This window comes from Gilliamella sp. W8136, from assembly GCF_016101285.1.
GTDB classification, from domain to species: Bacteria; Pseudomonadota; Gammaproteobacteria; order Enterobacterales; family Orbaceae; genus Gilliamella; species Gilliamella apicola_N.
In genome coordinates this window covers 173,014-230,684 of sequence record NZ_JACFQU010000001.1, presented here as the reverse complement: position 1 = coordinate 230,684, position 57,671 = coordinate 173,014, and the positions used below count along the sequence as shown (strand labels likewise).

Here is a 57,671-nt window from a genome sequence, read left to right as displayed (position 1 = left end):
CATAATTTTTTATCGCTTCTCTATAGCCATCACGACTAGGAAGATACTCCATTAAAAAGTCAAAATCCCATATTGGTGACTCAATATTATTAAACCTACTGATGTCTAGAATTTTATTCTTCATTGCTACTTCTGATTCTTTTTGGCGATTTATTTTGGTTATACCTTCATAACCGCCAACCAAATCATCACATCCAATTATTAATGGCAGGATATTCTCTTCTTCCAGTTCTAAAAAAACGCTACCATTAAAAATTACTCGACCATAAATATTTGAATCTAAATGATCTATATTAAATATCTGGCATTTTTTATTTGAGGAGCAGCAAATGCTGTTAGTTATCAAACTTGAGATAAAAGTATAGATATCAAAGTAAGATCCTAACAGGATTTAGGTGAGGACCTTACTATTACATTTAAAAATAAAAAAATAGCCCTGTTTTATACTTTATTGCATTATCAACTTGAGTTAATAATTGAATCAACATTTCGCTATTATTGGATACTATTGAATTTTGAATAATACTTTTAGCCTTTATAAGCTTATCAAGATCGATTATCTTTTCATCTTCATAATCATCAATGTTTATATCTAATTCATTATTAAGTTGATTAATAACATTACTCTCTAACAGATTTGTATAATTATCTTCATCAAGAATTAATTCAATCAAATCACCATCAACACAATTATCTAAATCTAGGCGCTCCATTGCACTTTTATTTACTGGAACGGATATATATTTCATACTATTTATTCCTTTTTATATTAAAATGAGTTACCGCATTATATTCACCTTGACTTCGGCCAGCTTCTTTTCCATTTTCTAATAATTTGTTGTTAGGAATATTACCATTCAAATCCAGATAAGCCCTTTTTCCCGAAATATTAGGGTTATAAATTCGGAAGTAGTTTCCAGACAAATCCTCAACCACCTGTATACCTGTTGTTGGATTAGTATAAATTCTTTTTCCTTTTTCAGTTGTAGTTATTATTGGATTTGAGCCTGCGAACTCATTAATAACCTTATCAAGACTTGCTGTAGCCCAATTACTTGAATATTGTTGTGATCAAAAATGTCTCATTAAAGAATATTGACTAGAAGAGCTAAAATTCATGCCAGTAATCATAACAATCGTGGATGATAAGTTAATTATTAGGTTTGCTATGCAGATCTAAAGAATAATAAATAAAATATATATTTAAGACATGATGCTTACATTATCCTGATTAATATAGATTGCCTTAGGCTTAGCTGGAACAGTTTTTTCCCAATGCATTATAGATAAAATATCAATAGCCATTTCTCGCATTCTCTGCCATTCTACACTTTTGCAAAGTGCAGTATTATTCCAGTATTGAATATTAGCAGGTCCACTAATAGACAGCATATAATCATCTAGTTTTTTAATTACACTTCGTTGTTCATCTGTTATAGAGGTAATATTTAGCTCATCTAAAGCTCCCTCCCATTCAACGGCTAGTTCATCAGCTACATTAGCAAAATCAGGAAACAAACTTTTCTGAATTTCATAAGGCTGAGCTATTACTTGAGCAATCCATTTTATTTTATTCATGTTTTATTCCCTTATTTATTCTTTAGGATAGTCTTGAATAAAAAAGCAAGTATCGCTTAATGCTGTTCTTAATAAATATATTTTTTTCATTATAAGTTTTTCGGTTTCGAGGGTAATTACTGTACTTTTTAAGTCAGTGTTATTGCCGACATAATATCATATGCCTGAAAAAATGATAATTATTTGATTATTTTGGTTTAGTATAGTTTTTCTGTAAAAATAATTCAGGTGTCTATACCGTTTTATTATGTTTGAACATAAATAAACAAGTCATAATGTAGGCAAAAGTCGGTAAAAGCAGTTTTAGGCATTATGTTTTTAATGTATTAGTCTAAATGCTCAAAGAGTTAGAACAATATGGAAAAAATAATACAATTCATAAACACGTAGATTCATGATTTTTCACCGTATCTAATCTGCTAATCATAACTAATTATCTAAAGGTTAACTATGGCTTGGTCATAGTTTAAGTTAAAAACAACAGCATGATCTTAAACAACTTTGTAATTACCATTTTGAACTTTATTTAGGATTAAATGATCGAATGATCTAAATTTGTTGCCGCTGTTACTGTATCTGCTCCATTAGAGACCTTATATCCATTAGATATTGTCCGGATCGTTCTTTTATTCGCTTCTGTTCTTGGACAGAATTTATTTAATCCTGTTGAGTTGTTCTAAGTTATTGTGTTAGCGAAGTCTAATAAGTGTTTTCATCACCCTAAATCAACAGGGTATGAGCAGTTATAATGTCGTTGAAATGTTGTAATTATAATATAATCCAAATTTTTACTATTAATCAATGATTGATACAGTTATTCTATCAGATTCAAGAGTAATAAAATCATTCTCAAAATAAGAAAAATCATAGAATGATTCATCTTGAAAGATCAAATTTGATAATATTAATTTATCTTCAAATAAATAACCATTTATAATATGTTTAAATGTCTCTCTTTCTCTTTTAATAAAAAAATGTTTATCTTTCGATGCTTCAATTTGTATATCATCGTTAAACCATAAACCAAGTTCTACTAAATAAATATTTCCTACGTGAAGCGGTACAGAAGAATAATCAACAAAACAACAAATGTTATATTCTCCAAAAGCGAAAATAACTTCTTCTTCAACATTTTCATTTACAGATATTAACTTTGCATAATATTTCATTTAATAACCAACCTAAATTATTTATATCCCTAAATTCTGCGAAGATTCATAAAATCATTAAATATCAATCTTTAGCTTTACCAACTTTTCATATATATAATAAATAGCGTATTTTAATCTTAATATCTCAACTTCTTCAATACTATGAATTGTTGCAAATTGTTCAACATCAACTCAAACACAGGCATATATTTTGCCAAGAATTGATCAGATGATATAAAGCTCAGTTTTCGATAACAAAATTGTTGATGTTTGTAGAATGTGGAGTCAATAATTCTGCTTTAATTTACCAAGATGCTTATTTTCCATTATCGCCGTATGTTTTGCTTTCTCATTTATGGCTCAGTTTTTTGTAATGCAATGGATTTTGTTGGAAATCTGAAAGCAAATCGCATTCATTTTTATTTTTTTATGGTTTCTAGTTGATTTCAATCATTTATTAAAACATCCATTTTTGATGCATACGTGATTTTAATTATGTCGATTAATGTATCAATAAGTATATCTAAACGCTCTTTAAGATTTGCAGAGAAACCAATTTCAGCATCGGGTGCAGATTCACCATAATCTGTTAATTAAGTAGTATCCGGATAGCTAGGAATATCGCCAATGATAAAAGAAAATATAATTTCGTTTGGAATTAAATAGTCAGAATAGATACATAGTTCATTTTTTTGTATTTTTTCTATTTTCTATTGGCTATTTTTAATAATAGTAAGTTAATTGTTGTGTTTTTGAAATATGAAGTAGCTCCAAATATAAAAAATCCCAGCTTTTAGGCTGGGATCTTAATTATTTGCCAAACATCTTAATTCCTAAACGACGGCATTCTAAATACCAGAGACAAATTCCGGTTGGAATACCCAAAGGTGCTATTTTGCAGGCTATATATATATCTTCAGTGTTAATTACAAATTGATTTGTATTAAAATAAAACAAAATTGAAGATATTAAACTTGTAATTAAAATAATCAAAAACAACAGTAAAGGCATCGCTATACATAAAAACAATAATGCTAAATATTTTCTATACTTCATCTTACTTTCTCCTTTTTAAATTATTAATTTTATTATTAATTAATTCTCATCTAGCGAAACTTACGACTCTTTTAGTAATAGTGGATATAAAGCTTTGCGCAGCAGGTTTAGTAATTATCAAAATACTAATTAATACTTATTTATATTGCTTCAAAATAAAACAGTAATTGTGTTTGACTTACTTATCAGATCAAAATGAAAGAAAATAACTTAAAAAATTATCGGTAAATATAACTTCAATAGTGCCACAAGCTCTAAATAACTATTAAAAAAACCAGATAAAAAAGGGCATCTAATGAAGTTATCTAAATTAAAAACTATTTATTGTTTATTTTATCACCAAATCTATGAATATTACATCCAGTTCAGATAAAAAAAAGCAAGCAGTACAGAAATAAAATTGGTAACGATATAATTGACTTTGAAATATATAGATTAATCATCCTTTTTTTAGGTTAACGCAAAAAACTAGTTAGAATAAATCGATAAAAGATTATTGATAATTGCATCAGATACCTTTAAATATAGTTAGTCGATATTTTTTGTAAAAATAATTTAGAACTGTATACCATTTAATTAATATTTTTGCATTTGATATGATTATATATGTTTGATAATTTAGAGTATATTTTAATAATATTACCAATATACCTTGTATTACTTTTAATAAAAGATAAAATCAAACTTATTATTTAACCGTTCAAATATTAAGTGCATGAGTAAAAAATCAAATATTAAGTGTACAAGTAAAGATTTAGAGAAGATTAGTCGATTTTTAAGCTATATTTTAAGGCATAAACCAGAAGCGATAGGTATCACATTAGATAGTAATGGTTGGGTTGGAGTAGATGTTTTAATTCGGCAAGCGAAGAAACATGGTATGCAAATTTCTCAAGATTTAATTACCGAAGTCGTTAGAACCAATGATAAAAAACGCTTTACTCTGTCCGAAGATAATCTAAAAATTCGTGCAGCACAAGGGCATTCAACTAAGCAAGTTAATATAGCGTATAATGAGAAAACCCCGCCTGAATATTTGTATCATGGTACAGCAACCCATTTTCTTGATTCAATTTTTCAACAAGGTTTGATTGCAGGCGAACGTTATTATGTTCATATTTCAATTGATGAAAAAACAGCTGTAGCCGTTGGTAAACGTCATGGAAAACCAATTGTCTTAAGAATTAAAGCGTTAGCAATGTTTCAACAAGGTTTTAAGTTTTATTTAGCCGATAATGGGGTTTGGTTAACGAATAATGTGCCAAGCCAATTTTTAGAAGTTATTTAAAATAAATCGGTATAACTAAAAAAATAATCTTTATTCATTTGTATAAAATTATTTAGTTAAGGTAGTGCACACTTTTAGATTAATTTAGAGTATCTCTATTAGACAAATCTATTTCTATTTTTTAGAATCGATAATAGTGCGGTTAGTTTAACGCATTCTATCCTTATTCTTCGTAAATTCATATCTTAATACAAGTTTGACATAACAATTTTCAAATATTACATGATAGAAATCATCGACATCAGCAAAAATTGAGGGTATTGTATATTTATTCATCTAAGCAGGTGTTGTGATTAATTTGTCTGCTGTTTTTCATTTTGATCTTGGCTCAGATGTGTAGTTGTCTTTTTTTTATTTTTTTCATAAACGATATTCAGGTTAATTAGGAGCCGAAAAATGCAACATATTATGGAAACAATTAGGAAAACAGAACAAGAATTTATTGAGATTCGACATCAAATTCATCAACACCCTGAAGTAGGTTTTGAAGAGAATAAAACCAGCGATTTGGTTGCAAATAAATTGACTGAGTGGGGATACGAGGTTCATCGAGGGTTAGCCAAAACAGGCGTCGTTGGTGTTTTAAAAAATGGTACCAGTAATAAAAAAATGGGTATCCGAGCCGATATGGATGCTTTACCTATAGTTGAAGCCTCCGGTAAACCTTGGAGCAGTCTTATCCATGGCAAATTTCATGGTTGTGGTCATGATGGGCATACCACTATTTTACTGTGTGCTGCTAAATATCTTGCCGAAACCCGTAATTTTGATGGCACGTTATATGTCATTTTTCAACCTGCAGAAGAGTTATTGTATGGTGGAAAGGTGATGGTGGATGATGGCTTATTTAAAAAATTTCCTTGTGATGTTATTTTCGGTCTTCATAATATGCCCGGATTCAAAGAAGGCCATTTTTATTTTAGAGCCGGTGCACTTATGGCCTCATCCGATACCATTCATATCAATATTAAAGGCAAAGGTGCTCACGGCGCCATGCCTGAACGAGGAATTGATGCAACCCTTGTCGCATGTTATATCGGCACCGCACTGCAAAGTATTGTTTCTCGAAATGTTTCTCCATTTGAGCAAGCTGTTATCACCATTGGTTGTATTCAATCTGGTGAAGCGCCGAATGTTGTTAATAGCAATGCACTTATGAAACTAACCGTTAGAGCATTAGATAATGATACTCGAACGTTATTACTTAAACGTATTACTGAAATTGCCACTTTGCAGGCAGAAAGCTTTGGTGCCAGCGTTAAAATCGAGCATGTCAATGGTAGCCCTGTTTTACATAATGGTGAGGATGCAACAAAATTTGCATTTGACGTTGCCCAGAAATTAGTCGGTAAAGATCGCGTTCATGATAATTGCCATCCTTTTATGGGCAGTGAAGATTTTGCTTTTATGTTAGAGAGTAATCCAAACGGTTGTTACATGATTATTGGCAATGGTGATGAACCTGGTTTTTGTAGTGTACATAATCCTGGTTATGATTTTAATGATAAATGTATTGTTCCTGCTGCGTCATATTGGGTTGCATTAACTGAAACATATTTAAGTAAATAAGGATAGTGTACATCTATGGCAAATTTAAATATGTCAAATTCAACAAATTCTGAAGCTGTGCCATTTAAAAATGATAACCGGTTAATATTAGGTATTGTATTAGGGGTCATTACTTTTTGGCTTTTTGCTCAATCAATTGTCAATGTTGGGCCAGCAGTTCAGCATTCTGTCGGTATTACACCTGCGTCTTTTAATTTGGCGGTGAGTTTGACCGCCCTTTTTTCTGGTTGTTTTATTGTGGTTGCTGGCGGACTTGCTGATCGTTTTGGGCGGGTTCGTTTTACCTATTTAGGTTTTATTTTAAGTATTATTGGTTGCCTTTGTTTGATCTTCGCTCAAGGTGAAGTGTTATTCATCATTGGACGCATTATTCAAGGTTTGTCTGCTGCCTGTATTATGCCCTCTACTTTGGCATTAGTGAAAACTTATTTTCAAGGTAAAGAGCGCCAGCGCGCATTAAGTTTTTGGTCGATTGGCTCTTGGGGCGGTTCAGGTACTTGTGTGCTTGCTGGCGGTGCTATAGCAACTTATTTGGGTTGGCAGTGGATTTTTATTATTTCTATCATCTGTGCTGTGCTCGGTATGCTGTTATTGAAAGGTACACCAGAAACCAAAATTGAAGATCCTTCAAGTTTGCCAAAATTTGACTATGTAGGACTATTTGTTTTTGTTATTACTCTGGTTTCATTAAATCTTGTGATAACTAAAGGATCAACATTTGGTTGGACAAGTGTCGTGACATTATCCTTGGCTACGGTATGTTTTGTTTTTCTTATTTTATTTTTTGTTATTGAAACACGTAAAGCGAGTGGCGCTTTTATCGATTTTTCATTATTTAAAAATGTTCCTTACCGTGGTGCTACCTTATCTAACTTTCTGCTCAATTCTGTTGCCGGTACATTAATTGTTGCCAGTACTTATACCCAACAAGGACGAGGCTTTACACCTTTCGAAAATGGATTATTGACCATTGGTTATTTAGTGTCAGTGCTATGTATGATTCGAGTTGGAGAAAAAATCTTACAAAAAGTAGGCGCAAAAAAACCAATGTTACTCGGGCCATTAATTACTGGTTCAGGAATTGCGTTGATGACGCTGACTTTCTTACCCGATACGCTTTATATTATTTCGGTGTTGGGGGGCTATATTTTATTTGGTCTTGGCTTAGGTTTTTATGCAACGCCATCAATCGATACCGCAATATCAAGCGCTCCTGAAGATAAGGTCGGTATTGCATCAGGAATTTATAAAATGGCAAGCTCATTAGGCGGTGCATTTGGTGTAGCCATTTCAGCATCCACCTATTCAGCAATTATTGCCAGTGGTCAAAGCATAGCAATAGCTGCAGCACTAGGACTCTGGATTAGTGTTGGATTTTGTCTGTTATGCTTTACTTCAATTTTAATTTTAGTTCCAAGCAATGCCGGTAAGAATAAATAAATCTGGTTAACTTTTTATAATATTAAAACTTATCATTGGGGTGGAACTTTTAACTACTATCCCTATTTTTTTAAAGATAGATGGATTAAACCCATAAAGCTTAAAAAGCAATATGGGGTTAATTATGAGAAATATTCATTAACAGTATGAATTTTTTGGCATATTTAATTTATTTGCCAATACAGAATGAACTGAATATTCTTCCTAATAAATCATCAGAAGTAAACTGCCCAGTGATTTCACTTAAGGCTTCTTGAGCTAATCTTAACTCTTCGGCTAAGAGTTCTCCTGCATGGAATGTTATAAGTTGGTATTGACCATTATTTAAATGCTCAGAGGCTTTTTCAAGTGCTTGCAGATGACGACGTCGAGCCAAAAAGCCACCTTCTGTACTGCTCGAAAATCCCATAGCTTGTTTTAGATGCTCACGCAATAATGTCACACCCTCTCCTGTTCGAGCAGATAATTGAATAAGCGCATATCCCTCTTCTTCGCTATAACCAAGTGCCTCGCCCGTTAAGTCTGCTTTGTTGCGAATCACTGTAACAGGTATATTTTTTGGTAATCGTTCAATAAATTCTGGCCAAAGTTTTTCGGGATTAGTTTCATTCGTTGTTGTGCTATCGACCATAAATAAAACGCGATCGGCTTGTTCGATTTCTTGCCATGCACGCTCAATACCTATCCGCTCTACTTCGTCACTTGCTTCACGTAGTCCAGCGGTATCAATGATGTGCAAAGGCATACCATCAATGTGAATATGTTCACGAAGTACATCGCGAGTAGTACCTGCAATATTGGTAACAATAGCTGCATCACGTCCAGCTAACGCATTAAGTAAACTGGATTTTCCGGCATTTGGTCGACCAGCAATAACCACTTTCATCCCTTCGCGCAATAGAGTGCCTTGTTTAGCTTCTTGGCGAACTTCGTTTAATCGTTCAATAACTTGATTCAGTTCTGCTTCTATTTTACCGTCAGAAAGAAAGTCAATCTCCTCTTCCGGAAAATCGATAGCCGCTTCCGTAAAAATACGCAAATGAATCAAGGATTCAACCAGTGCATTAACCTTTTTAGAAAATACACCTTGCAAAGATGAAATAGCAGATTTGGCCGCCTGTTCTGAACTGGCATCAATTAAGTCAGCAATCGCTTCGGCTTGGGCTAAATCAAGTTTATCATTTAAAAATGCCCTTTCCGAAAACTCACCCGGTTTGGCAATGCGCACGTTAGCGATTTCAAGTACGCGTTTTAAAAGTAAATCTAAAATAACCGGGCCGCCGTGTCCTTGTAATTCAAGGACATCTTCACCAGTGAATGAGTGCGGATTAGGAAAAAATAGAGCAATACCTTCATCAAGTGTTGAGCCATCGTTAGCTAAAAATGGAAGATATTCGGCATACCTTGGTCTAGGTAATTTACCTAATACTGCCTGCGCGACCTCTTGCGCTTTAGGGCCTGATATACGCAAAATACCTACACCACCTCGACCAGGTGGTGTTGCTTGCGCAACAATTGTATCTGATTTCATATTTGTTTATAGCTAATTTAAATTTTGATGATTAATGATATCATGGACGCTCGGCAAAAACAGTAGTGACTAACGCTTTTGCCGTTATTCGTTAATTTTAGCGTATTTTATCCATCGTTTCGTAGTTAATTTGTGGTTTTTGTATTATCACTAGGGTGATCAAAGAGCCAAGAATTTGCTAATGCAAGTGGCTCGCGAATTAATGCAACATACTTATCACCATTATTAAACGCTAATGGTGCCGATAAACCCGATACATCATGCACACCGGAACGTTTAGCAAGCATTATTGAGCGTAAAATATGAAAATCATTGGTAACGACCACCGTGTTGCCTAGAGGTAACACCTGATTGGCAAAAATAAATTGCTCAGCAGTGCGCCTTGATTTATCTTCTTGATAAACTCGGTTTGCCTCTATCCCTTTATCAATAAGATATTTTGCCATTACACTGGCTTCTGTTGCTGATTCGTCTTCACCTTGTCCACCACATACAACCACTTTAGTTTGAGGATTTTGGTTTAGATATTGAACAGCGACATCTAATCTGTCAGCTAAAGTTGGCGATGGTATAGCGGGAGTACCAATGACTTGTGTGCCTAATATAACCATGGTTTGAGCATGTAGACTCGGTTTTTTCGCAGCATAAATATAGATAACAATGTTACAGACAATAAAATAGATTAATATTAATAAAAAACCATATTTTATTAATTTCATTTAACATTACCCCTTATTTCACTTTTTAAAACAATTTTCAAAATGATCGTCGACAAGTCCCATTGATTGCATGAAAGCATAGCATATGGTAGAGCCGACAAAGGAAAATCCTCGTTTTTTTAATGCTTTTGACATTCGATCAGAGATGTCAGTATTAACAGGTACTTCACTCTTATCTTTAAAGTGGTTGATTATCGGTTTATTATCAACAAAAGACCAGATAAATTGTGAAAAATCTTCACCATTTTTTTGCATATTTAAATAGGCATGAGCGTTTTTGACAATACTGTTGAGTTTTAATCGGTTGCGAATCAATCCTTTATTTTCAAGCAAATGTTCAATATCCTCAGGCATAAGTTGGATGATTTTATAAGGGTCGAAATTAAAAAAACAACGACGATACTCATCGCGCTTTCTTAAAATAGTAATCCATGATAATCCTGCCTGTTGTCCTTCAAGACAGATTTTTTCAAATAATTTTAAGCTATCATATTGGGCTATTCCCCATTCATTATCATGATAATCAATATAAATTTGGTCATTTAAAACCCAATCACAGCGTGTTTTATTAGTATTATTCATTCCTGTTTTCATCCAAATTATTAAGTATTTTAAAAAATTTATTAATTTAAATTATAAATCAAATCCTCAGTTTTATAGCAAACATTAAATTTTTTTATGAGGGAAAAAAAGTCATTTTTTTGTGGCAGAATGATTTCTACATTTAAAAAAATCAAAAAGGATAGATTTTTTCTGGCTATCTCAAATAAATAGAAGGTTTTTCATGAGTCAATCTGAAATCAATGCCCAATGGCAACCCAGTTCTCGGCCATTAAATAGTAAGGATTTTAAAACATTAATATTGTCATCTTTAGGTGGAACACTTGAGTTTTATGACTTTGTTATCTACGCATTATATATTGATACCATTGTCAAACCGCTGTTTTTGCCTCATACCTTATCGCCATTAACGTTAGATTTATTTGCTTGGGGTATTTTTGCTGCTGGTTATTTGGTTCGTCCAATTGGTGGCATCATTATGGCACACTTTGGCGACAAAGTGGGCAGGAAGCAGATGTTTACTCTAAGCGTAGCAATGATGGCTCTACCTACCTTTATTATTGGTGTGTTACCAACTTACGAAACCATTGGTATTTTTGCCCCTTTACTGCTGTTAGTTATGCGTATGTTACAAGGTGCTGCAATCGGGGGCGAGATGCCAGGTGCTTGGGTATTTATCGCTGAGCATACCCCAAAACAACGTTATGGTTTGGGTGTTGGTACGCTAACATCTGGTATTACGGGCGGTATTTTACTTGGATTTTTCGTCACGATTATTATTGATCTCTATTTTACTAATCAAAATATTTTAGATTTCGCTTGGCGTATTCCATTTATTATTGGTGGTATTTTTGGCGTCATTTCCGTCTATTTACGAAAATTTTTATCTGAAACACCAATTTTTAAGGAATTAGCTGCCCGTAAAGCTTTAGAAAAAAGTATTCCCGTTGTGACTGTTATAAAAAAACATAAAAAAGCTTGTTTAATTGTCGCTTTATTAACTTGGTCATTATCAACCGCAATTATGGTTGGTATTTTAATCACTCCCGGACGTATCGTGGGTGGTATGTATCATTTTGCTAATCTTGATTGGCGTATTGGTGGGTGTATTGCTGCTTTAACATTATCAATTGGCTGTGTTATTTCTGGTTGGTTAGATGATAAATTAGGAACAGCAAAAACCGTTATCGTGACTTGGGGCGGATTAGCAATAGCCAGTATCTATTTTTACAGTTCATTAAGCGCGGATATGTCATTAACAAAACTTTATTCGATTTGGGCAGTATTTGGCTTATTTATTGGATCGATTGCCATGACTCCAATTATAGGTACGAGAACGTTTCCTCCTGCTATTCGTTATTCTGGGTTATCATTATCATATAATTTAGCTTATGCGCTATTTAGTGCAATCACACCGACTTTAACGATCTATTTATTAAGTCCTGATCATATTTTAGGTGAATATAGTTATCTTGGTGCAGGTATTTATATCTCAGCTGTAGCTTTACTTGCGGTTTTAGTTGGGTTTTCTCAGCTAGCCCAAAAGGGTTGGCAAAATAACACAGCTAATTAATCCATCAATTAATCAAGATACTAAATAGAAACAGGGCAATCGCCCTGTTTTTTAGTTCAAGATATGATGAATCTTTAATGTATTAACACAAATACATTAGCGCATTGTAACAAACTCTTCTGCCGCTGTTGGGTGAATAGCAACAGTGTTATCAAAGTCTTTTTTAGTTGCACACATTTTTAGTGCCACAGCAAATCCTTGTAACATTTCGTCCATACCATACCCTATACCATGTATTCCAACAATTTTTTCGTCAGGCCCCACACAAACCAGTTTCATTCGGCAAGGTTGGCGGTGACTTGTGACAGCCGTATACATAGCCGTAAAGCTTGAGGTGTATACTTTGACGTTTTCATCACCGTATTCTAAAATCGCTTGCGGTTCGGTTAGGCCTACAGTACCAATTGCTGGATGCGTAAATACCACTGTTGGAATATTAGTATAATCTAAATGTTCATCAGGTTTGTTATTAAACAATCTTTCCGATAAACGACGCCCAGCTGCAACAGCAACAGGTGTTAAAGCCATTGCGCCAGTATCATCACCAACAGAATAAATGCCAGGCACGTTCGTATTTTGGAATTTATCGACAATAACAAATCCGTTATCATTAACGTCAATACCTGCCGCAGATAAGTTCATATCCTGTGTAGCGGGTTCACGACCTATTGCCCAAATTAGACAATCAACCGTATAACTTTCACCATTTTCAAGGGTTAAGGTTAAACTATCATCGCTATTTTTAGTAACTGATTGCGGAATAGCAAACGTGTGTAGATGCTGTCCTTCTTCCGTTATTACTTCCATTAAGGTTTTAATAATCAACGGATCAAACGATCTTAATGGTGTTGCTTGACGAATAAATTGATGAGTTTCTGCCCCTAATGCATGCACAACCCCTGCAATTTCACAAGCAATATACCCTGCCCCAACCACAGCAACGCGTTTAGGTAAAGATTTTAATGCAAAAAAACCATCAGAGGTAATACCATATTCTGCACCTGGGATAGTTGGAATTGTCGGTTTACCTCCTACTGCAATTAAAATGTGATCGGCACTGTAATGTTCACCATTTACTTCGATTGTATGTGCATCAACAAATTTAGCGTAACCATATATGATATCAACATTGTTATTAGTTAAAACACGATCATAAGATTGGTGAATACGATCGATATAGGCATTTCGGCTATCAAGTAACTTATCCCAATTAAATTGATTAATTGTCGTATCAAAACCGTAATCCGGACCGTAGTGATTAATTGCTTCGGCGATTTGTGCACCATACCACATCACTTTTTTAGGTACACAACCTACGTTAACACATGTTCCACCTAACAATTTTGCTTCTATAATTGCACATTTTTTACCATATGACGCTGCTCGGTTCACTGATGCGATACCGCCACTTCCACCGCCAATCGCTATATAATCATAATGTTTGGTCATTAAATATCCTCTGTAATCGTTCTCCCAAATTAAGTAATAGCTTTGCACAAAGTGAATAATAAAAAAAGCGTTAATTATAAAATTTAACAATAGATTTTAACGATTGATCTTTGGTGTATTGAATAAAAAACCATTTTATTAGGGCGTTAGGTATATAAAGCTCTTAATTTTCAGCCTATCTGGGGGAGTAATATTAAAATGAAAAGCGAGTATAAAACGTTTGATTAGTGTAACGCCCGCTAGACTAATCGGTTACTTGATTCAGTAACCGATTTTGTCGAAGAAAGTTAGCGGTTTTTAATGGCATTGATAATGTTGGTGGTTGAGCAACCATCTTCAAAATTGAGGACTTTGACTGTGCCACCGGCAGCAGTGACTTCTTTGCCTCCCGCAATATCTTCAGGTTTATAATCACCGCCTTTGACTAATACATCTGGCAGGATGCTGGCAATAAGTCGTTGTGGTGTCTCCTCTTCAAATGGAACAACCCAATCAACTGAATTGAGTGCACCCAGAACAATCATGCGTTGCATAAGTGGATTAATGGGTCTTGATTCACCTTTTAATTGTTTTACTGATGCATCACTGTTAACTGCAACGATGAGACGATCGCCCAGTTTTCTTGCATTAGCAAGGTAAGATACATGTCCTGCATGTAGGATATCAAAACAACCATTGGTCATCACAATTTTTTCACCACGCATGCGAGCTTTTTTTACTTCTTCCTTAAGCTCATCTTCAGTCATTACTCCAAAACCATCATCGGCACGTGCACGGATAGCGTTGCTCAGTTCAACCTGCGAAACGGTTGATGTACCCAGTTTGCCAACCACAACACCTGCAGCAGCATTGGCAAGGAAACAGCTCTCTTCTAATGATTGACCGGCAGCCAAAGCTGCGGCTAATGTGGCAATAACGGTATCACCTGCTCCCGTTACATCAAACACTTCTTTCGCTTGTGTTGGTAGATGATAAATTGGTTTATTTAATTGCAACAAGGTCATGCCTTTTTCACTACGAGTCACTAATAGTGCTTTTAGATCATATTGCTTAATCAGTTGATGACCTTTTTCAACAATATCTTCTTCTGTTTGGCATCGACCAACTACTGCTTCAAATTCCGACATATTTGGAGTAAGTAACGTCGCGCCTCGGTAACGTTCAAAATCCGTACCTTTAGGATCGACCAATACCGGAACATTTGCTTGATTAGCCAGTTTTATCATGGCTTGTACTGCCGATAGCGCACCTTTGGCGTAATCCGACAAAACCATAACTTTATGTGTTTCTAATGCGGTTTGAATGCGTTCAAGCATGGGTGTAGAATCAACATTACCAAACCCCTCTTCAAAATCAATACGAATTAATTGCTGATTGCGCGATAAAACGCGTAATTTGGTAATAGTCGGATGTGTCGATACTGATACAAAATCACATTGTACTTTATGTTTACTTAATTGTTCATCAAGAATTTTGGCAGGTTCGTCAATCCCTGTTAAACCAATTAAACGTGCATTACCACACAGTGAGGTGATATTCATTGCAACATTGGCCGCTCCGCCGGGTCTTTCTTCTAAGGCATCAATTTTGACAACCGGTACGGGCGCTTCAGGCGATATGCGATTAGTGCCTCCATACCAATAGCGATCGAGCATAATATCACCCACAACGAGTACATTAGCACGGTTAAAATCAGGTAATGATGTTTTCATTATGATTAGTTATCCTTACTGGTTATTTAAAACATATCTATCGGTTATTACTTTTCATCTTCATCATCGGATGCAAAAGCATCTTCTTCACTATCTTCGTGTTTACGTGGTTGATAAAAACGTGCAAAGAAAGTTCCGATTTCAAAAAGCAGACAGATAGGTACAGCCAATAAAATTTGAGAAAAGACATCAGGAGGTGTGACAAACATAGCAACCGCAAACACCCCTACAATAATGTATGGCCGTTTTTTACGTAGGCTTTGAGGTGTAGTTATGCCTGTCCAACAGAGTAATATAATAGCAACAGGGACTTCAAAAGCGAAACCAAATACAATAAAAAGTGTCATCACAAAATCAAGATATTTTGTGATATCAGTATTAATCGCCACATCAATCGGTGCCGTGTGGATAAAAAAGTAAAACGCCAGTGGAAATACGACAAAATAGGCAAATGCAATGCCAAGATAAAAAAGAACAGTGCTTGATACAATTAATGGCATAACCAAGCGTTTTTCATGCTGATACAACGCTGGCGCAACAAATCCCCAGACTTGGTAAAGTACATAAGGAATTGAGATAAATATCGCCACTACAGCCGTTAATTTAATCGGGGTAAAAAATGGCGCGGCAATATCTGTTGCTATCATACTGCTACCTTGTGGTAACTGACTGATAAGTGGATTTGCCACAATATGATAAATATCATTAGAAAAATAGAGTAAACCGCTGAATACGACTAATATACAAATAATACAACGTAGCAGCCGTGTTCTGAGTTCGACAAGATGTCCAATTAAAGGTTGTGTAGCGTCGTCAGTCATGATTTATCTTTATCTGAGTGAATTTGAGGATCCAATTGAGTGGCCGAATCGATCTCTTTTTGTAGCGATTCTGTTACGCGTTTTAAGTCATCAATTGATTCCTGAATTTCTGGAGTCAGTGTTTTTAAACCGCTTTGTTCAGCCTTTTTTAAACTGTCTTGCAACTCTTGCAATTTTAGTTCTTTGTTTAATTCCAGTTGCACTGTTGCTGACATACGGCGCAGTACTTTTATCCAACCAGCAACCGTTTTAATAGCAACAGGCAATCGCTCTGGTCCTAATACAACCAGTCCAATAATTAATACTAATAATAGCTGACCAAAGCTGATATCGAACACGTGTTACTCTTTTTTGGAATTATTGTCATCAGTTGAATCAAGATTTTCAACTTTCGCTGAATTACTGCTTTCGGGTTTATCATCGTCATCATTCATGGCTTTTTTAAAGCCTTTAATTGATGCACCAAGGTCAGAGCCCAACGAGCGTAACTTTTTAGTTCCAAATAATAACACAACAACAGCAATTAATATGAGTAGTTGGGGCAAGCTTGGCATCATGATATCTATCTCCAATAAAGTTGAGATTTAAATTATACACTTAAATAATAAGATTCCAACAGTAACGATTAATGAATAATAAGCAATGCAATACCTGCAACACTAACTAAAGCAAGTATTGTCATTAAATATTGCTGACATTTTTTACTTTGTTGTAACTCTTGGTTAATTTGTTTTAATTGGGTATTCATCTGTTTGGTTATTCGTTCATAATCATTCAATTTCGCTGGTAACTGAGGCAAAATGATTCGCCATTGCGGTAATGATTCCCATGCTTGTTGTAATAGCTTTTGCGCACTATATTTATCTTCATACCATTTTTCTAAAAAAGGTTTGGCAGTTTTCCATAGATCAAGTTCAGGATAAAGCTGGCGACCCAATCCTTCAATATAAAATAACGTTTTTTCAAGCAGTATTAATTGTGGTTGGATATCCATCTCAAATTGCCGAGCTACCTCAAACAATTGCAATAAAATGTGTGAAAATGATATTTCGGCCAGTGGTTTGGCAAAAGCAGGCTCACAAACATTTCGCATCGCCCTTTCAAGAGCCACAATATCGGTTGTTTCAGGTACCCAGCCAGAAGCAATATAGGTTTCCGCTATTTTTCGATAATCGCGATTAAAAAAAGCTAAGAAGTTTTCAGCAAGATAACGCTGATCATCATTGCTTAATATGCCAACAATTGCGCAATCAATCCCGATATAACGAGGATCGTTAGGATCAGAGATATCAACAAAAATATTACCTGGATGCATGTCCGCATGGAAAAAGTTATCACGAAAGACTTGAGTAAAGAAAGCTTGAACGCCGCGCTGGGCAAGTAATTTCATATCGACATTATTTTGTTTAAGTTGCTCAACATTGGCAATAGGAACCCCTTTCACTCGTTCTTCAACAAGGACGTTCTTACGACATAACTCTTGATATACATAAGGAATATATAAAATATTACTATTGATAAAATTTTCTCGTAATCTAGCAGTATTATAAGCCTCTTGCAGTAAATCAAGCTCTTTTAATAGTGTTGATTCATAATCTCGTACGATTTCAACAGCACGCAGTTTCTCACCAAATTTTATACGTTTAGTAAATTGTTTTGCTACCCAATACATCAAACCAATATCAGCTTGAATTGCTGGCATAATATTAGGACGTAATACCTTGATTACGATTTCGGCTTGACTATGTTTTAATGTAGCCGTATGCACTTGAGCGATTGATGCTGACGCTAAGGGTTTTTCATCGAAATTAGTAAAATAATAGTCGATGGGTTGTTCAAGTGCTTGTTCAATAAGTTGTTTAGCAATTTTACCGTCAAAAGGATCGACCTGATCTTGTAATTTTGCTAATGCATTCGCAATGTCTTTGGGTAACACATCACGCCGAGTTGAGATCATCTGCCCGAATTTTATCCAAACCGGTCCTAACTCTTGTAAAGCTAGACGTAAACGTTCACCAATTGGTTGTTGCTTGGCTTTCGGTTTCACCCAAAATAGACAAAGCAATAAAAAGCGTAGCCATTTTGATAAACGATGTGCTGGCAAAAGCTCATTCAAACGATAAGCATGAAATACTGTTAATATTTTATAAAGTCGAAAAAATGTCATTATTTATCATCGCTTCAAAATTTAAAGCCGGTATGTAATGCGACAATTCCACCTGTCATGTTGTGATATTTAACATCGACAAAACCTGCATCTTCCATCATTTTTTTTAGGGTATTTTGATTTGGATGCATGCGGATTGATTCAGCTAAATAACGATAACTATCAGAATCGTTTGCCACAATTTTGCCCATTAATGGTAACATGGTAAAGGAATAAAGATCATAAGCTTTATTAAGAATTTTGTATTGTGGTTTAGAAAATTCCAGAATGAGTAAACGCCCACCCGGCTTTAATACCCGCCACATAGATCGTAATGCTTTATCTTTATCAGTAACATTGCGAAGACCAAACGAAATGGTAATACAATCAAAATAGTTATCCGCAAAAGGTAATTCTTCAGCATTTGCCTGTACATATTCGATATTTTTAAATAGGCCTTTGTCGCGCAGTTTATCACGTCCAACTTTTAACATGGATTCATTGATATCAGCCAAGACAACTAAGCCATTATCACCGACAAGTTGAGAAAATTTTGAAGTTAAATCACCCGTTCCACCAGCAAGGTCTAACACTTTTTGACCTTTACGCACACTGCTATATTCAATGGTGATTTTTTTCCAAATACGATGAATACCAAATGACATCAAATCATTCATTACATCATATTTATCTGCAACAGAATGAAATACATCGGCGACACGTTTAACTTTTTCTTCTTTTAAGACTTGCCGATAACCAAAATCAATTTTTTCTTGATTTGTATTATCTTGATTGTCAGATGATTGAGACATAAAAATTTACCTATCACAAAGATTTAGCTTATTTTAACATAAGCATGAATAAATGTGATGAACTAAATCAATAATGCTTCAACCATCTTGCTTACCGTTTCAAAATGTTGTGCAGGAGTATGATTAGGATCGAGATCATTTTGATGAATCACTAAATCGAAATGATAACTGTCTTTCAGCCCTTTCAACACTTGATTTTCTTTTTCAAAAATCTGTGTGTAATATTGAGCTAATGTATCAAAGTCAATCGTTGTGAAAAGCAGTTTATTGCTATTTGCTACTGCTCTTGAGAGTCGTTCCACATGTAAAATTGCAATGCGAATATAATCAGTTTCACTAAGATAACGTTGATTATATGGCGTTGAAATCTCTCGGTCTATATAGTTAATGTAACCATTACTGACATGTTGCGTATTATAAATATTGGCCAGTTGTAGCGATAACTCATTGAATTTACCTTGACCAATAATTGCGACTTTTTTGACAAAAAATGGTTTAGCCGCATCAGCAATAAATGACCAGTTTTTATAAGGATTTTGGCGAACTTGCGTCGCGCTGATGTTCATAAAATTACGATCAGCATCAACAATAATTACTGGGCAATCAAAATAGAATTCATAATCTTTGACATCTTGTGGTTCACTGGTGAATACAACATTTGGTTTAATTTTATGCTTAGATAAAATCTGTTTAACACGATCACTCCAATCTTTCCAGCCATTGGGGTAAGATTTAATGCCCGCTTCATCTAAAATGTGTATATGAATATTATGACGATCTTTAAACGTTTCTTTTAACCATGAAAAACGATCGCTAACTTGAGGTTGTCTTGGTAGATGACTTTTATCAAAAAGTTCTTTATCTCGTGTTGCTTCACAACCCAAAAAAATATGCAGCTCATCAACTTGTGTCATTGCTTTTTCAATTAAATAGATATGACCACAATGTAAAGGATAAAACTTACCAAAAATTAAACCAACTTTATACTCATACGTCATAACAAACACCAACACATTTATATGCTTTACTAGTTAACAATGTACAGAAAAAAAAAGCTATTTCTAATCAAATGATGCTATTAAATAGATTTCACCAAAGAACTTTTCAGATTCTTCAGTGTAACATTTTGATAATATTTAATAAAATTATAATTCAATATTTTTATAAATTTGATAATAAAATCCCTGTGGCAACTGAAATATTCAGTGCCGGCATATTATCATTACCTTTCAAATGTACGACGACATCAGCACAATTGACAAGTTTCATATTAATTTGCTGAAAAATAACTAAAGCAACCTTTTTATTAAATTGAACTTTATGTAATTCGCTCGAAGCAACCGATTTGGTTTGACAAGGTAGTAAAACAACAATTTGATAACCTTGTTGCTTTAATATATCAAGCGAGGCAACAAAATCATCACTTTTAATGGATTCAACTGCTTCTATACCGCCCTCAGCAACTCGCATTGCAGCGCCACTATCAAGCAGATTTGTTTGACGTAACATGACAGCATTTACACGATAAAAAGCTGCGCTCCTTATTAATCCACCTAGATTATGGGGATTATTAACATCATCAATCGCTAAAATACAATCCTTATCGGCATCACTTTTTTGTTCTAAATAATTTAATAAGGTTAATGGAATACGTTTTTTAACAATTAAACAGACTCCACCATGATGCTGTGTTTGAGTTATTTTATTAAGCTGTTCATTAGAAACAATATCATAACCTAAACGCTCTTGAACTAGCCAATTGATTAACTCTTTAAACTGATAAGTCATCTCTTGGATAATAAACAATTTAACGATGGCACTGCGTCGATGTTTGAATACCGCTTTACAGCTATTTTCGCTGTAAACTAAAGTTTCTTCTTTGCGTTGCCGATATCCGTCATAACCAAATGTCGGTGTTTGATCATTGGCACGTACTTTCTTCTGCCATGGTGAATCATGTTCAATTTCTGATGGAGATCGATTTAATTCAATAACAATACTTTTTTTTGCAAACCTTGGTCTATCACTGCGTGCTTGAAAAGTTTCAATACGGTCATTACGATCACGCTTCGGTTTAGACTGAAATGCATCATTTTTACGCTTATCTTTCCATCCAGTTGATTTTTCTTTATTAGCACGAGAGTGTTTTTTAGGCTCGCTATGTTTAGCGTAAAAAATAGTTGGTTTACTTTTTTCAGTATTGTCGGTCATATCAATCTCACAATTAATCGGTTATCGCGTTCGGATGGTTGGAGCTATCTTATCTAATACACCATTAACAAATTTATGGCTATCAGCTGCACCGAATGTTTTAGTTAAGTCTATCGCTTCGTTTATCACTACTTTATAAGGTACATCTTGACGTTTCATTAATTCATAAAGTGCAATGCGTAATATGGCAAGTTCTACTTGGCCTAGCTCTTCGACTTTACGTTCAGTGAGATAAGGAGCCATTTTTTCGTCTAATTCCGCAGTGTTTTTAGCAACACCTTGTAATAGTTCTCGAAAATACTTAGTATCAACACCTTTCATATCTTGTTCTGCAATAAAACTGGTCTCAACATCAGCAAGATCGTTTCTAGACACTTGCCAAGAGTAAATGGCCTGTACTGCACACTCTCTTGCCCGACGACGAGGATTAACTAATGCCACTAAATTACTCCTTAATTGCTTTAATAATATTTAGCATTTCTAATGCAGTTAACGCTGCTTCGGCACCTTTATTGCCAGCTTTTGTACCTGCACGTTCAATAGCTTGTTCAATAGATTCGGTTGTTAAAATACCAAATCCCACCGGAATGGTATGATCCAAACTTGCATTTAATAATCCAGAACTCGATTCACCTGCAACAAAGTCAAAATGCGCTGTGCTACCACGAATAACCGTACCTAACGCCACAATTGCATCGTATTTTTTTGATTGCGCAGCAACTTTAGCAGTTAAGGGAATTTCGTAAGCACCTGGCACCCAAATTATGGTAATGTTTTTTTCGTCAACTTGACCAATACGAGTCAACGCATCGACAGCACCGTTGACCAAACTTTCGTTAATAAATTGATTAAATCGAGCCACAATAATGGCAACTTTAGCATTGGGTGCAGCAACTTGACCTGTAACAGTTTGCATGTTAATTCCTTATTTATTGATTTTAAATGCAATTTCACTATCTTTATTTGTGAAAATTTTCCTGTAAAATTGTATCACAAATTAACAGCTTATCCTATTGGCAAATAACGCTTCGAACAAGCTTTATCTAACAATTTATTGGTAAAAGAAATACAAATATTTTGTCTATTAATGCACAATAATTTTTTTTCATTCGTTAACATAAAAAATTTATGCAATTAATAAGCTAATTTGCTTAATTCCTCTTCTTTTTTTTACTTAAACATATGCCTTACCTGAAACTTTTTTACAAAATTTGTAATTTAATTTTTATTATCGCTTGCAAGCAGTTAGGAAAAAACTACAATGGTGATAAAGTTTTTTTTAATTACGAGGTAGGACTGATGTATATTGACAATATTCGAAACGAATTAACCCAAGCAATTGATGTACTAACAAACTTTGTTTCGGATGAAAAAAATCTTAAAGCTATCCAACAAGCAGCGGTATTAATTGCCGATTCATTTAAGCAAGGCGGTAAAGTATTGTCGTGTGGTAATGGCGGTTCTCATTGTGATGCCATGCATTTTGCTGAAGAGTTAACGGGTCGTTTTCGTGATAATCGTCCTTCCTATCCAGCAATTGCAATATCGGATGTAAGCCATATTTCATGTGTAGGTAATGATTATGGATTTGATTACATTTTTTCACGCTATGTTGAAGGTGTGGGTAACAAAGGTGATGTATTACTCGGTATTTCAACATCAGGCAATTCAACCAATGTCATTAAAGCCATTGAAGCGGCTAAACAAAAAGGCATGAAGATCATTACACTAACGGGCAAAGATGGCGGTAAGATGAATGGACTTGCAGATGTGGATATCCGTGTTCCACATTTTGGCTATGCTGATCGCGTACAAGAAATCCATATCAAAGTTATCCATATCCTAATTTTACTTATTGAAAAAGAGATGACCAAATAAAATGTGTGAACTATTGGGTATGAGCGCTAACGTGCCAACGGATATCTGTTTTAGTTTTACCAGTTTAATTAAACGAGGTGGGGATAAAGGTCCCCATAAAGATGGCTGGGGAATCACGTTCTATGAAGGAAAAGGTTGCCGAACGTTCAAAGATCCTGAGCCTTGTAGTTACTCCGCAATCGCCAAAGTGGTTCAAGAGTATCCTATCAAGTCTAAGGCTGTAGTTGCACATATTCGACAAGCAAATCGTGGCGGAGTCGCACTTGAAAATACCCATCCATTTACGCGTCAGTTGTGGGGAAAAAATTGGACTTTTGCCCACAATGGTCAATTAACTGATTACCAAGATCTTGAAACAGGTCTTTTTCAACCTGTCGGTGAAACAGACAGCGAATATGCTTTTTGTTACTTAATTAACCAACTGCACCAAACGTATCCACAACAACCTACTGATGATTTAGCCTTATTTCACTTTATAAAGCTTTGTGCTGATAATCTCAGTAAGCTGGGTATATTTAATATGCTGCTTTCTGATGGACAATTTGTCTTTGCTTACTGTACCACCAATCTACATTGGATAACCCGTAGAGCTCCCTTTGGCAAAGCAAAACTACTTGATGAAGATGTAGAAATTGATTTTCAAAAACATACAACACCTAATGATGTAGTAACCATTATTTCGACTTTACCTTTAACATCAAATGAGACTTGGAATAAACTTAACACAAATGAAGCAATCTTATTTAAAAATGGTGAAATCAACCAATCTTTTTCATCTTAACGCGAACCATTGGCGGTTCGTCTTTGAATAAGTACTGTAAATACGCTAATGTTAATAGGCCAATAAAGGTTAATATAATCCAAGGTAGGTGTGGAAAACCAATCTCCATAGCAATATCATAAAGCCATCCCGCACCGGTATAACCAATAAATCCGCCTAGAGCCAGCCCCAACCGACTAAACCCCATGTAACTGCCTTTAGCTTTAGGGTTTGTTAAAACCGTTGATAAAGTTTCTCTGGCAGGTTCAGCAACAATTGCTCCTAAATAAAAAAGTGCAATTAGTGTTAAAAGCATGGATAAATGTGTCGTAAAACCAATAATGATAAAAGCAAATGACATCAAGAACAGACCGAATTTAAGACGTTGATCCAATCTAAAATATTTTTCACTTAAGCGCGCAAGTGGATAAAGTAATACTAGTGAAATACCAGCTTGAATTGCATACATCCATTTTATATAACTAGGGCTACCAGATACTTGAGTTATAGTGAGCGGTAACATTAACATTATCTGTACCCATAACACATAATAACCGGTTAAAGTAAGCACATAACGGGTAAATTTTTTATCTTTAACAACCATTTTCATACCATTGATGATCGGTGCTTTACCTATGGCTATGTGGTAAGCTGGCAAAAAGAAAATATTAAAAATACCACACAAGAAGAAAATAAAAGCCCCACACCAACAGACTAAATGGAAGTCATAATCAATTAAAATCCCACCAATAAGTGCACCAATAACTGCACCCGCATTATCTTGTATCATTAATAGCGAAATAAATTTGCCACGCTCATGTGGACGAGTGAATTTAATGGTCAATCCCATACGAGGGGGATCAAAAAGTAATCCTCCTAATGCTGAAAGCAAACAAGAAAGTAACAATAGCCAAGGTTCGCTAGCAACCGCCATCGATATAAATCCGACGCAACGCAAAAACATTCCAGTAACAATCATCGGTTTTGCACCAAAACGATCAGCTATCGCCCCACCAATAATTCCAAAACCTTGTTGCACAAATTGTCGAAAACCTAAAGCAAAACCGACAAATAGAGCACTCCATCCAACTTGACTTACAAAATGAGTCGAAACCAGAGGGAAAACGACGTAAAAACCTAAGACAATAAACAAATTATCCAACAATAGTATTTGTCTGCCTGTTTTACGAATTTGGGATGGTATTGGCATTTACTCAACTCTTTCGGCTAAATAACTTTGATAATCAGGAATTTCGATATCAACTTCTTGCTTAAAAATCGCCGATTGAATTAATGCATTGGCAGTAGCTTGGTTGGTTGCAACTGGGATATTCCAAACTGTTGATAACCGTAATAACGCTTTAACATCTGGGTCGTGTGGAACGGCGTTAAGTGGATCCCAAAAAAAGATAAGAATATCAATTTTACCTTCCGCAATTAATGCACCTATTTGCTGATCACCGCCCATTGGCCCACTAAGCATCGGGGTAATATTTAATCCTGTTTCTTTTTTAATTAAGGTACCCGTTGTTCCTGTTCCACATAAATTATGATGTGCAAGTTCTTCTCGATTTTTTTGACACCAATTTAATAGCGATTCTTTCAAGTGATCATGCGCAACTAATGCAATATTTTTTTTTGCTGGTAACTTACGAGTGGTATAACGCATTTTTGTTGTCCTAATTCTTTATTATTTTTTTTAAATTTTTAACAGAGTATGAATTAAAGTGCAAGGGATATTTATTGATCAATCGATAATAAAAAAGGCACCGAAGTGCCTTTTTAGAATTTAACAAGTTACAACCAATTAGAATTGATAGATTAAACCAAGTGCAACGGTATCTTTAGTTGTAGCTTTAATTTGTGATTTAGTAAATGCACCGTCTTCGTAAAGAGCACGACGTGCACCAATATCATCTTTATCTAACAAGTTGATTTTGTAATCAATAATAGCTTGTAGGTTTTTGTTGAAATCATAAGTTAGACCAACATCAACATATTTAGCTAGGTCGTTACCTTTAAGGCCTGCATCACTTGTTAAGCTAGATGCATCTTTAACTTTATGTTGGATATAAGCTAAAGATGGAGTTAAACGACCAACTTCAAAGTCGATACCATATTGTGCTACGAATTCAAAACCTTTAGTTTTTAAATCATCCGCACGACGCTCTGTTGTAGCATTGTCCCAACCATATTTTTGTTTGCCTTCAATATATAGCGCTGCTAAATATACATTATTGTTGTCGTATTTAACACCTGCTGACCATGATTTAGCATCTCTATGACCGCCTGTTTGTGCATAACCAGCACCAACAGATAGACCAGTGTCAAGCACATCCCAATCTACTACAGAACCCCATGCTTCGGCACTGTTGTGACCATTTCGAGCATGTTCATTGAAATGACTAGTTGAACTATTATCACCATTGTCAGCGTACTGAACAGCAAAGCGTAAACCATTAACTAGACCGAAGAAATCTGAGTTACGGTAAGTTGCTACAGCTTTAGTACGTGCAGTTAAAGCATAAAGATTATTATCTGATGCATCACCACCAAATTCAGGTAAAACATCGGTATATGAAGTTAAGGTTTTTAATACACCATCATTACGACCATAATCGAATGAACCGAAATCACCAAAGTTTAAACCTGCAAATGCATAACGAGTTTCGTTATCTGCATTTTTACCAGTTTTTGCTTCATATTCCCAACGACCATAACCCGTTAAGCTATCAGTAACTTGAGTTTGTCCTGACATGCCTAAACGAGCGGTAGTTTTGTCACCTTCGCCAGTTTGATTGTCGCGATCAGTAATATAGTTTAAAGCATAAACTCGACCATAAAAGTCCACTTTATTACCATCTTTGTTCCATACTTCAATAGAAGCGTTAGCTGTACCTGCAATTAAAAGCGCAGGGATTGCGATTGCTAATAGATTACGTTTCATTTTGTTACCCTCGTAGGTATATTTTATTATTAAAGAAGCAAATTACTTTGCTCTGGATTTAATAGTTAACTACTAAAAAATAGTAATTATATTATTACGGTGATATCTATTTTAATTTTTATAAAATAGATTTTAATCGTATACACTATCTATTTAACAATGTTCTTTAGATTAAATCTGAAGTTTTGCGATTATTTTAATATTTAATATTAAATTTTTTAAACATTAAATGTTTTTTTGCTCAAAAAGAGTTTTTTTAGATATTAAAAAAGGCACCTAAGTGCCTTTTTATAAGAGGTAAGAGATTAGAATTGGTAAATTAAACCAACACCTAACACATCTTTTGTACCTGGTTTATTTTCGTGGTGACCACGATCTTTAACGGTATTTAATTTAGCACCCTCGTCTTTACGATCTAATAAATTGAATTTATATTCAACAATTGCACTAAAGTTTTTGTTTAAATCGTAAGTTGCACCTAAAGACACATATTTAGCTACAGGTGAATTAATTCCTTCTCTATCATGTCCATAATCTTTAACTTTATGTTGAATATAAGCTAAAGATGGAGTTAAACGACCCACTTCTAAATCAATACCATATTGAGCAACTAATTCAAAGCCTCTTAGTTTAACATCATAGTTACTATCAAATTTTAATTTACTTTGGAAGTAGTTAGCGCCTAAATATAAGTCATAGTTTTCATATTTAAGACCAGCTGCCCAAGTATTATGACGATTATCGCTCTCAGTTGTTTGAGCATAACCTGCACCAGCGGTTAAACCAGTATCAAAAATACGCCATTGTGCGTTTGCACCATAAGCCTCTCTTGATTTTCCATTGATACGGTCTGTAAAATACTCAGTATTAGAATTATCACCATTATCTGCATATTGTAAAGCAAAGCTAACATCATCAGTTAAACCAAAGAAGTTGTTGTTACGATAAGTCGCTACCGCTTTAGTACGTGAAGAAAGTACGTTCCAGTCGTTATTTGCTGCTTCACCACCAAATTGTGGTAATACGTCAGTATAAGCAGTGATTGCTTTTAACACACCATCGTTACGACCATAATCGAATGAACCTAAGTCACCAAAGTTTAAACCAGCAAATGCATAGCGAACTTCACTATTTTCAGAGTCTTTACCAGCTTTCGCTTCATATTCCCAACGACCGTAGCCTACTAAGCTATCAGTGATTTGAGTTTGGCCAGACATACCTAGACGAGCTGAAGTATCATCACCTTCATCTTTTTGACCGCGGTCAGTGATGTTGTTAGCTGCTTTTACTCGACCATAAAAGTCAACTTTGTTGCCGTCTTTGTTCCATACTTCGATAGAAGCGTTTGCACCAGCTGCAACTAAAAGTGCAGGGATAGCGATTGCTAATAGATTACGTTTCATTTTTTTACCCTCATGGTTATTTTAATACTGACACAGTCCATAGGATTTGAGTCAATTTCAACTACAATGATTATTCATCCAAAAATAATATCTTTATCTATTATTTTTATCCAATTTTCACAGTAGTGTAAATTATGTATAAAATTTACATAAAATCAAGTGAACTTTTCGTTAAAACTGATGTCTAAGGCTAAAAGAGGGTTTGTTTGGATACTTTTTGTACTTTTTTTGGATTTCTATTATACTTTTTTCATCTAAACCAACTTAATATCGGTTTAGATGAATAAAAACGCAATCAGTTTAGAAATTTGCGTTACGCGGAGTTCTTGGGAATGGAATAACATCTCGGACATTTTGTACACCCGTGACATAGACAATTAAGCGTTCAAATCCCAGACCAAAACCAGAGTGAGGGACTGTGCCATAACGACGTAAATCACGATACCACCAGTAATCTTCTTTTTTAAGACCCATTTCGTCCATTCGTTTATCTAGCATATCTAAGCGTTCTTCACGTTGTGAACCGCCAATAATTTCGCCAATGCCTGGCGCTAACACATCCATTGCTGCCACAGTTTTACCATCGTCATTCATACGCATATAAAATGCTTTGATATCTTTAGGGTAGTTTTTAACAACAACTGGTGCTTTAAAATGTTGCTCAGCTAAATAACGTTCATGTTCTGAAGCTAAATCAATACCCCAACTCACTGGATTTTCAAATTTGGCATCACAATTTTGTAAAATAGTAATTGCATCGGTGTAATCAACTTGTGCAAAATCGGCACTTATAAAATTTTCTAGCCGAGTAATCGCATCTTTATCAATATGCTGAGCAAAAAATTGCATATCATCAGCACGTTTTTCAAGTACTGTCTTAAATACATATTTCAGCATATCTTCAGCTAGCTTGGCGTTATCATCAAGATCAGCAAACGCAACTTCAGGTTCCATCATCCAGAATTCGGCTAAATGACGCGTAGTATTTGAGTTCTCAGCTCTAAACGTTGGACCAAAAGTATAGACTTTAGAAAGCGCACATGCATAAGTTTCAGCATTTAATTGGCCGGATACTGTTAAAAACGCTTCTTTACCAAAAAAGTCTTTATCGTAATCAATTTTATCATTATCGTTTTTTGGAAGATTCAACATATCAAGCGTTGAAACACGAAACATCTCGCCTGCACCTTCGGTATCCGATGCTGTAATAATTGGCGTAGAAAGCCAAAAAAAGCCACGTTCATCAAAAAATTGATGAATAGCTTGAGCAAGCGTATGACGAACACGTGTAATTGCACCGACAATATTGGTTCTTGCACGTAAGTGGGCAACTTCACGCAGATATTCTATTGAGTGACGTTTTGCCGCCATAGGATAAGTTTCAGGATCATCCACAAAGCCATACACATCAACCTGTGTTGCTTGTAATTCGTATTTTTGCCCCTGTCCTGGTGATTCCACAACTTTACCTGTGACTTTAACCGAACAACCCGCAGTTAAGCGCAAAATATCTTGTTCATAATTAGGTAAATTATTTTCGATAACAGCTTGAATTGGCGAAAAGCAAGAGCCATCATAAACTGCTAGAAATGAAATACCTGCTTTAGAATCACGGCGAGTTCTCACCCAACCTTGAACGGAAATGGTGCTACCAACGGCGATTTTGCCTTGTAACACATCAACAATAGGTGCAACTGAATTCATTTTAATTATCCATCTCTACATTAATTTGTTTAAATAAATTTTAAGTAATACTGATATATTTTAACGATTTCCCATAATAAAATGGAATCAATACCCAATTAAAAAATTTTTATACGGATTTACTTTTATAAGATTAATAATAATTTATTATTAATATTTAACATTGAAAGTTCGTTTTAACTCATCAATAAAATCTAAATCTTGAGATATTGTTTTACCTGGACTATCAGATAATTTAGCCACTGATTGATTATTGCATTGCGTTAATTTAATCACAATATTCAAAGCTTTGGTATTCGCTTCGGTTGACGGAATATCACACGCCAAAAAGCCACCAATTCCGAATGACAGTTTTACTCGATGATTAAAATAGTTATAAATTTTAATAGCCTTATCAAAATTTAAACTATCAGAAAAAACGAGTAATTTACTTTTAGGATCTATTCCTAACTGCTGATAATGCGCTATAGCTTTTTCACCCCATTCAATAGAATCTCCTGAATCATGGCGAAGTCCTTGATAACAAGAAGCAAAATGATGATCGAAATCACGCAAAAAAGCATCCATGGTAATACAATCAGTTAATGCAATATCTAAATCATGAGGGTACTCGTCTAACCAAACTCGAAGCGCATCTTTTTGACAATCTTTCAAAATTGGACTTAATCGTTGATGCGCTTGGAACCATTCATGAGCTTGTGTGCCAACGGGATTTAATCCCAAACGATAAGCAAGTAAATAGTTGCTAGTGCTATTAAAATTGTGAAAATTATCTTTCAAATAGCTGATAACGGCTTCTTGTACCGCAAACGAATAACGCCGACGCGTACCAAAATCCATTAAATTAAAACCAGACATATCCATATTAGCCGTTTTTTCATTAAATAGAGCTAATTTATCTTTTAGCCTAGCGATTGCTTCTGGCACACCGATTTGTGGTGAACGATCCTTATGTACAATTTCACTGATTACCGCAAGCAGAGGGACTTCCCATAAGATAACATCTAACCATTTACCTTCAATCGAAATTTCAAGTACACCATCTTCGTTTTTAATGGTGAGTAAATCACTATTGAAGCGCCAATCTTTAAGCCAATTTAAATAGTCGGATTTAAAAAATGGAATACCAGATAAATAGTTAAATTCATCATCCGAAAGCGATAACGATTCCATTAATTTAACTTGATACATTATTTCATCAGCATAATGCCCTAATAAATCATCACTTCGACAACGGAACTGTGCAACAACGGTTGCATCTGGGTAATGATGAAAAACGGCTTGTTGCATATGCAATTTATATGCATCAGTATCTAAAATTGATGTAATTATTGCTGGTAACATATGTATCTATTATTACTACTATAAAGAAAATTCCTCAGATTATAGCAGAATAATAGTGAAGAGATAGATTAATTATGTAATAAGATTATTTTTAATCAGCTATAATACTAACTAAATAGGATATAGATTGAATACCAACCAAAAAGGTCACGACAAAAATGAATACCAAAACAGCTGAATTACAACCCATTGCTAAATATCGTCTCGATTATAAAACCCCAGATTTTACCATTACAGACATTGATCTTGATTTTGATTTGGCGCCAGAAACAACCACAGTCACTGCTCGTAGCCGTGTTGTGCAAAAAAACCAGCAAGCAAACGATCTCATTTTAGATGGCGAAGACCTTAAGCTCATTTCGATCAACATTAATGAACAACCTTGGCAAGATTATCAAATCACTGAAACAGGTCTAATCATTCAGAATGTTCCAAGCGAATTCACCCTTACCATTGTTAACGAAATTAAGCCAATTGATAATACAGCGCTGGAAGGATTATACGTTTCAGGTGAAGCACTATGCACTCAATGCGAAGCAGAAGGATTTAGACATATCACCTATTATCTTGATCGTCCAGATGTTCTTGCTCGCTTTTCAACTCGAATCACTGCCAATAAACAACAATATCCTTATCTACTTTCTAATGGTAACCGTATTGCACAAGGTGAACTTGCTAATGGTCGTCATTGGGTTCAATGGCAAGACCCTTTCCCTAAACCAGCCTATCTATTTGCATTAGTTGCAGGTGATTTTGACATATTGAGAGATCAATTTACCACTCAATCTAATCGTAAAGTTGATTTAGAAATTTATGTTGATAAAGGTAATTTGGACCGTTCACATTGGGCTATGACGAGCTTAAAAAATTCAATGCGCTGGGATGAAACACGCTTTGGTTTAGAATACGATTTAGATATCTTCATGATCGTTGCGGTTGATTTTTTCAATATGGGCGCAATGGAAAATAAAGGTCTGAATATCTTTAACTCCAAATATGTATTAGCCAAACCAGAAACCGCAACCGATACCGACTATTTAGGTATTGAGGGTGTAATTGGTCACGAATATTTTCACAATTGGACTGGCGATCGGGTCACTTGTCGAGATTGGTTCCAACTTAGCTTAAAAGAAGGATTAACGGTATTTCGAGATCAAGAATTCAGTTCTGACATGGGTTCAAGAGCCGTTAAACGTATTGATGACGTTAAATTAATGCGCACAGTACAGTTTGCCGAAGATGCAAGTCCGATGTCACACCCTATTCGCCCTGACCAAGTTATTGAGATGAATAATTTTTATACGGTAACCGTGTATGAGAAAGGCGCAGAAGTGATTCGTATGATGCATACTCTATTAGGCGAAGTCAAATTCCAAGCGGGAATGAAGCTCTATTTTGAACGTCATGACGGTAGTGCAGCAACGTGTGATGATTTTGTAGCAGCAATGCAAGATGCTTCAGGAATCGATTTAACTCAATTCAAATTATGGTATAGCCAATCAGGAACACCTGAATTAACTGTTACTGATAGTTATGACTCCAAAAATCAGCAATATACTTTAACAGTTGAGCAACATACTCCTGCAACTCAAGATCAAGCGAAAAAACAAGCACTGCATATTCCGCTAAATATTGAATTATATCAACATAATGGTGAAGTAATTACACTACAATATCAAGGTAAACCTATTCACCATGTTTTAAATTTAACTCAGTCTAAACAGCAATTTATTTTTGACCATGTTAATGAAAAACCCATTATTTCACTATTACGGGATTTTTCAGCACCTGTTAAATTAACTTATGATTATCAAGATGATGATCTCATATTCTTGATGCAACATGCGACTAATGCTTTTAGTCGTTATGATGCCGCACAAATGTTGTTAGCAAAATATGTACGCTTAAATGTAGCAAATTTCCAAGAAAATCGTGAATTAACACTGCCAGAATCAGTATTAGATGCCTTTAGAGCAGTATTATTATCAGAAACAACTGATCCAGCTTTAATTGCACAAATTCTGACTTTACCGTCTGAAAACGAATTAGCCAATTTATTTAAAGTCATCGATCCAACAGCTATTTATCAAGTTCGTCAGGTTTTACTGAGTCGTTTTGCCAATGAACTGAACGACGAATTAAATGCTGTTTATTTTGATAATAAAGTCGTTGACTATCATATTGAACATAAAGATATTGCTAAGCGATCACTTAAAAACTGCTGTTTAACTTTATTAGCCTATGCGGATAGTAAATCCCATGCCAACACATTAGTAAGTCAGCAATACTATCACGCTAATAACATGACGGATTGCTTAGCTGCTCTAACTACAGCAGTTAAAGCGCAACTTGATTGTTACAATGAATTGTTAACTGATTTTGATAATAAATGGCATAAAGATGGCTTGGTAATGGATAAATGGTTATCCCTTAATGCAACAAGTCCAGATACCCATGTGCTATCAACCGTGAAGAAATTATTAACTCACCGTTCATTCTCAATGAGTAATCCAAATCGCATTCGTGCATTAATTGGAGCTTTTGTAAATAATAACCCTGTTGCTTTTCATGCTGAAGATGGCAGTGGTTATCATTTCTTAGTTGAAATCTTGACTGAGTTGAACCAGAAAAATCCACAAGTTGCTGCTAGATTAATCGATCCTCTGATTCGGTTGAAACGTTATGGCGAAAAACGTCAACAACTGATGCGAACAGCGCTTGAAAGATTACTAAAACTTGATAATCTCTCTAAAGATTTATATGAAAAAATTAGTAAAGCTTTAGCAGCATAATCAATAAAACATATCATCCTACATAATTATAGTAGGATGATATGACTTTATTATTCGATGGTTTTTTACTAAAACGTATAGGTAACCTCAAACTTTTTGACATTTCTACCTTTTAAAAAAATAAGATAACGGACTTTAAATGACAATTACCATAAAAGAAATAACACCTGCTGAGCTAGCACAAAAAATAGAGGCATCTGAAAAGTTATTCTTACTTGATGTCCGTGAACCTAATGAAGTTGCCATTTGTAGTATTAATGGATCAACACATATTCCAATGAATCTTATCCCATTATATTTAGATGAAATTCCAGATGGAATTGATATCGTTATTTACTGCCACCGCGGTGTTAGAAGCTTAAATGTGGCTAACTATTTAGCCGAAAATGGCTTTGATAGCGAATATTTATATAATCTCACGGGTGGAATCGACGCTTGGGCACTCGCTATTGATGAACAGATGACAAGGTATTAAAAGCCCTGACTAAACGGGCTTTATAATATTATATACTTTATATTAATGGGTATTTTGTTTTATTCCTTAGGCATTACCCAATAACCATTTTGATTATGCTCTTTCATATAATCTTTAAACTGTTGGGATTGGTAAATGCGCTTAATATCTTGAGCCCATTGACTGTTTTCATTACCGCCGTTCACAACAACCATAATTTCTAAATCAGGAATAATGGTTTCTAAAAGTAACGCTTTATTTGAGTCAATGTTAGCTGAGTAAACGATACTTCCTGGTATCACCGCAAAATCTACTTCGTTCATAACACGGGGTATATTAGCTGAATCCATTTCAACAATATCAATGCCTGCAATGTTTTGAGCGATATCATTTTTACTAACGATAATTGGATTAGCATTTTCTTTCAATTTTATCCAACCTGCTTTTTCGAGTAAGTTATAAGAACGGGCTGCATTTGACGCATCTTGTGGAATCGCGACTTTAGCCCCCACAAACACTTGCTGCAATGAGGTATATTTATTCGAAAATATGGCTGCCGGTACAGACGGCACATGAACCACTGGCTTTAAATTAGCTTTACGCTGACTATTAAAAACATCCATATAAGCAGTATGCTGAGCGACCGTTAAATCAATACTACCTTCACTTAAAGCCACATCTGATTCAAGTAAATGAGGAAAATTAACTAACTTAACCTTATATCCTTCTGATTCTAATATTGGCTTAACGGCATCTTTAAAAAGATCATTATAGGGGCCAGGCGACACCCCCATACTAATCTCTTTTTTGGTTTGATTATTAGCTTGCTTGGATGAATCGTTACAAGCATTTATAAAAAATGCAGAACATACGATTAATGCTAATGATAGGTATTTAAATAAATTTTGTTTGATAAAACATATTTTCATGTGAGCTACCCTTTGTAAGCTAGAAACATTAGATACACTCTAACATAGAAAAAATAGTTCATTTATTCCATGTAATTCTATCTTATAACTTTTTGGAATAAGATATAAAAAACGATTATTAGAGAGATAAATATGCCTATGTTACCGTTAATAGTATCAATCATTATTAATCGTTGGATATATTATGAGTCAAACTATCGCAAATATTATTCATCGACTCTTTGTCGAGTTACACCAATATCCTGAACTTTCTAATCAGGAATTTGAAACCACAAAACGATTAAAATCTTATTTACAAAAAGCCAATATACGCATTTTGGAATTAGGCGCTAAAACAGGTGTGATAGCAGAAATAGGCTCCGGCTCACCAGTGCTAGCATTACGTGCTGATATTGATGCATTGCCTATCGAAGAACAAACCACGTGTGAATATCGTTCAAAAAATCCAAATGTAATGCATGCCTGTGGACACGACGTACATACTGCTATTTTAATGGGATCAGCATACTTACTAAAAGCACATGAAAAAGATTTAAAAGGAACAATTCGTCTACTATTTCAGCCTGCTGAAGAAAACTTTAGTGGTGCATTACACTTTATTGAAATTGGTGCTTTAAAGGGCGTTGATGCAATATTAGGGCAACATAATAATCCCAATTTAACCATAAATCAGATGGCATCATGTGCTGGGCCGTTTTCTGCTAATGTTGACCGTATTGAAATTACTGTTAAAGGTGTCGGTGCGCATGCAGCAAGACCAGAAACAGGAGTTGATCCTATCGTTGTTGGCGCTCAAATAGTTAATGCAGTTCAAACAATATCAAGTCGAAGTGTGAGCGGATTAGATGCGGTTATCATTAGTATTACCAAATTTCAAGGAGGAAATACTTGGAATGTAATTCCCGAAACGGTAGAAATGGAGGGAACGGTTAGAACGCTCATGCCTGAAATTAGAGCAAAAGTTAAACAGCAGCTAAAAAATATTACTGAAAATATTGCTTCTGCCTTAGGTGCGGAAGCTGAGCTACGCTGGTTTGATGGTCCACCATCCATTATTAATGATGCTAAATGGGTTGAATTTGCCAAACAAGTTGCTAAACATGCAAATTATGAAATCGTCGACTTTAAACCTCAACTTGGTGGCGAAGATTTTGCTCATTACTTACATCACGTTCCCGGCGCTTTTATTAACCTTGGTTCACAAAGTCCTTACGCTGTGCATCATCCTAAATTTCAGCTTAATCGAGATATGATAATGCCTGCCGTTAACTATTTATCTGAACTTGCCAAGCAAGCACTAATTCAATTAGCACAAGATAAAAAAGCAGGTGGTAACTAATGATTAAATTTGAAAATGTATCAAAACAATATGAGCGCAATGGCATTACTACCCAAGCATTAAATAATATCAATTTAACCATAGCAAAGGGGGATATTTATGGCATTATCGGTTATAGTGGAGCAGGAAAAAGCACACTTGTTCGTTTAATTAACTTTCTTGAAAGACCGACTCAAGGCAGTGTCACAATTCAAAACCAATTACTCAATCAACTATCTAGTCAAGAGCTACGTCAAGTTCGTCGAAAAATCGGCATGATCTTCCAGCACTTTAATTTACTTGAATCAAAAACTGTATTTGAAAATGTTGCTATTCCATTAGTCCTAATCAAAAAAGATAAACAAACGATTAAACAAAAAGTGTATGAACTATTGGAGTTTGTGGGATTAAGAGATAAAGCTAATAGCTATCCTAAAGAGCTATCGGGTGGGCAAAAACAGCGCATAGGTATTGCGCGAGCTTTAGCTAACAATCCAGATATACTGCTGTGCGACGAAGCTACATCAGCGCTTGATCCACAAACAACTCAATCCATTTTAGACTTAATAAAACAAATCAATGAAAAATATAAAATAACCGTTGTATTAATCACTCATGAAATGAGTGTTATTGAACGAATTTGTCACAAAGTTGCCGTCATGGAAAAAGGTAACATCATTGAGCATGGTAATGTGCTTGATGTATTTGGCCACCCGAAACATCACACGACACAAAATTTTGTCAGCTCTGTGATAAACGATCAAATTCCAAGTGGTGTAGTTGAAAATCTATTAAAAATAGAAGGAGACAAAAATAATATCAAATTATTTAAATTGGAGTTTTTAGGACGTTCAGCCTCTGAGCCCGTCATTAATTCACTCATTTTACAACAAAAAGTTATCGTGAATATTTTATTTGCCCATATGTCAGAAATCGAAAAAACAGTTTTAGGCAGTATGTTTGTTCAATTAAAAGGTGAGGATAGTAACATTGACCAAGCGGTGCACTATCTACGTGAACGTGGTGTACAAGTTACCAAAATAAAACAATGGGAGATTAATTAAATGCAAATATTTGATAATATACTTAGTTATTTAAGTACGAATTTTGCCACTACTGTCACCTCTGATCAGTTTATACACGCATCTTACGAAACCTTGATTATGGTCGTTTTTTCTTTAATATTGGGCTCTCTGATTGGCATTCCGCTGGGTATCTGTTTAGTAACCACTCGCCCCTCTGGGCTACTTGAAAATAGACGAGTCTATCGCATTATCAACCCAATCATTAATTTAGTGCGTTCATTGCCATTCATTATTTTACTTGTGGCAATTTTGCCTTTAACAAAGTTTATTGTCGGCAGCTCAATTGGTACTACAGCAGCAATTGTTCCACTCACTTTTTATGTGGCTCCTTACATAGCTCGATTAGTGGAAAACTCGTTATTAGACGTAAAAAGCGGTATTATAGAAGCTGCTGAAGCTATGGGCGCAACGCCAATTCAAATAATTTGGCATTTTATGTTACCAGAAGCTTTTAGCTCATTACTTTTAACGCTTACAACCGCCACAATTGGTTTAATTGGAGCGACCGCCATGGCGGGTGCTATTGGTGCAGGTGGTATTGGCGATTTAGCTATTTCATATGGTTATCAACGTTTTGACACGACGGTAACTTACATCTGTGTGTTTATTTTGGTTATTGTCATTCAATTTGTACAAAGTACGGGTAACTATTTAGCCCGCAAGGCACGGCATGAATTGCTTAACTAAGGGATAATATAGAGAGTAAATTACTCTCTTTATTACCTATATTTATTAAACATCTTTATTACTTAAGTTCTATCACCTGAGTTTAAATACGACTTTATTGCAGATTAATAAACAGCAATGAATGTAAAAAAGTTTGAGGTTAACTATACGTTTGAGTATAAAACACACGAATAAGTTCGTTATAACAGGTTTAAATTAGTAAACACAGACTCATTGATAATATGTTTAATAGATTTCATTATTAATAAATATCAAGTAAAATAGGCGAAATTTTAATTCTGGTAGTGTAGGAAATCATTGTGACTGACGCATTACAGCAAAATTTGGTCGAAATACACGATATGTCTTTCTATCGTGGAACTCGGCCTATTTATAAAAATATGAGTTTGACTGTTCAAAAAGGCAAGATAACCGCTATTATGGGGCCTTCTGGAATTGGTAAAACTACACTATTAAGACTGATTGGTGGGCAATTAAAACCACAAACAGGACAAATTTTATTTGATGGTGAAGACATACCAAGCATGTCTCGCTCAAGGCTATATGAAGTACGCAAACGCATGAGTATGCTATTCCAATCAGGTGCATTATTTACTGACCTATCTGTATTTGATAATGTCGCTTATCCTCTACGCGAACACCTTAAATTACCTGAACCAGTATTACATAACTTGGTATTGATGAAGCTACAATCCGTAGGACTTCGCGGTGCAGCAAATATGATGCCATCGGAATTATCTGGTGGGATGGCTAGGCGAGCAGCATTAGCAAGAGCAATTGCGCTTGATCCTGATTTAATCATGTTTGACGAACCTTTTGCTGGGCAAGATCCAATTTCAATGGGCGTAATTGTTAAGCTTATTTCTGAAATTAATCAATCATTAGGATTAACATGCATTGTGGTTAGTCATGATGTAAGCGAAGTGTTGAGTATTGCTGATTACGCCTACATTGTAGCAGAACAGCATATTATCGCTGGTGGTACTTCAGAGCAACTACGTGACAATGATGATTTACGAGTTAAACAATTCTTGGAAGGACTTGCAGATGGACCAGTACCTTTTCATTATCCTGCTAATGATTACAAATTGGACCTAAGCAGAGGTATAAAATAATGTTGAATTTACTCGCAAAAATGGGGCAATGGTTTATTAATGTGATCGCCATGATTGGGCGCTCAGGAATGATGCTATTTGGCGCATTGATTGGTCAACCACAATTTAAAAAACAATTCCCATTACTGGTCAAACAATTCTACTTTGTTGGTGTACAATCATTATCCATTATTATCGTGTCAGGTCTGTTTATCGGCATGGTACTAGCACTACAAGGCTACTTTATTTTAACAACATTTGGGGCTGAAGCCAGTTTAGGGATGTTGGTTGCACTTGCATTGTTACGAGAGCTAGGACCTGTTGTTGCTGGATTACTGTTTGCTGGTCGTGCAGGCTCTGCCTTAACAGCTGAAATCGGTCTTATGAAAGCTACCGAACAGCTATCAAGTATGGAAATGATGGCCGTTGATCCTTTACGCCGCATTATAGCTCCACGGTTCTGGGCAGGATTTTTTAGCATGCCATTTTTAACAGCGATTTTTGTTGCGGTCGGAATCATCGGTGGCGTATTAGTTGGTGTAGATTGGAAAGGGATTGACGCAGGGTTCTTTTGGTCATCCATCCAAAGTAATGTCGATTGGTGGCATGATTTAGGTAACTGTTTTGTTAAAAGTTTTGCATTTGCTATTGCCAGTACTTGGATTGCACTTTTTAATGGATACGATTGTGTACCAACATCAGAAGGAATTAGTCGGGCAACAACTAATACAGTTGTTTATTCATCATTAGTTATTTTGGGGTTAGATTTTATTTTAACCGCATTAATGTTTAGTAATTGAGGTCATTAAACATGAGTCGTAAAGTAGAAATTACAGTAGGATTATTTATGGTGCTGGTTATTGTCTCAGTGCTATTTTTATGCTTTAGAGTAACTGACCCAACATCTTTTGTTAGTCATAACTCTTATCGAGTCTATGCGCAATTTGATAATATTGGTGGTTTGAAAGTACGCTCACCAATTAAAATTGGTGGGGTTGTTATTGGTCGTGTCAGTAATATTAGCTTAAAAACCACGAACAATGAAGATTATAAACCATGGGTAACTATGGATTTAGACACTCAATATAATAAAATTCCAAAATTAAGTTCACTTTCAATTAAAACATCAGGATTATTAGGTGAACAATTTATTGATATCAACTTTGGATTAGATCAAAGCACAGAACATGATATTGATGCTTTAGATGCACCGACATCTTCATCAAATACGGATAGTCAAAATCAAGAAGATAATCATCCTTATCTTAAAGATGGTTCTATTATATATAACACAAAACCAGCAGTGGTTATTGAAGATTTAATTGGACAATTTTTATATAGTGCGGGTGGATCATCAGATAAAGACAAAAAACAAGATACTAATGACAGTAAGGAGTAACTATGTTGACCAAATTTAAACAAACCTTTTTTTTAGTACTTACTTTAATGATAAGTGCTACAGCATTTGCAAACGATCCATATCAAGATATGCAAGTTGCAGCTGACAAAATTTTTAACACGATGAAAGCAGAGTCTTCAACTCTTAAATCCAATCCGAACAAACTTAAAGATATTGTAAGAACGGATTTACTGCCTTACGTACAAGTTAAATATGCAGGGGCATTAATCTTAGGTAATGCATATAAATCAGCGACTGATGCACAGCGTACAGCTTATTTCAAGGCATTTGAAAACTATTTAGTACAAGCATTTGCTCAAGCACTTTCAATGTACAACGGACAAACTTATCAAGTTGAAAAATCAAAAGATTTAGGTGATAAATCACTTGTTTCAATCCGCATATTATTAAATCAGCCAGACAAAAATCAACAACCTATTCGTATCGATTTCCAATGGCGAAAAAATACTGTAACAGGTGAATGGAAAGCCTATGACCTAACTGCGGAAGGGGTAAGCATGGTTACCACTAAACAAAACGAATGGGCAACTGTTCTGCGCCAAAAAGGTATTGATGAATTAACCAAACAATTAAATGATCTATCAAATCGCAATATTGATCCTAACGCTAAATAAAAAGGCTATTTTATAATGTCGCGAATCAAAACAGATAAACAACAAGATGTATTGTACTTACAGGGTGAACTTGATGTTCACTCTTTAAATGATTTATGGACAACGCAAAGCTCTATATTAAATGGTGTTAAATACATTAATTTAGGTGAGCTCACTCGAGTTGATTCTTCAGGACTCGCGACTTTAGTCTATTTTTGTATTAAATATTGTGTAAAACTAAAAAATATTAATCCACAATTACAAACATTAATCACTTTATATGATTTACAACATGTCATAGATGATTAATATATTGGATTTTTATACTGAAACACCCCCATAACCTGAAACTTTTTTACAAAAATTAAAACGTATAATTTATATTAATGATGAGTATAACTAATGGATAAACAAGAAATTATAAATAAATTAAGAAATTCACTTGAACTTGACGATATTCATGTAATGACTGATGATGGAAGTCATTTTCAAGTTATTGCTGTCGGAGAATTATTTACCGATCTTAGCCGTGTAAAAAAACAACAAGCTATTTACGCCCCTTTAGCAGAATTTATTAATGATAATCGTATCCATGCGCTATCCATAAAAACTTATACTCCCACTGAATGGCAACGTGAGCGCAAACTAATAGGATTATAAGAATGATTCTTATTAACCCTTGAATAAACATTTTTTGCCTCAATATTATTTTCTATTAATAGAAAATATCAATGTACATAAGGTATCGCAACATGACTAACCCATTATTAACAAATGCACCATTACCCCTATTTTCGAAGATTAGGCCAGAACATGTTTTACCAGCCATACAAGAAACATTAAAAAACAGCCGAAATACGATCGAAACAGTATTAAAACAAAACAGCCAATATACTTGGGAAAATTTAATTCAACCAATTGATGAAGTGGACGAAAAATTTAGTCGTGCATGGTCACCTGTTAGTCATCTAAACTCGGTCAAAAATAGCCCTGAATTACGCGAAGCTTATGAAGCATGTTTACCACTTCTTTCTGAATTCAGCACTTGGGTTGGTCAACATAAACCTTTATATCAGGCATATAAACAACTTAAAGAAAGTGAACAATACGCCAAACTAACCAAAGCTCAGAAAAAAGTTATTAATAATGCCCTACGTGATTTTGAATTATCAGGCATTGGGCTGCCAGATGAAAAACAAAAACGTTATGGTGAAATTGTTGCGAAACTATCAGAATTATCATCAACCTATAGCAATAATGTATTAGATGCAACTATGGGATGGTCAAAATTAATTACGGATGTTAAAGCCTTATCGGGTCTACCTGAAAGTGCCCTTGTCGCAGCCCAAGAACAGGCTAAAGCTAAAGGTGAAGAAGGCTGGTTACTTACTTTAGATATCCCAAGTTATCTTCCCGTGATGACCTATTGTGATAACCGTGATCTACGATTTGAACTCTATCAAGCTTATAATACCCGAGCATCTGACCAAGGTCCAAATGCTGGCAAATGGGATAATACTAAAATCATTCAAGAAATTTTGACATTACGCGATGAGCTTGCTCAATTATTAGGATTTAAGACCTATGCAGATCAATCACTTGCGACCAAAATGGCAAAATCTACCACGCAAGTAATGGAATTTCTTACCGACCTAGCTTCTAAAGCCAAACCACAAGGCGAAAAAGAACTTGCTGAACTTAAACGTTACGCTTACGAATTTTTCGGTGCCAGTGATATACAACCATGGGACATCGCTTATTACAGCGAAAAACAAAAACAGCACCTTTACACCATCAATGATGAAGAGTTACGACCATATTTCCCAGAGCAACGTGTAATTAGCGGTTTATTTGAAGTCGTACATCGAATCTTTGGCATTACCGCGAAAGAGCGCAAAGGTGTTGATGTTTGGGACCCTGAAGTTAAATTCTACGATCTGTATACTGCTAATGGTGAATTAAAAGGTAGCTTCTATCTTGATTTATATGCTCGCGAACATAAACGTGGTGGAGCTTGGATGGATGATTGTATTGGTCGTATGCACTTTGCGGATGGTCATACACAAAATCCTGTTGCTTATTTAACGTGTAATTTTAACCGACCTATTGGTGATAAACCTGCGTTATTTACCCATAACGAAGTCACTACCCTATTTCATGAATTTGGGCATGGTTTACACCACATGTTAACTGAAATTGAAGTACCGGGTGTTGCAGGTATTAATGGTGTACCTTGGGATGCGGTAGAATTACCAAGCCAATTTTTAGAAAACTGGTGCTGGGAGCCTGAAGCACTTTCGTTTATATCTGGACATTATCAAACTGGTGAGCCATTACCAAAAGAGATGCTAGATAAAATGTTGGATGCTAAAAACTATCAAGCAGCATTATTTATTTTACGTCAATTAGAGTTTGGCTTGTTTGACTTTACGTTACACAGTCAAAAAGATCCGGATATTTTAGAAACACTTAAAAAAGTCCGACAACAAGTAGCTGTGGTTCCAACGGTTGAATGGGGTCGATTCCCACACGCTTTCAGTCATATTTTTGCAGGTGGTTATGCTGCTGGTTACTATAGTTATTTATGGGCAGAAGTATTGTCGGCTGATGCATTTTCACGTTTTGAAGAAGAAGGTATCTTCAATACTAACACGGGTAATGCTTTTCTTGACAATATCTTGTCACAAGGTGGCAGCGATGAACCAATGACGCTATTTAAAAATTTCCGTGGTCGTGAACCACAACTTGAGGCATTGCTTCGTCACTATGGAATTAAGTAATACAGATACTGCTCAGCTAAAGTTATTTGCTGAGCAGTGGTTGGCCACGCATACCGATCTGCCGTTCACTCTTGTAAATCAAAACAATCAACTCGAATTACAAAAAAACGACGAACCCAAATTAGGCTCAATATGCGTCAATTTTGTATCTGGCGCTATGGCACATCGCCGTCAATTTGGCGGAGGACGAGGTGAAGCTATTGCCAAAGCAGTTGGCGTCAAAGGTGAGTATTTACCAACGGTTGTAGATGCCACAGCTGGACTGGGTCGCGACGCATTTGTACTTGCTGCTATTGGTTGTCATGTCACTATGTTTGAACGTCATCCTGTTGTTGCTGCACTGTTAGAAGATGGTCTACAGCGTGCTTATTTAGATGAAAATATGGGTGCTTGGTTACAGCAACATCTACGTCTGATTTATCACTCAAGTATTGATGGGTTATGCACTTACACTCAAAAACCAGATGTGGTCTATCTTGATCCTATGTTTCCTCATCGAACCAAAAGTGCACTAGTCAAAAAAGAGATGCGAATATTTCAACAATTAGTGGGCAGCGATGATGATTCAGACAGTTTACTTGAACCAGCAAGACAGTTAGCCAACAAAAGAGTGGTGGTTAAACGTCCTAGTTACGCACCTTTTTTAGCTAACCAAAAACCAACAGCAGAAATTAAAACGAAAAATCACCGTTTTGATATTTATACCCCTTTAAAGTAATACAGGAATATTCATAATTTATGCGATTAGATAAGTTTCTTGCTCATCATCTCGGCATCAGTCGAACGATTGTTAATAAAGAATTAAAAGCGAAAAAAGTCACGGTCGACGGTGAAATTATTAAATCAGGTGCTTATCAATTGTCACCCGAACAGATAGTTGAATATGATGGTTATGAGATTACACCTGTGACCAATAACCGCTATTTTATGCTAAATAAGCCCCAAGGTTATGTGTGTTCAACTGATGATCCTGATCATCCAACAATTCTTTATTTTATTGATGAGCCTATGCCCGAAAAACTTCATGCCGCGGGTCGATTGGATCTTGATACAACCGGATTGGTATTATTGACTGATGATGGTAAGTGGTCACATCGCATTACTTCTCCTAAACATCATTGTGAAAAAATCTATTGGGTGACAGTTGAGCGCCCATTAACCGCAGATCTCATTGAAATTTTTAACAATGGCATTCAATTAAAAAGTGAGAAATCACTAACTAAACCAGCTAAATTAAATATTATTGATGATTTCCATGCGGAGCTTACCATTAGCGAAGGACGATATCATCAAGTTAAACGTATGTTTGCGGCTGTAGATAATCATGTAGTTGCATTACATCGTAAACAAATAGGTAATATTAAGGTCGATATTCCTGAAGGTGAATACCGTCCCCTTACCCAAGATGAAATCAATTCGTTTAACCAGAATTAAGATATTTAACAACTTTAACTATTTTTACTGTATTAAACGGATAATTAATATTTCAAAATCTCTTACAAAATTGCATGTAACGTTATCGTTTTTTAAATAACATTTTAATTAACTTACAGGTTAAAACAGGTACAGGACTTAATAGGTGCAAGATCAACATTTACAGTTAGGAATCAATATTTCCAAAAAAAAACTGATTTTAATTCTTGGATTATTATCTATGTTAATGCCGTTATCCATAGATATGTATCTACCCAGCATGCCAACCATTGCGCAAGATTTTAATGTAGCCGATGCAACAGTACAACTTACTATTAGCTGTTATTTATTAGGATTTTCTTTTGGACAACTTTTATTTGGCCCTATTACTGATAGCTACGGACGGCGTTACGTTTTAATTGCGGGTCTAATTATTTTTATAGTTGCCGCATTAATTTGTGGTATTGCATCGAATATCAATCAATTAATTACTGCGCGCTTTTTTCACGGTATTGCTGCCGCTGCAACATCAATAGTAATTAATGCGTTAATGAAAGATATTTATCGTGATCGCGATGAATTTTCTAAAATGATGTCATTTGTCATGTTGATATCCAATGTTGCTCCACTCCTTGCACCGATCATTGGTGGATTTATTCTATATTGGTTTAATTGGCAAGCTAATTTTTACACTATCAGTCTAACGGCACTAATAGGGCTGGCTTTAGTTATCATCTTTATTCCAGAAACATTATCAAAGGCAAAACGATCTAAATTTAGTTTTACCCGTATTTTGAGTAATTTCATTACGTTGTTCCGTCATGGACAAGTATTGGCTTATATGATGATAGGCGCCTTTGCCGGTGCAGGTTTATTCTCATTTTTAAGTTTGGGACCTTTTGTTTACATGAACCTGCATGGTGTTGCATCCATACATTTTGGTTATTACTTTGCACTTAATATTGTTGTTATGGTGTTTATGAATACCCTAAATAGTCGTTTGGTTAAACATGTAGGCTCATTTAAAATGATGCAGTTAGGTCTTTTTATCCAATTTGTCATGGCAATTGGACTTATGATCGTGACATTATTTAATTTAGGTTTCATCTATTTAGTTATCTGCATTGCTGGATATATTGGCTGTATGTCAACCATAGGCGGAAATAGTATGGCTATTATTTTAGATTTTTACCCGCATATCGCAGGAACGGCCTCTTCGCTTGCTGGCACAATTCGATTCGCAGTAGCGGGAGCCGTTGGTATATCACTATCATTCCTAGTCTCAAATCTTACAACAGTAACGACAGTTTCAGACAATAGTTCTGAATGGCTAATGACAGGCTCCATGGTTTTATGTAATTTTTTGGCAGTCGGTTTATTTTTAAAAATCAGAAATATTAAAAGGAAATAACGATGATCTATCGATTAGGGGATTTATGTCCACAAATTCATGAACATTGTTTTATTGCCAAATCGGCTGATATTATTGGTAATGTGATTTTAGAGCAAGGAGTATCGATTTGGTTTAATGCTGTCTTACGCGGTGATATTGCACCAATCTATATAGGCAAAAATAGCAATGTGCAAGATAATTGTACAGTGCATATTGAAACCGATATACCCTGTATTGTGGGTGAAAATGTAACGATTGGTCATAACGTTATTCTTCATAGTTGTCACATTGAGGATAATGTTTTAATCGGTATGGGAAGTACTATCTTAAATAATGCGAGAATTGCTAAAAATTGTTTAGTTGGCGCCAATTCATTAGTGACACATTCATTACCTTATGAAGAAGGATGTTTAATTATGGGGTCACCAGCCAAAATTATTCGCAAACTCACTGAAGCTGAAATTGCTGCTAATAAACAAAATGCTCTAAATTATGTACAAAACGGACAAAAATTTAGCAAAATCCTATCACCGATTGATTAATACCAACAAGAATAATGATGCTTTAGGGTTTATTCACTCTGTGAGAGGGTGCAATTTATGATAAAATGCTAACAATTTTAACTGTTGCAATTGTTTAGGTACGTACTTGAAAAAGTCAAAAACAACAAGAAAACAGATAATCACTCAATTCATTTTACTGGCAATTATAGGATTATCTGTTGGTCTATTTTTATCCTTATATTCTTATAATCCATCTGATCCTGGATGGTCTCGTACTGCATGGCACAATCCAATCAGTAATTATTGTGGTATCATTGGCGCCTATGTTTCAGATATTTTATTCCAATTCCTAGGTTTTATTGCTTTTTGTATCCCTTTTATCTCGATATTCTTTAGCTCACAAATGGTGGTCTACTATTATCGTAACCCCAATGCTCCTATCAATTACTTTAGTTTGTCATTTCGCATTATTGGTATTTTAGCGTTTATTTTCAGCAGCACAGGTTTCTTTGCTTTAAATATTCGTGATGCAGAACAATTCAATGCTGGAGGATATTTAGGTGCAATTGTAATTGAAAGTCTTTTACCGGTAATGAATGCCCTAACCACTTCATTGGCATTATTAATTACCAGTCTTGCCTGCATCACTTTATTAACTGGATTATCTTGGTTTTACTTAATGGAAAAATTAGGTGCTTTGGTTATGTGGCTCATTACGCCATTCTCAAAGTTAATTTTATCACGTGAAACCAACCAAATAATAAATACCAACCAACAATCTGATAAAGCGTCATCCGTTGTTGGCAAAGAACAAGAACCAAAATTAACTATGCCTATTGATAACGAGACGGTAAATACAGATACCGCTCAATCAACATCAATCATAGCAAGTGAAGAAAAAATACAGCATGATATCAATACAGATAAAGCTGAACAACGTGCCGAATCCAACAACCTTAAAGATGATGAGAAACTCATCAAAACGGCTGAACAATTATTACAAGAACTTGAAAAAACAACGACAGATCAAGTCAATTCAACCAATCAAGTAACTCGTGATGAGTCTAAAAAAGAGGCTGACTCTAATGATATTTTAGCTCGTATGGAAGTAATCATAAAAAATATGAATGAGCGAAAAACATCATCTGACATGCAATCAGATAAATCTGAAGAAGTACAAGCTTTGGAAGAAAATAAATATACAATTTCTGATGCACCGAGCAAACCTTTATTCACATCAGGCTATCAAGCGCCTAAAATAGAGCAAACCCAAGAAGTTGAGTTAACACCGTTTGAGCCTATCAGTGAAATAACACCACCAAAAGTTAATCTTTCAACAACAATTAATGATCAAAATGAGCATGAAGAACTTAAAGAAAAAATCATTGAAAGAGAACAACCTTATGATGTCGATATTGAATCGCTAAAAAAAGCGAATCCTGTTATTGATGATATCTATCTAAATGAAGAAGAGATTGACCAGATTGAAGAAATACCGCAATCTCCTACTTTTGCTGTTGAAGCAGAGCCGGTAAGTGAAGTTCAGGTTAATGAAGATAACGATGAAAATACTGAAGAAGAAAGCGAAGAAGATGGCTTAATTCATCCTTTATTAAGACGTAATGATAAACCTTTGCCAAAACCAACAACTCCTTTACCATCGTTAAATTTGCTGACGGCACCGCCTACTACGCGAATAGAAATTGATCATTCAGCGTTAAATGCAACAGCCAATCTTTTAGAAAAAAGTTTATCTGATTATCGTGTGAAAGCAAGAGTCGTTGACTATTTACCGGGACCTGTTATTACTCGCTTTGAAATTGAACTTGCACCAGGTATCAAAGCTGCACGCATTTCAACATTAGATCGCGATTTAGCTCGCTCATTATCCATGCCATCTGTACGTGTGGTGGAAGTGATTCCGGGTAAACCTTATGTGGGAATTGAGTTACCTAATAAAAATCGCCAAACAGTCTATTTTAGAGATGTGCTTGATAGCCCTCAATTTAGAAATGCACAATCACCACTTACCGTTGTTCTTGGTAAAGATATCTCTGGGCAATCTGTGGTTGCTGATTTAGCTAAAATGCCTCATCTACTTGTTGCAGGTACTACGGGGTCAGGTAAATCGGTTGGTGTTAATGCGATGATCTTAAGTATTTTATATAAATCAAAACCTGAAGATGTAAGATTTATCATGATAGATCCAAAAATGCTTGAGTTATCCATTTATGAAGGTATTCCACATCTATTAACCCAAGTTGTTACTGATATGAAAGATGCAGCTAATGCACTTAATTGGTGTGTCAATGAAATGGAACGCCGTTATCGCCTTATGTCAGCGTTTGGTGTACGCAATATTGCAGGCTATAATGATAAAATTAAAGAAGCAGAAAATATGGGTAAACCAATCCCAGATCCACTTTGGAAACCCACTGACAGTATGGATCTAGACAGACCAATGCTGGAAAAACTGCCTTACATTGTCGTTATGGTCGATGAATTTGCTGATCTTATTATGGCGGTTGGAAAAAAAGTGGAAGAGTTAATCGCTAGATTAGCACAAAAAGCAAGAGCTGCAGGTATCCACTTGGTATTAGCCACCCAGCGACCATCGGTAGATGTGATTACGGGTTTAATTAAAGCTAACATTCCTACCCGTATTGCTTTTACTGTATCAAGTAAAATTGATTCGCGCACCATTTTAGATCAGATGGGAGCGGAATCATTGCTTGGTATGGGTGATATGCTTTATTTAGCGCCGAATAGTTCTATTCCAATTCGTGTTCACGGTGCATTTGTCCGTGATGAAGAAGTACACGCTGTGGTGCAAGATTGGAAAGCGCGCGGTACACCAAAATATATTGAAAATGTGACCGTAGCGACCGATGACGGTGAAAATGGTAGTTCGGATATGTTTCAGGAAGAACTCGATCCACTATTTGACCAAGTGGTGGATTTTGTCGTTGAAACACAAAGAGCATCAATATCGAGCGTACAACGAAAATTCCGTATTGGTTATAATAGAGCAGCCCGAATTGTTGAACAAATGGAAGCGGAAGGCATTATTAGTCCTCCTGCCCATAATGGGAATCGTGAAGTACTTGCAGCACCATCCCACAATAATTATTGATTTTAATAAATAAAAAGTACGCCAACCATTTTGTTCAATGAGTTGGCGATATCCAAACATTACATCACAAACAAATGATTTTACATCATTGCCTATAGGTAATAATTGATAATGAGTGATTATTCACAGCAAATAGCACTATTAGAACTTGAACTTAACAGTGATAATAATCAATGTATACCCGCACAATTAGCGACAAAAGCATTAATAAAAGAGGTCTGTTTATCGCCGAAACCTGGATTGGTTGATATGAATAATAGCGGTGCACATCGTGATATGGATTTCCAAACTTTTGTTCAAAGTATCAAAGCAATCAGTGTCTGGTTCGAACGTTTTTATCAATATGGTAAAGCATCGGCTTTGCAAGATAACCAACAATTTTTAGCAGGCATTAGACCGATTGGTATTGAGTGTGAGCAAGCAATGTACCAAGCGACAAATCAAGTCAATACTCACAAAGGTGGTATTTTTGCTTTTGGACTGCTACTAGGTGCAATCGGCAAATTAGAACAACTAGGCTTAACAATTAATACACAAAATATTTGTGATCAAGTTTCTGCGATTTGCCAAGGAATCGTTACCAATGAACTTAAGCAAAATAATTCAACCCGTTCAATAGGTGAAAAACTTTTTAAACTTCACAATTTGCCCGGAGCCAGAGGTGAAGCAGAATCAGGCTATGCAACGGTTCGCACTATCTCACTGCCTATTTATCGAGCAATGAAACATAATGGCTATAACGAAGAAACATGTTTACTGCAAGTAATGCTACATCTACTTGCCTATAATCAAGATACTAATTTAGTATCTAGAGGTGGCTTAGACGGATTAACTTTTGCTCAACAGGAAGCGAGAAAACTCATTGAACAAGGTGGAATGACTGATACTAATGGTCTTGAACGGTTAAATCAGTTAGATGAAGAATTTATAAAACGCAATCTAAGTCCGGGTGGTACAGCCGATTTAATTGCGATTACTTGGTTTTTAGCACAATATTAATTGAATGTTCTTTATGTTTAGAGCTAAGTATTTGACTAATTCATAGCATTCAATTTTCCATTCCGAAAAACATAATATGGCTATTAAAAGATATTTATTATCACTATGATTTTATTGTTCTGTTTGAGCAATAAAAGCAATAAAAAATTGCCCCCAAAACCGCTATAATCGCTAAACAAAAATATGCCGTCGTCATTGAATATAGCAGACTAACATAACCGACAATGATTGGAAAAACCGTCATACCTAATGCATAAATAGCTTGAAAAAGACCCATCGCTGTTGAACGAGCATAAGAAGGAATATCTGAAATCGCTTCAAAAGTTAATAGTGAAAATAGTATACCAGTCCCCATCCCTGGAATAATTTGCAACAGTAATATGAGATAACTTGATGATAATTGTGGTATTAAAACACAATAAAGGGCAAGCATAAGAAAAGAGAGGATGATCCAAGATGAGGTGCTTAATTTGGTTATCCAGCTACTTGCTCCAACTTTTGCAAACAATACAGATGACAGCATATATATAATTGAAGATAGACCAATTAAAGCAGAATTGGCACCAAGTTCACTGAGTATTTGGTTGGTAAAAGACATGGTAGTGGACATTTGTATGCCCTGCTGAATTAAGGCCAACAGAGAAAAAGATAGCAGTTTGGGATCTAAAAAAACCTTAAATAAGTTTTGAAAGCTAAACTGATGATGAATTCTTTCAGGATATTTAAGCCTAATCGCTAAAATAAAAGCGATAAATCCACTTAAGCAACTTAAAAGACAAATAAAACTCATTCCAAAAGATTCAAAGAGTAACGTACTGGATAAAAATGCTAAAAATACGCCTATATTATTTACCATAATAATAAGACTTGTTGCATAACTTTTTTTGGATTTAGGATAAAAACCTAAAAATAACACCATAAATGAGATCCATGTTGAACTCGCAATACCCGAAATAATATTACCAATAAAAAATCCCCATCCATCAGGTTGGATTATGCGAATAACAGATGCAAAACCAGCTAAAAAAGATCCCAACACTATAAATACTTTATGCTTTTCTTTCACATTGGCAATTAAACCAACAGGTAAACGTAACAGTAATTGTGAAATACCATAAGCACTCACAACCATACCAATAAAATTAGTTGAAAGATTTATGGCTGCAAGATAAGGTGTTTGATAAGGGATATAAACGTATTGTGCATACCAAAAGAAAAACACAATACAAAGTAATAAATACGATTTTTTTTTCGCTGTTTTCATTAATTATAATTTTAATCCTTACAATCCTTAAGGTTAAAAATATATCTAAATAAAATATTTAGCAACAATTCAAATCAATCTTGTTTAACTTTTTAAACTGTGTTAGCTTGAGAAAAGTTAACCCAATGGTAAAAAAAGTGTTATCACCAAAAAAAATACGATCAAATATACATGATGATTGTTGTTTTAGTATTAACAACAACTCTAGTATGTTTGATCTTTTTTTACCGAAAATTAACCACTGTTAACGTAATGGAGAAAATAATGGACTATGAGAAAATTGCACAGCAAATATTACAATTGGTCGGAAATAAGCAAAATATTATCAGTGTAAACCATTGCTTTACTCGATTACGGTTCCAACTAAAAGATAATAACAAAGCTAATCGTGAAAAATTATTACAAACTGAGGGGGTCATTTCTGTTGTAGAAAGCAGTGGGCAATATCAGGTAGTATTGGGTAATAAAGTCACAAAAATTTATGACGCACTTTTACCACTTATTGGTGAAATAAACTCAATAAAACAAGAACAACCAAAAGTTTCAATAGGCATTAAAATACTCAATAATTTTGCTGCTATTTTTACCCCGATTATTCCAGCGATAGCCGCATCCGGTATGCTAAAAGGGATCTTAGCAATTGCGTTTATAATTGGTAAATACTACTCAACGGATATTAAAAATTATAATACTTATATTATTTTATATGCCGCATCGGATGCGGTGTTTTACTTTATGCCTATCATTTTAGGCTATACCGCAGCCAAAGTATTTAAAGCACATGAATTTATCTCAATGATTATTGGTGCAACTTTATGTTATCCCTCCGTTGTGAGTTTAATGACAAGTAAAAGTGAAGTCACCTTTTTTGCGATTGAATTGACCAAAGCCAATTATACATCAAGTGTTATTCCCATCATTATTGCCGTTTTTATTTTAAGTTATATACAAAGATTTTTAGAAAAAATCATTCCTGAAGTATTAAAAATTATCATGGTGCCTACATTTTCACTACTCATCATGATCCCCTCCACATTATTTATTTTCGGGCCAATTGGTATCTATATCGGCGAATTTATAAACTGGATCTATTACTACATTATGGGAGTGAGCCCTATCTTATTAGGTGCTTTTATTGGTGGTGTATGGTGCATTTTAGTTATATTTGGCGCTCACCGCGCAATTGTGCCAATTGGCCTCAATGATGTAGCGCGAACAGGCAAACAAAATCTTTTGGCATTTGCTGGTGCGGCTAATTTTGCGCAAGCTGGTGCAGCGTTTGGCGTATTTTTCAAAACCAAAAATAAAAATCTTAAAACAGTCGCTGCATCAGCAACGGTTACAGCCCTGTTTGGCATTACTGAACCAGCAATTTATGGTGCCAATTTAAGATTAAAAAGACCGATGATCTGCGCCGTCATTTGTGGCGCAATCGCAGGGGGCTTAATGGGTTGGGGAGGTTCCTATGGTAACGCATTTGCTAACCAAGGAGTATTAACAATACCGGTGTACACAGAAGCAGGTACAAAAGCATTCTTATGTTATTTAATTGGCATAGGTTTTGCCTTTTTTGGTTCATGCATTATGACGATGATTGTTGGATTTAATGATATACCAAATGAAGAAGCGCCAAAAACAATGCCAACAACGTCCAGTACACAATTAACTTCAGATACTGCTATTTTGTCGCCGGTTGCTGGTGAGGTGATTGCTTTAGATCAAGTCAAAGATGAAGCATTCGCCTCAGGTGCAATGGGAAAAGGAATCGCAGTTTATCCTAAAGTGGGTGAAATCGTTGCCCCTGAAGATTGTACCGTTACGGCACTCTACCCTACTTTACATGCAATGGGGCTAAAATTAGATAATGGTATTGAACTACTAATTCATATCGGTATTGATACAGTTAATTTACAAGGTCAATACTTCCAATCTTATGTTCACGCTGGTCAACATATTACTAAAGGAACCAAATTAGTTTCATTTGATATTGATAAAATACAACAACAATTTGATTTAACCACCTCAATTATTGTGGTTAATTCCGATCAATATAAAAATATAGAATATTGTCAACAAGCTCAGGTTAGTGAAAAAGACGATTTATTATTTATTCAAGTTTAGAGGTTTAGTTATGAAAGCTTTTGCTAAGGATTTTTGGTGGGGAGCATCATCTTCAGCATTTCAAATTGAAGGTGGATGGGATGCAGATGGCAAAGGAATGACTGTTGCCGATTATAATTCATTTCAACGCTCTACTATACAAGCCGACAGTAAAGTCGCCAGTGATTTTTATCATCATGTTGAAAGTGATATTGCGTTATTTAAAGAGTTAGGACTAAAAACTTATCGCTTTTCTATATCATGGGCTCGTATTATTCCCGATGGCGATGGTGAAATAAATCAAGCAGGAATCGATTTTTACAATCGAGTTATTAACGAATTAATTAAAAACGATATTATACCTTTTATTACGCTCTATCATTTTGACTTACCCTTTGCCTTGGTTGATAAATATAATGGTTGGCAAGATCGTCGCTGTGTTGATGCATTCAGACGTTATGCTCAAGTCTGTTATAAAGCATTTGGCGATCGAGTTAAGCATTGGCAGATTAATAATGAACAAAATCTGATGATTCGTGTCAATGAAAGAATGAATATGTATCAAGTTGCACCTGAGGATATTGAAAAAGTTCGTGCACAAATGGATTATCATATGTTTGTTGCCCATGCAATGGCAACCAACGATTGTCATGCTTTAATTTCCGACAGTAAAGTTGGGCCTGCAGTTTCATCCACGATGACCTATCCTGCAAGTAACAAACCAATGGATGTATGGGCAGCGAAAATGAACGATAATTTCAAAACGAATTACGCGCTGGAAATGTACTGTTTTGGTGATTATCCTAACTATTATAAAAGCTACCTAACTCGCTGCGGAATCTATCCTAATACCCATCCTGAAGATGCTGAAATATTAAAACAAGCAAAACCTGATTTTATTGCTGTAAATTATTATCGAACTTTGGTTGCCAGTTATTTACCAGAGGACGATGCACACCCATTTGGTACCAAAGAAAAAGATATCGATTTTGACCTTTACGGTTACTTCAAAATCGAGAAAAATCCAAATTTAGTTGCTTCAACTTATGGTGCGCAAATTGACCCTATGGGATTACGCCTTGTACTAAATGAATATTATCGCCAATATCGTTTACCATTAATTATTACTGAAAATGGCTTAGGTACTCCCGATACATTAACTGCTGACAATAAAGTACATGATGATTATCGAATCGATTATATCAAATCCCATATTTCAGCTTGTCATGATGCAATTGAAGATGGTGTTGAACTATTTGGATACTGTCCATGGTCAGTCATTGATTTATTAAGCTCACATCAAGGTTTTAAAAAGCGTTATGGCTTTGTTTATGTTGATCGTGATGACCATGACTTAAAAACCCTTAATCGAATAAAAAAAGATAGTTTTTATTGGTATCAGCAAGTCATCAAAGACAATGGCATTAAAAAATAGTTAATAGAACATAAAGATGGGCTTTAAAAAAGCCCATCATAACTCATATTAAATATCATTAATTTACTAAATATGTCACTTTATGCGCCTCGGTCGGTAATGGCACTTGCCATTTAGAAAGCATTTGTGTAATTTTCTTATTCGGTAAGCTAGTATCTCGGCTTGAATTGCGTTGATATAATGTTTTTTCTGGCTGCTCAAGATAAACAATTTCAACCTCTGCATGATAAGCATAAAGCAAATCCAATGCTTTTTGGCGCATATCTCGTGATAAATGAGTAGCATTCCAGATGAATGGTTGATTGTCTCTTAAATATTGTTTCACTTTAGCTAATACAAATTGGATCACTAATCCTTCATTTTGACCATGCTTTAATTTCAGTTCACTCCTTGCGTCATCATATGAGGCAACCGGTAATTGCGGATAATGTTTACTTATCCAACTATTTTTACCTGATGCAGGTAAACCCGACAATAATATGACTTTAGGTCCTTTCTGAGGATACAAAGCATAATCAGGCAAAACATTGCCTCCTCGAAAATAGTGTACTCTGGTGTAATCATCTATAAATTGCCGAGATTGATATAAACATCCTTCTTCCAAAGCCAATTGTTTAAAGAGTTCA

54 protein-coding genes and 1 pseudogene (2 of these 55 only partly in view) are annotated in these 57,671 nt (G+C 35.2%); 26 read left to right on the top strand and 29 right to left on the bottom strand.

All coding sequences use genetic code 11. The features are described from left to right. The 6 genes from H3T96_RS01045 to H3T96_RS01020 all read right to left on the bottom strand — a co-directional run. Positions 1–184, bottom strand: partial view of a hypothetical protein gene (locus H3T96_RS01045; protein ID WP_144091356.1) — the 5' portion only. The gene continues 764 nt to the left of window position 1, outside the view; the window shows 184 of its 948 coding nt (coding positions 1–184); its start codon is at positions 182–184; its stop codon lies off the left edge, out of view. Positions 185–416: 232 nt separating this feature from the next. Then, complete coding sequence (locus H3T96_RS01040; RefSeq protein WP_086351397.1) at positions 417–749, bottom strand: hypothetical protein; 333 nt, start codon at positions 747–749, stop codon at positions 417–419. Position 750: 1 nt separating this feature from the next. Beyond that, complete coding sequence (locus H3T96_RS01035) at positions 751–924, bottom strand: hypothetical protein (RefSeq protein WP_186279205.1); 174 nt, start codon at positions 922–924, stop codon at positions 751–753. Between the two features lie 279 nt (positions 925–1,203). Beyond that, complete coding sequence (locus tag H3T96_RS01030) at positions 1,204–1,578, bottom strand: hypothetical protein (protein WP_144091355.1); 375 nt, start codon at positions 1,576–1,578, stop codon at positions 1,204–1,206. A 794-nt stretch (positions 1,579–2,372) separates the two neighbouring features. Further along, a complete protein-coding gene (locus H3T96_RS01025) occupies positions 2,373–2,747 on the bottom strand; it encodes a hypothetical protein (protein WP_144091354.1) in 375 nt (124 codons plus the stop codon). Between the two features lie 792 nt (positions 2,748–3,539). Continuing rightward, positions 3,540–3,785, bottom strand: coding sequence for a hypothetical protein (locus H3T96_RS01020; protein WP_086327749.1), 246 nt, complete (start codon positions 3,783–3,785; stop codon positions 3,540–3,542). A gap of 715 nt (positions 3,786–4,500) precedes the next feature. On the opposite strand from H3T96_RS01020, the gene H3T96_RS01015 reads away from it, so the two are divergent. From H3T96_RS01015 to H3T96_RS01005, 3 genes are all read left to right on the top strand, one after another. Then, positions 4,501–5,073 carry an RNA 2'-phosphotransferase gene (locus tag H3T96_RS01015; RefSeq protein WP_144091353.1) on the top strand — a complete coding sequence of 191 codons (573 nt, stop codon included), beginning with the start codon at positions 4,501–4,503 and terminating at the stop codon, positions 5,071–5,073. A 396-nt stretch (positions 5,074–5,469) separates the two neighbouring features. Beyond that, entirely contained in the window at positions 5,470–6,642 is a 1,173-nt protein-coding gene (locus H3T96_RS01010) for a M20 aminoacylase family protein (protein ID WP_144091352.1), read from the top strand. A gap of 15 nt (positions 6,643–6,657) precedes the next feature. Continuing rightward, complete coding sequence (locus H3T96_RS01005; protein WP_086326098.1) at positions 6,658–8,082, top strand: MFS transporter; 1,425 nt, start codon at positions 6,658–6,660, stop codon at positions 8,080–8,082. 169 nt (positions 8,083–8,251) lie between these two features. On the opposite strand, the gene mnmE is transcribed toward H3T96_RS01005, so the two are convergent. The 3 genes from mnmE to H3T96_RS00990 form a co-directional block, all read right to left on the bottom strand. After that, positions 8,252–9,613, bottom strand: coding sequence for a tRNA uridine-5-carboxymethylaminomethyl(34) synthesis GTPase MnmE (gene mnmE, locus H3T96_RS01000; protein WP_086318505.1), 1,362 nt, complete (start codon positions 9,611–9,613; stop codon positions 8,252–8,254). A gap of 125 nt (positions 9,614–9,738) precedes the next feature. Next, positions 9,739–10,332 carry a YdcF family protein gene (locus H3T96_RS00995; protein WP_144091351.1) on the bottom strand — a complete coding sequence of 198 codons (594 nt, stop codon included), beginning with the start codon at positions 10,330–10,332 and terminating at the stop codon, positions 9,739–9,741. 18 nt (positions 10,333–10,350) lie between these two features. Beyond that, positions 10,351–10,914, bottom strand: coding sequence for a DNA-3-methyladenine glycosylase I (locus tag H3T96_RS00990; protein WP_065738616.1), 564 nt, complete (start codon positions 10,912–10,914; stop codon positions 10,351–10,353). A gap of 202 nt (positions 10,915–11,116) precedes the next feature. Between H3T96_RS00990 and H3T96_RS00985 the strand changes: the two genes are divergently transcribed. Next, positions 11,117–12,466, top strand: coding sequence for an MFS transporter (locus tag H3T96_RS00985; RefSeq protein ID WP_144091350.1), 1,350 nt, complete (start codon positions 11,117–11,119; stop codon positions 12,464–12,466). Positions 12,467–12,562: 96 nt separating this feature from the next. On the opposite strand, the gene gorA is transcribed toward H3T96_RS00985, so the two are convergent. The 11 genes and pseudogenes from gorA to ribE form a co-directional block, all read right to left on the bottom strand. Further along, positions 12,563–13,915: a glutathione-disulfide reductase gene (gene gorA, locus H3T96_RS00980; protein WP_144091349.1), complete on the bottom strand. Its 1,353-nt coding sequence runs from the start codon at positions 13,913–13,915 to the stop codon at positions 12,563–12,565. A 287-nt stretch (positions 13,916–14,202) separates the two neighbouring features. After that, positions 14,203–15,627, bottom strand: a complete 1,425-nt coding sequence (gene hldE, locus H3T96_RS00975; protein WP_144091348.1) for a bifunctional D-glycero-beta-D-manno-heptose-7-phosphate kinase/D-glycero-beta-D-manno-heptose 1-phosphate adenylyltransferase HldE — start codon at positions 15,625–15,627, stop codon at positions 14,203–14,205. 47 nt (positions 15,628–15,674) lie between these two features. Then, entirely contained in the window at positions 15,675–16,448 is a 774-nt protein-coding gene (gene tatC, locus H3T96_RS00970) for a twin-arginine translocase subunit TatC (RefSeq protein ID WP_086326090.1), read from the bottom strand. A gap of 14 nt (positions 16,449–16,462) precedes the next feature. Then, positions 16,463–16,786, bottom strand: a pseudogene (gene tatB, locus H3T96_RS00965) (Sec-independent protein translocase protein TatB); the annotation flags it as partial. A gap of 3 nt (positions 16,787–16,789) precedes the next feature. Beyond that, a complete protein-coding gene (tatA, locus tag H3T96_RS00960; protein WP_370545706.1) occupies positions 16,790–17,002 on the bottom strand; it encodes a twin-arginine translocase TatA/TatE family subunit in 213 nt (70 codons plus the stop codon). Positions 17,003–17,073: 71 nt separating this feature from the next. Then, positions 17,074–18,615, bottom strand: coding sequence for a ubiquinone biosynthesis regulatory protein kinase UbiB (ubiB, locus tag H3T96_RS00955; protein ID WP_144091346.1), 1,542 nt, complete (start codon positions 18,613–18,615; stop codon positions 17,074–17,076). Between the two features lie 14 nt (positions 18,616–18,629). Next, positions 18,630–19,406, bottom strand: coding sequence for a bifunctional demethylmenaquinone methyltransferase/2-methoxy-6-polyprenyl-1,4-benzoquinol methylase UbiE (gene ubiE / locus H3T96_RS00950; protein ID WP_144091345.1), 777 nt, complete (start codon positions 19,404–19,406; stop codon positions 18,630–18,632). Positions 19,407–19,468: 62 nt separating this feature from the next. Then, entirely contained in the window at positions 19,469–20,404 is a 936-nt protein-coding gene (gene nadR, locus H3T96_RS00945; RefSeq protein WP_086326086.1) for a multifunctional transcriptional regulator/nicotinamide-nucleotide adenylyltransferase/ribosylnicotinamide kinase NadR, read from the bottom strand. 163 nt (positions 20,405–20,567) lie between these two features. Continuing rightward, the gene (locus tag H3T96_RS00940; protein ID WP_144091344.1) at positions 20,568–21,617 is read right to left on the bottom strand and encodes a TrmH family RNA methyltransferase; all 1,050 of its coding nucleotides are present in this window, start codon (positions 21,615–21,617) and stop codon (positions 20,568–20,570) included. A gap of 21 nt (positions 21,618–21,638) precedes the next feature. After that, entirely contained in the window at positions 21,639–22,058 is a 420-nt protein-coding gene (gene nusB, locus H3T96_RS00935; protein ID WP_144091343.1) for a transcription antitermination factor NusB, read from the bottom strand. A gap of 4 nt (positions 22,059–22,062) precedes the next feature. Then, positions 22,063–22,533 (bottom strand): 6,7-dimethyl-8-ribityllumazine synthase, encoded by a 471-nt coding sequence (gene ribE, locus H3T96_RS00930; protein WP_065738607.1) that lies wholly within the window; start codon positions 22,531–22,533, stop codon positions 22,063–22,065. 383 nt (positions 22,534–22,916) lie between these two features. Between ribE and lpcA the strand changes: the two genes are divergently transcribed. Beyond that, positions 22,917–23,495, top strand: coding sequence for a D-sedoheptulose 7-phosphate isomerase (gene lpcA / locus H3T96_RS00925; protein ID WP_086326964.1), 579 nt, complete (start codon positions 22,917–22,919; stop codon positions 23,493–23,495). A 1-nt stretch (position 23,496) separates the two neighbouring features. Further along, positions 23,497–24,276: a class II glutamine amidotransferase gene (locus H3T96_RS00920; protein WP_144091342.1), complete on the top strand. Its 780-nt coding sequence runs from the start codon at positions 23,497–23,499 to the stop codon at positions 24,274–24,276. Here the strand turns inward: H3T96_RS00920 and mdtH are convergent. From mdtH to pncB, 6 genes are all read right to left on the bottom strand, one after another. Next, entirely contained in the window at positions 24,254–25,465 is a 1,212-nt protein-coding gene (gene mdtH, locus H3T96_RS00915; RefSeq protein WP_144091341.1) for a multidrug efflux MFS transporter MdtH, read from the bottom strand. The genes H3T96_RS00920 and mdtH overlap by 23 nt on opposite strands. Then, complete coding sequence (locus H3T96_RS00910) at positions 25,466–25,924, bottom strand: methylglyoxal synthase (protein WP_086308370.1); 459 nt, start codon at positions 25,922–25,924, stop codon at positions 25,466–25,468. A gap of 138 nt (positions 25,925–26,062) precedes the next feature. Next, on the bottom strand, positions 26,063–27,202 hold the full coding sequence (locus H3T96_RS00905) for a porin (protein ID WP_144091340.1): 1,140 nt from the start codon (positions 27,200–27,202) through the stop codon (positions 26,063–26,065). Positions 27,203–27,507: 305 nt separating this feature from the next. After that, positions 27,508–28,605 carry a porin gene (locus H3T96_RS00900; protein ID WP_144091339.1) on the bottom strand — a complete coding sequence of 366 codons (1,098 nt, stop codon included), beginning with the start codon at positions 28,603–28,605 and terminating at the stop codon, positions 27,508–27,510. 300 nt (positions 28,606–28,905) lie between these two features. Then, positions 28,906–30,309: an asparagine--tRNA ligase gene (asnS, locus tag H3T96_RS00895; protein WP_065738600.1), complete on the bottom strand. Its 1,404-nt coding sequence runs from the start codon at positions 30,307–30,309 to the stop codon at positions 28,906–28,908. Positions 30,310–30,459: 150 nt separating this feature from the next. Next, on the bottom strand, positions 30,460–31,653 hold the full coding sequence (pncB, locus tag H3T96_RS00890) for a nicotinate phosphoribosyltransferase (protein ID WP_144091338.1): 1,194 nt from the start codon (positions 31,651–31,653) through the stop codon (positions 30,460–30,462). Positions 31,654–31,811: 158 nt separating this feature from the next. Between pncB and pepN the strand changes: the two genes are divergently transcribed. Beyond that, a complete protein-coding gene (gene pepN, locus H3T96_RS00885; RefSeq protein ID WP_144091337.1) occupies positions 31,812–34,445 on the top strand; it encodes an aminopeptidase N in 2,634 nt (877 codons plus the stop codon). A gap of 139 nt (positions 34,446–34,584) precedes the next feature. After that, positions 34,585–34,920 carry a rhodanese-like domain-containing protein gene (locus tag H3T96_RS00880; RefSeq protein ID WP_144091336.1) on the top strand — a complete coding sequence of 112 codons (336 nt, stop codon included), beginning with the start codon at positions 34,585–34,587 and terminating at the stop codon, positions 34,918–34,920. A 59-nt stretch (positions 34,921–34,979) separates the two neighbouring features. Here the strand turns inward: H3T96_RS00880 and H3T96_RS00875 are convergent, their stop codons facing one another. After that, on the bottom strand, positions 34,980–35,828 hold the full coding sequence (locus tag H3T96_RS00875) for a MetQ/NlpA family ABC transporter substrate-binding protein (RefSeq protein ID WP_144091335.1): 849 nt from the start codon (positions 35,826–35,828) through the stop codon (positions 34,980–34,982). A 184-nt stretch (positions 35,829–36,012) separates the two neighbouring features. Here H3T96_RS00875 and H3T96_RS00870 point away from each other — a divergent pair, with 184 nt between their 5' ends. The 16 genes from H3T96_RS00870 to citG all read left to right on the top strand — a co-directional run bounded on the left by H3T96_RS00870 (position 36,013) and on the right by citG (position 52,246). Beyond that, on the top strand, positions 36,013–37,167 hold the full coding sequence (locus H3T96_RS00870; protein ID WP_144091334.1) for an amidohydrolase: 1,155 nt from the start codon (positions 36,013–36,015) through the stop codon (positions 37,165–37,167). Further along, positions 37,167–38,210: a methionine ABC transporter ATP-binding protein gene (locus tag H3T96_RS00865; protein WP_086318328.1), complete on the top strand. Its 1,044-nt coding sequence runs from the start codon at positions 37,167–37,169 to the stop codon at positions 38,208–38,210. The genes H3T96_RS00870 and H3T96_RS00865 overlap by 1 nt, the downstream gene beginning before the upstream one ends. Next, positions 38,211–38,918, top strand: a complete 708-nt coding sequence (locus tag H3T96_RS00860) for a methionine ABC transporter permease (RefSeq protein ID WP_086326578.1) — start codon at positions 38,211–38,213, stop codon at positions 38,916–38,918. A gap of 299 nt (positions 38,919–39,217) precedes the next feature. Next, entirely contained in the window at positions 39,218–40,033 is an 816-nt protein-coding gene (mlaF, locus tag H3T96_RS00855) for a phospholipid ABC transporter ATP-binding protein MlaF (RefSeq protein ID WP_216354991.1), read from the top strand. Next, positions 40,033–40,812 (top strand): lipid asymmetry maintenance ABC transporter permease subunit MlaE, encoded by a 780-nt coding sequence (mlaE, locus tag H3T96_RS00850; protein ID WP_198248562.1) that lies wholly within the window; start codon positions 40,033–40,035, stop codon positions 40,810–40,812. Before mlaF ends, mlaE begins: the two co-directional genes overlap by 1 nt. A gap of 11 nt (positions 40,813–40,823) precedes the next feature. Beyond that, positions 40,824–41,411, top strand: a complete 588-nt coding sequence (gene mlaD / locus H3T96_RS00845) for an outer membrane lipid asymmetry maintenance protein MlaD (protein ID WP_086318324.1) — start codon at positions 40,824–40,826, stop codon at positions 41,409–41,411. Between the two features lie 2 nt (positions 41,412–41,413). Continuing rightward, a complete protein-coding gene (gene mlaC, locus H3T96_RS00840; protein WP_086318323.1) occupies positions 41,414–42,046 on the top strand; it encodes a phospholipid-binding protein MlaC in 633 nt (210 codons plus the stop codon). Between the two features lie 15 nt (positions 42,047–42,061). Next, complete coding sequence (locus tag H3T96_RS00835; protein WP_025316248.1) at positions 42,062–42,334, top strand: STAS domain-containing protein; 273 nt, start codon at positions 42,062–42,064, stop codon at positions 42,332–42,334. A 93-nt stretch (positions 42,335–42,427) separates the two neighbouring features. Then, positions 42,428–42,685 carry a BolA family protein gene (locus H3T96_RS00830; protein ID WP_086318322.1) on the top strand — a complete coding sequence of 86 codons (258 nt, stop codon included), beginning with the start codon at positions 42,428–42,430 and terminating at the stop codon, positions 42,683–42,685. Between the two features lie 92 nt (positions 42,686–42,777). Next, positions 42,778–44,805, top strand: coding sequence for an oligopeptidase A (gene prlC / locus H3T96_RS00825; RefSeq protein WP_086325901.1), 2,028 nt, complete (start codon positions 42,778–42,780; stop codon positions 44,803–44,805). Then, entirely contained in the window at positions 44,792–45,523 is a 732-nt protein-coding gene (locus H3T96_RS00820) for a class I SAM-dependent methyltransferase (RefSeq protein ID WP_086325902.1), read from the top strand. Before prlC ends, H3T96_RS00820 begins: the two co-directional genes overlap by 14 nt. 20 nt (positions 45,524–45,543) lie before the next feature. After that, positions 45,544–46,239, top strand: a complete 696-nt coding sequence (rsuA, locus tag H3T96_RS00815) for a 16S rRNA pseudouridine(516) synthase RsuA (protein ID WP_086325903.1) — start codon at positions 45,544–45,546, stop codon at positions 46,237–46,239. A 145-nt stretch (positions 46,240–46,384) separates the two neighbouring features. Further along, positions 46,385–47,629: a Bcr/CflA family multidrug efflux MFS transporter gene (locus H3T96_RS00810; protein WP_198248561.1), complete on the top strand. Its 1,245-nt coding sequence runs from the start codon at positions 46,385–46,387 to the stop codon at positions 47,627–47,629. A gap of 2 nt (positions 47,630–47,631) precedes the next feature. Then, on the top strand, positions 47,632–48,153 hold the full coding sequence (locus H3T96_RS00805; protein WP_144091333.1) for a gamma carbonic anhydrase family protein: 522 nt from the start codon (positions 47,632–47,634) through the stop codon (positions 48,151–48,153). Positions 48,154–48,259: 106 nt separating this feature from the next. Further along, positions 48,260–51,247 (top strand): DNA translocase FtsK, encoded by a 2,988-nt coding sequence (locus H3T96_RS14920; RefSeq protein WP_198248560.1) that lies wholly within the window; start codon positions 48,260–48,262, stop codon positions 51,245–51,247. Positions 51,248–51,358: 111 nt separating this feature from the next. After that, the gene (citG, locus tag H3T96_RS00795; protein WP_086325906.1) at positions 51,359–52,246 is read left to right on the top strand and encodes a triphosphoribosyl-dephospho-CoA synthase CitG; all 888 of its coding nucleotides are present in this window, start codon (positions 51,359–51,361) and stop codon (positions 52,244–52,246) included. 103 nt (positions 52,247–52,349) lie between these two features. On the opposite strand, the gene H3T96_RS00790 is transcribed toward citG, so the two are convergent. Then, positions 52,350–53,510, bottom strand: a complete 1,161-nt coding sequence (locus H3T96_RS00790; RefSeq protein WP_144091332.1) for an MFS transporter — start codon at positions 53,508–53,510, stop codon at positions 52,350–52,352. 264 nt (positions 53,511–53,774) lie between these two features. Here H3T96_RS00790 and H3T96_RS00785 point away from each other — a divergent pair, with 264 nt between their 5' ends. Both H3T96_RS00785 and H3T96_RS00780 read left to right on the top strand, forming a co-directional pair. Beyond that, a complete protein-coding gene (locus H3T96_RS00785) occupies positions 53,775–55,631 on the top strand; it encodes a beta-glucoside-specific PTS transporter subunit IIABC (RefSeq protein WP_144091331.1) in 1,857 nt (618 codons plus the stop codon). A gap of 10 nt (positions 55,632–55,641) precedes the next feature. Then, positions 55,642–57,045, top strand: coding sequence for a glycoside hydrolase family 1 protein (locus H3T96_RS00780; RefSeq protein ID WP_086325909.1), 1,404 nt, complete (start codon positions 55,642–55,644; stop codon positions 57,043–57,045). Positions 57,046–57,103: 58 nt separating this feature from the next. Here H3T96_RS00780 and H3T96_RS00775 read toward each other — a convergent pair whose 3' ends face one another. After that, a protein-coding gene (locus H3T96_RS00775; RefSeq protein ID WP_144091330.1) for an AAA family ATPase crosses the window boundary here: on the bottom strand, positions 57,104–57,671 show its 3' end. Its footprint extends 572 nt past the window's final position; only the last 568 of its 1,140 coding nucleotides appear in the window; its start codon lies beyond the right edge, outside the window; its stop codon occupies positions 57,104–57,106.

Coding starts and splice junctions, on each gene's coding strand:
- H3T96_RS00805 (WP_144091333.1), top strand. CDS start 47,632: ATGATCTATCGATTAGGGGATTTATGTCCACAAATTCATGAACATTGT.
- prlC (WP_086325901.1), top strand. CDS start 42,778: ATGACTAACCCATTATTAACAAATGCACCATTACCCCTATTTTCGAAG.
- ribE (WP_065738607.1), bottom strand. CDS start 22,533: ATGCAAACTGTTACAGGTCAAGTTGCTGCACCCAATGCTAAAGTTGCC.
- H3T96_RS01005 (WP_086326098.1), top strand. CDS start 6,658: ATGGCAAATTTAAATATGTCAAATTCAACAAATTCTGAAGCTGTGCCA.
- H3T96_RS00940 (WP_144091344.1), bottom strand. CDS start 21,617: ATGACCGACAATACTGAAAAAAGTAAACCAACTATTTTTTACGCTAAA.
- H3T96_RS00820 (WP_086325902.1), top strand. CDS start 44,792: ATGGAATTAAGTAATACAGATACTGCTCAGCTAAAGTTATTTGCTGAG.
- H3T96_RS00835 (WP_025316248.1), top strand. CDS start 42,062: ATGTCGCGAATCAAAACAGATAAACAACAAGATGTATTGTACTTACAG.
- H3T96_RS00880 (WP_144091336.1), top strand. CDS start 34,585: ATGACAATTACCATAAAAGAAATAACACCTGCTGAGCTAGCACAAAAA.
- gorA (WP_144091349.1), bottom strand. CDS start 13,915: ATGACCAAACATTATGATTATATAGCGATTGGCGGTGGAAGTGGCGGT.
- tatA (WP_370545706.1), bottom strand. CDS start 17,002: ATGCCAAGCTTGCCCCAACTACTCATATTAATTGCTGTTGTTGTGTTA.
- H3T96_RS00870 (WP_144091334.1), top strand. CDS start 36,013: ATGAGTCAAACTATCGCAAATATTATTCATCGACTCTTTGTCGAGTTA.
- mlaD (WP_086318324.1), top strand. CDS start 40,824: ATGAGTCGTAAAGTAGAAATTACAGTAGGATTATTTATGGTGCTGGTT.
- H3T96_RS00865 (WP_086318328.1), top strand. CDS start 37,167: ATGATTAAATTTGAAAATGTATCAAAACAATATGAGCGCAATGGCATT.
- tatC (WP_086326090.1), bottom strand. CDS start 16,448: ATGACTGACGACGCTACACAACCTTTAATTGGACATCTTGTCGAACTC.
- nadR (WP_086326086.1), bottom strand. CDS start 20,404: ATGACGTATGAGTATAAAGTTGGTTTAATTTTTGGTAAGTTTTATCCT.
- H3T96_RS01040 (WP_086351397.1), bottom strand. CDS start 749: ATGAAATATATATCCGTTCCAGTAAATAAAAGTGCAATGGAGCGCCTA.
- H3T96_RS00910 (WP_086308370.1), bottom strand. CDS start 25,924: ATGCGTTATACCACTCGTAAGTTACCAGCAAAAAAAAATATTGCATTA.
- asnS (WP_065738600.1), bottom strand. CDS start 30,309: ATGAATTCAGTTGCACCTATTGTTGATGTGTTACAAGGCAAAATCGCC.
- H3T96_RS00790 (WP_144091332.1), bottom strand. CDS start 53,510: ATGAAAACAGCGAAAAAAAAATCGTATTTATTACTTTGTATTGTGTTT.
- rsuA (WP_086325903.1), top strand. CDS start 45,544: ATGCGATTAGATAAGTTTCTTGCTCATCATCTCGGCATCAGTCGAACG.
- pepN (WP_144091337.1), top strand. CDS start 31,812: ATGAATACCAAAACAGCTGAATTACAACCCATTGCTAAATATCGTCTC.
- H3T96_RS00830 (WP_086318322.1), top strand. CDS start 42,428: ATGGATAAACAAGAAATTATAAATAAATTAAGAAATTCACTTGAACTT.
- H3T96_RS00785 (WP_144091331.1), top strand. CDS start 53,775: ATGGACTATGAGAAAATTGCACAGCAAATATTACAATTGGTCGGAAAT.
- H3T96_RS00780 (WP_086325909.1), top strand. CDS start 55,642: ATGAAAGCTTTTGCTAAGGATTTTTGGTGGGGAGCATCATCTTCAGCA.
- H3T96_RS01025 (WP_144091354.1), bottom strand. CDS start 2,747: ATGAAATATTATGCAAAGTTAATATCTGTAAATGAAAATGTTGAAGAA.
- ubiB (WP_144091346.1), bottom strand. CDS start 18,615: ATGACATTTTTTCGACTTTATAAAATATTAACAGTATTTCATGCTTAT.
- mnmE (WP_086318505.1), bottom strand. CDS start 9,613: ATGAAATCAGATACAATTGTTGCGCAAGCAACACCACCTGGTCGAGGT.
- H3T96_RS00900 (WP_144091339.1), bottom strand. CDS start 28,605: ATGAAACGTAATCTATTAGCAATCGCTATCCCTGCACTTTTAGTTGCA.
- H3T96_RS01010 (WP_144091352.1), top strand. CDS start 5,470: ATGCAACATATTATGGAAACAATTAGGAAAACAGAACAAGAATTTATT.
- pncB (WP_144091338.1), bottom strand. CDS start 31,653: ATGTTACCAGCAATAATTACATCAATTTTAGATACTGATGCATATAAA.
- mdtH (WP_144091341.1), bottom strand. CDS start 25,465: ATGCCAATACCATCCCAAATTCGTAAAACAGGCAGACAAATACTATTG.
- mlaC (WP_086318323.1), top strand. CDS start 41,414: ATGTTGACCAAATTTAAACAAACCTTTTTTTTAGTACTTACTTTAATG.
- H3T96_RS01030 (WP_144091355.1), bottom strand. CDS start 1,578: ATGAATAAAATAAAATGGATTGCTCAAGTAATAGCTCAGCCTTATGAA.
- ubiE (WP_144091345.1), bottom strand. CDS start 19,406: ATGTCTCAATCATCTGACAATCAAGATAATACAAATCAAGAAAAAATT.
- H3T96_RS00875 (WP_144091335.1), bottom strand. CDS start 35,828: ATGAAAATATGTTTTATCAAACAAAATTTATTTAAATACCTATCATTA.
- H3T96_RS00985 (WP_144091350.1), top strand. CDS start 11,117: ATGAGTCAATCTGAAATCAATGCCCAATGGCAACCCAGTTCTCGGCCA.
- H3T96_RS00990 (WP_065738616.1), bottom strand. CDS start 10,914: ATGAATAATACTAATAAAACACGCTGTGATTGGGTTTTAAATGACCAA.
- H3T96_RS00995 (WP_144091351.1), bottom strand. CDS start 10,332: ATGAAATTAATAAAATATGGTTTTTTATTAATATTAATCTATTTTATT.
- H3T96_RS00905 (WP_144091340.1), bottom strand. CDS start 27,202: ATGAAACGTAATCTATTAGCAATCGCAATCCCTGCGCTTTTAATTGCA.
- mlaE (WP_198248562.1), top strand. CDS start 40,033: ATGTTGAATTTACTCGCAAAAATGGGGCAATGGTTTATTAATGTGATC.
- H3T96_RS00860 (WP_086326578.1), top strand. CDS start 38,211: ATGCAAATATTTGATAATATACTTAGTTATTTAAGTACGAATTTTGCC.
- H3T96_RS01015 (WP_144091353.1), top strand. CDS start 4,501: ATGAGTAAAAAATCAAATATTAAGTGTACAAGTAAAGATTTAGAGAAG.
- H3T96_RS01020 (WP_086327749.1), bottom strand. CDS start 3,785: ATGAAGTATAGAAAATATTTAGCATTATTGTTTTTATGTATAGCGATG.
- lpcA (WP_086326964.1), top strand. CDS start 22,917: ATGTATATTGACAATATTCGAAACGAATTAACCCAAGCAATTGATGTA.
- H3T96_RS00920 (WP_144091342.1), top strand. CDS start 23,497: ATGTGTGAACTATTGGGTATGAGCGCTAACGTGCCAACGGATATCTGT.
- hldE (WP_144091348.1), bottom strand. CDS start 15,627: ATGAAAACATCATTACCTGATTTTAACCGTGCTAATGTACTCGTTGTG.
- citG (WP_086325906.1), top strand. CDS start 51,359: ATGAGTGATTATTCACAGCAAATAGCACTATTAGAACTTGAACTTAAC.